This is a genomic window from Bradyrhizobium sp. B025, from assembly GCF_042257955.1.
Taxonomy (GTDB): Bacteria; Pseudomonadota; Alphaproteobacteria; order Rhizobiales; family Xanthobacteraceae; genus Bradyrhizobium; species Bradyrhizobium diazoefficiens.
Window position 1 is genome coordinate 3,090,277 of sequence record NZ_CP170150.1, and the last position, 55,113, is coordinate 3,145,389.

The following is a 55,113-nucleotide window of genomic DNA, read 5'->3' on the forward strand; positions in this document are numbered from 1 at the left end:
GTTCTGATCAAGCTGCAACTTCCGGCGGCGCCGCTGCTGTTGGGCCTGGTTCTGGGTCCGGCCATCGAGGAGAATTTCCGCCGCGCCATGGTGCTCTCGCGCGGCGACGCCACCGTGCTGCTGACTTCGCCGCTCTCGGCGAGCCTGCTGGCCGCGGCCGCCATCGCGATCCTCCTGATCATGTTGCCGACGATCCGGGCGCGGCGAGAGGAAGCGCTCCAGGATTGATACACCGCGATTCCCATGCAGGCAGGTTCGCCCTGATCATGCCCGACGTCAGCCGATCAGATCGCCGTATCCGCTCAGGTACTTGATCCAGATCAAGATCGCAACGCTAAAGCGCCGACTACGCTGCCTTTGGACTAGATCTGGACACGGCCTTGAAGACACTTCGCCAGCTTCTCACCGGAGAGGACGTGATCCAGCTCGTGATCAGGCTCGGATTGCTCGCTCTGTTGATCTTCTGGACTTTGTATCTGATCCGCCCGTTCGTTACGATTCTGGTCTGGGCCCTCGTGCTCGCAGTTGCGTTCAATCCGATCTTTCTCGTGCTCGCCAAAATCCTGGGAGGCAGGGCGAAACTCGCAGCGGGGCTTCTCACCGCGATTAATCTCGCCATTGTCATCGGGCCGGCGGCTTGGCTAGGTCTCGGTGCGGTGGACGGGATCAGGGACTTCGCCGGTGAGCTGGCCGCGGGCGATCTGGTCATCCCTTCACCGCCCGCAGCGATCAAGACCTGGCCGCTGATCGGAACGCCGCTCTACGAGTTCTGGGATCAAGCCTCGACCAATCTCCGTTCGGTCGTGCAACGGATTGCGCCGTATCTGAAGCCGTTCGCGGGTACGCTCCTTGGCATCGCGGGCGATGCCGGTGTGGGCACTATCAAGTTCCTGCTGTCCGTCGTCGTCGCCGGCTGCCTGTTTCCCTATGGACCGCAGCTCGTGGCGGCGGGCAGGAGCTTCCTGTCGCGGATCGTGCCCGAGCAGAGCGAGCACTTCCTGGATCTCGCGGGCGCGACGATCCGTGCGGTAGCCCAAGGTGTGATCGGCATCGCCGTCGTTCAGGCACTGCTGGCCGGTATCGGCTTCAAGTTGGCGGGCATTCCGATCGCCGGCTTGCTTGCGCTCCTGGTGCTGTTGCTCTCCATCGTGCAGATCGGCGGAGCCATCATCATGCTCCCCGTGATGATCTGGATCTGGACCGACAAGGATGTCACTGTCGCAGTGCTGCTGACATTGTTCCTCGGAATCGTCAGCATTCTCGACAACATACTGAAACCGTTGGTGATGGGACGCGGCCTGACGACGCCGGCGCTCGTCATCCTGATCGGCGTGATCGGCGGAACGCTGGGCCACGGAATAGTCGGCCTTTTCATCGGACCTATTGTCCTGTCGGTGGCTTGGGAGCTCACCGTGGCCTGGATCAGGACCGATCGCGCCAGCGCGGCGTCGCAGGCGACCATCGACCGTTGACCTAAATCAATGTCGGACGCCTCGGAGCGCCTTGGATGACGTCGGGCGACGACGAGGTCGGAACATGTCAATGGAAAATCCCAACCTGCCGGGCGGCCCCTTGTCCGGACTTGTGGCTTCGGCCGTGGAATACATGGTCGACGCGAGCCAGCGAAGTGTGCTGTTCCTGGACATCATGCGCCAGCGCGGCGATCAATACCGGGAGCACGTTGCACAGACGGCGCCGCATGTCCTGCAATACGCTGCGGAACTGATTATGGACGGCCGCAAGCTGGACGAGCCGGTCAACTACGCGCTGGTCCGTATCATCCCGCCCAAGGACGTGGAGATTGATCTCAAGCGACGGCCGTTTGTCGTGATCGATCCGCGCGCGGGCCATGGCCCGGGCATCGGCGGCTTCAAGGCCGATAGCGAGATCGGCGTCGCGATGAAGGCCGGGCATCCCTGTTACTTCATCGGCTTCCTGCCGGAGCCGATGCCCGGTCAGACCATCGAACGCATCGCGCGCGCCGAAGCCATTTTCATCGAAAAGGTCATCAGCCGTCATCCGGACGCGGACGGAAAGCCTTGCGTGATCGGCAATTGTCAGGCCGGCTGGGCCGTCATGATCCTGGCGTCACTGCGGCCGGAACTGTTCGGGCCGCTGATCGTCGCGGGGGCGCCGCTTGCCTATTGGGCGGGCGTGCACGGCAAGTATCCGATGCGTTATTCCGGCGGCCTTTTGGGTGGAAGCTGGCTCACCGCGCTGACCAGCGATCTCGGCGCCGGAAAGTTCGACGGTGCCTGGCTGGTGCAGAACTTCGAGAACCAGAATCCATCGAACACCCTGTGGACCAAGCAGTACAACGTCTATTCCAAGGTCGATACCGAGGCGAACCGCTATCTCGAGTTCGAGCGATGGTGGGGCGGGCATGTCAACCTGAATGCCGAGGAAATCCAGTTCATCGTCGACGAGCTCTTCATCGGCAATAATCTCGCCGCCGGCAAGATCGAGATGTCCGACGGCCGCAGGGTGGATTTGCGCAATATTCAGTCGCCGATCGTGGTGTTCTGCTCGGAGGGCGACAACGTCACGCCGCCGCAACAGGCGCTGGACTGGATTCTGGATTGCTATGCGGACGTCGATGAGATCAGGGCCTATGGGCAGACGATCGTCTATACCGTCCACAAGAGCATTGGGCATCTCGGTATCTTCGTATCCGGCGGCGTCGCCAAGAAAGAGCACGCTGAGTTCTCGAGTAACATCGACCTGATCGACGTGCTGCCGCCGGGGCTCTATGAGGCGACATTCGAGGCCAAGGGCGAGGAGACAACGAGTTCCGATCTCGTGGTCGGCCAGTGGGTGATGCGCTGCGAGGCGCGGACGCTCGACGACATCCGCGCCATGGGTGGCAATTCGCCCGAGGACGAGCGGCGCTTCGCTGCCGCCAAACGCGTCTCGGAGCTTAACCTTGCCGCCTACCAGAAGTTCGTGCAGCCCTGGATCAAGACGCTGGTCACGCCGCAGATGGCAGAGACGATGCGCAACCTGCATCCCCTGCGGCTGCAGTACGAGGCGCTCAGCAGCCAAAATCCGTGGATGACGGCGGTGAAGTCGGCCGCGGAGGACATCGAGGACAATCGCAAGCCGGTCGCCCAAGACAATCCGTTCCTTGCGTTTCAGGAGCAGATGTCCAAGCAGATCGTTCACGCACTCGACAGCTGGCGTGACGCACAGGAGGCATTGAGCGAAGCGATCTTTCTCAACCTCTATGGCTCGCCGGCGGTGCAGACTGCGCTCGGGATCGATCCGAAGTCCGAGCCGTCGCGCCGGCGCGAAATGTCAGCCGAGCATCGCGCCATGCTGGAGAAGCGGGTCGCGCAGCTGAAATCCGGGATCGGCGAGGGCGGCCTGCGCGAGGCGGCCATTCGCAGTCTGCTTTACATCGGGTCGGCGCGGGGAATGGTTGACGAGCGTAGCATTGAGGCGCTGCGCCGGATCCGTCGCGACTACAGTGGACAGCGAATGACGCTTCCGGAGTTTAAGATGCTGGTCCGCGAGCAGTTCTTCATGCTGCTGATCGATCGGGAAGGTGCCTTGGCAGCCATTCAGAAGCTGTTGCCCGAGGATGTCAACCAGCGGCGTGCGGCCTTCGCGGCGATACGCGAGGTGCTCTCCGCAAGCGGCGAGATCGCGGGGGAACGCGCAAGTCGCCTGCGGCGCGTCGCCACGTTGTTCGGCGTCGATACAGGTGAAGGGGAATCGAACGTCGCCCCTTTCGATCCAAAGGCGAAGGCATCGTAGGTCTGTCTGGAGGGATTGGGAGCGAGATCATGTCAACCGAAGGAAGGCAAACGCAGTCTCCTAGCAAGTATGACCGGTTAATTGCGGCAGCAAAGGCGGTGCCGCCGGTTCCGACTGTCGTGGTGCATCCTTGCGATGAAACCTCGCTGCGCGGCGCCGTTGAGAGTGCTGAGGCCGGCATCATCCGGCCGATTCTGGTCGGGCCCGCGAGCAAGATCGGCGATCTCGCGCGCAGGTGTGGCCTCGACATCTCCGGCTTCGAGATCGTCAACGCCGTACATAGCGAAGAGGCAGCCGCCAAAGGTGTCGAGCTGATCCACGCAGCCAAGGGCGAAATGCTCATGAAGGGCAGTCTTCACACCGACGAGTTGATGCGCGCGGTGACTGCAAAAGTCGGCGGCCTGCGCACCGAACGCCGTATCAGCCATGTGTTCGTGATGGACGTGCCCGCCTATGCCGAAACCCTGCTTGTGACGGATGCCGCGATCAACATCTTTCCCGATCTCGACGCCAAGCGCGACATCATCCAGAACGCCATCGATCTCTACAACGAGGCCGGATTCGGCAAGACGCCGCGGGTGGCAATCCTTTCGGCGGTGGAGACCGTGACGTCCAAGATTCCCTCGACGATCGAGGCGGCCGCGCTCTGCAAGATGGCTGATCGCGGGCAGATCACCGGCGGCGTGCTCGACGGCCCGCTCGCGTTCGACAATGCCATTGATCCCGAAGCCGCGCGCATCAAGGGCATCAAGTCCGAGGTCGCCGGCCGGGCTCAGATCCTCGTCGTTCCCGACCTCGAATCGGGCAATATGCTGGCAAAAAATCTGGCCTACTTTGCCAAGGCCGACGGCGCCGGCATCGTGCTCGGCGCCCGGGTGCCCGTCGTGCTGACGTCACGGGCGGACTCGCCGCGGGCGCGCATGGCATCCTGCGCGGTGGCGTCGCTCTATGCCAATGCCCGGCGTCAACACGCCCCGACAGTTGCTGCGTGACCATCATGGATACGATCCTCGTCGTCAACGCGGGCTCCTCGAGCGTCAAGTTCCAGGTCTTTTCGGTCGAGGGAGAGGGCAGGCTGCGGCGGCAGCTCAAGGGCCAGATGGACGGCATCGGCAGCCGCCCACGGTTGAGGGCGAGCGGCGCGAATGGCGATCCGCTCGCCGACCGCGCCTACCCGATCGAGACGGTCCCCGATGTTCCGGCCGCGATGGGCGTCGCCGGGGAATGGTTGCGGGACGAGCTTCGTATTCACCCCATCGCCGTCGGACATCGTGTCGTGCATGGCGGTCCCGAGTATGACCGGCCGGTGCTGATCGACCACGGCGTCGTCGCCCGCCTGGAACGGTTCGTCAGCCTCGCACCGCTGCACCAACCGCACAACCTGTCGCCGATCCGCTCGATCCTCGCGGGCTTCCCGACCTTGCCGCAGGTCGCCTGCTTCGACACCGCATTTCACCGCACGCATAGTGCAGTTGCAGATCACTATGCGATCCCGCATCAGCTTCACGCCGAGGGCGTGCGGCGCTACGGTTTTCACGGGCTGTCCTACGAATACATCGCGAAGACCCTGCCGCAGACCGCGCCCGGCGTTGCGAAGGGCAGGGTGATCGTCGCCCATCTCGGTAGCGGCGCCTCGATGTGCGCGCTGAAGGGAGGACAGAGCGTCGAAAGTACCATGGGCTTCACGGCGCTGGACGGGCTTCCGATGGGAACGCGCCCCGGCCAGATCGATCCCGGGGTCGTGCTCTATCTGATCTCGGAAAGGGGGATGTCGGCATCGAACGTGCAGAACTTCCTCTATCGCGACTGTGGACTGAAGGGACTGTCCGGCGTCAGCAACGATATGCGGGAGCTCGAGGCCAGCCAGGATGCCAAGGCGAAACTGGCGATCGACTATTTCGTGTATCGGATCGGCCTCAACGCCGGGATGCTTGCGGCTGCGTTGCAGGGCCTGGATGCCTTCGTCTTCACCGCCGGCATCGGCGAGAATTCCGCGAGCATACGCGCCCGCGTGGCCGAGCAGCTCGGTTGGTTCGGTGTCAAGCTGGATCCGACCGAAAATTCCCGCAACGCGCGGCTAATATCGCGTCCCGACAGTCTCATTCCCGTCTATGTCGTGCCGACCGACGAGGAACTGATGATCGCACAGCATACGCTGGCGCTGCTGGTCAACACGCCATCGACCAACCCCAGACAAGAGAGGGTGTCATGATTCCCGTGTTCCCGGATACCAAGGTTGCCCTGAAGGGGAAAAAAGGCCTCATCGTCGGTGTCGCCAACGACCAGTCCATCGCCTGGGGATGCGCCAGGGCGTTTCGCGGGCTCGGGGCTGAACTCGCCGTCACCTATCTGAACGACCGCGCCAAAAAGCACGTCGAACCGCTCGCGCAGGCGCTGGAGGCACCGATCTTCATGCCGCTCGACGTCATGGTGGAGGGGCAGACCGAGGCCGTGTTCGAGCGGATCGGGAAGGAATGGGGCCAGCTCGATTTCCTGCTGCACTCGATCGCTTTCTCGCCGAAGGAGGCGCTGCACGGCCGCGTGGTGGATGTCGGCCGCGACGGATTCCTGAAGACGATGGACGTCTCCTGCTGGTCGTTCCTGCGCATGGCGCATCTCGCCGAGCCGCTGATGAAGAACGGCGGCACGATGTTCACCATGACGTACTATGGCAGCCAGATGGTCGTGGAGAACTACAACATCATGGGCGTGGCCAAGGCGGCGCTTGAAGCAGCCGTTCGCTATGCCGCCGCCGAATTGGGGCCGAAGGGCATCCGCGTGCACGCGATCTCGCCGGGACCGCTCGCCACCCGCGCGGCGTCGGGCATCCCGGAGTTCGACGAGCTGATGGACAAGGCTCAATCGAAGGCGCCGGCGCGCAGCCTCGTCAGCATCGACGATGTCGGCAATGCCACGGCGTTTCTGGCACTCGACGGAGCCAAGCTGATCACCGGTGGCGTGCTCTATATCGACGGTGGATATCACATCATTGACTGAACGAAAACGACGGGCGCCTCGTGCGCCGCTCAGCGATAGTGCAGTGCGATCAGCTCGGCGACGCAGGCCGGCTTCTTGCCGCCTTCGATCTCGATCACGAGATGGTAGTTCACGCGCAGGCCGTCGGGTGGAACGTCCTCGGCCTCGGCGACGGTGACACGGCCGCGCAGCTTCGAGCCCGCTGGCACCGGTGCCAGATATCTTATCCGGTCTGCGCCGTAATTCAGGGTGTTGCGTAGGCCCTTGAGGCCCATCACCGATCGAATGAAGAGCGGTGCGAGTGCAAGCGACAACAGGCCGTGGGCGATGGTGGTGCCGCCGGGCGATTCCTTCCTGGCGCGCTCCTGATCGACATGGATCCACTACTGGTCGCAGGTCGCCTCGGCAAACTGGTTGATGCGATCCTGCGTCACCTCGACCCAGTCGCTGACGCCGATCTCGGCGCCGACGGCAGATTTGATTTCGCTGAAGTCGCTGAATATCCGCATGCCGGTCACCTGCTCAGATCTTCATTTCCGGGATCTTGTCGTGTACGACAAGTTCGGCGTCGGTCACCGCCATGACCTCGCCGACACTGATGCCGGGCGCGGTCTCCAGCAGGGTGGCCCTGCCGTCTGGGAACGCGATCACGGCCATGTCGGTCACGACCAGGTGCACCGGTCGCGCCGATGTCAGGGGCAGAGAGCATTTGGCGACGATCTTGGACTTGCCCTTCGCCGCGTGCTGCATGGCGACGATGACCCGCCTGGCGCCGCTGACGAGATCCATGGCCCCGCCCATGCCCGGCACCATCTTGCCGGGGATCATCCAGTTGGCGAGATGGCCCAGCGCATCGACTTGCAGGCCGCCGAGGACGCTGACGTCGACATGGCCGCCGCGGATAAACCCGAACGACATCGCGCTGTCGAATGTGCTGGCACCTGGCAGCGCACTGATCGGGCGCCCGCCCGCGTCCGTCAGCAGGGGGTGGCTCAACCCCTGCTCGGGGATTGGTCCGGTGCCGATCAAACCGTTTTCCGACTGAAAGAACACCTTGAGATCAGGCGAAACGTAGTTGGCGACCAGCGTTGGGATGCCGATCCCCAGATTCACGAGGTCGCCGGAATGAAGCTCCTGCGCGACGCGCCTCGCGATGATCTCCTGTGCGTCCATGTTTCACCCGTTCGGGTTCGTAATGAGGTAGTCGACGAGCGGCGCCGGTGTCAGCACGTGGTCGGGTGCGATGACGCCGACGGGCACGATGTGCTCCGCTGTCACGATCACGGTGTCGGCCGCCATCGCCATGACCGGATTGAAGTTGCGTGCCGTGAGCGCGTAGGAGAGGTTGCCGAGATAGTCGGCGAGAAAGGCGTGGACCAGGGCGAACTGCGCCCGCAGCGCGGTCTCGAGCAGGAATGGCCTGCCGTCGATCTCGATCTGGCGCTTGCCTTCGGCGACCAGGGTGCCCACGCCTGTCGGTGTGAGCACACCGCCGAGGCCGCACCCGCCTGCGCGAATGCGCTCGGCGAAGGTGCCCTGCGGAATGAGATCGACGGCGATCTGATTGGCCAGCATCTGCTGCTGCGCCTTCGGATTGAGGCCGATATGGGTCGCAATGAGGCGCGAGACGAGAGCCGCGTCGAACAGCTTGCCGACACCTTTTCCGGGCGTCGCCGCGTCGTTGCTGATGACCGAGAGACCGGTCTTGTGTTGTCGCACAACCTCGTCGAGCAGGCGCTCCGGCGTTCCGACGCCCATGAAGCCGCCGACCATGATGCTCGCACCGGACGGGATCATCGCGACGGCTTCTTCGACGGAAACGGCCCTCATGATGGGAACTCCAGTCAGCAAAGGCGATCAAAGGAAGGCGACGGTGAGACGATGTTGGCGAGCGGTCGGCACGCTCCTTTGATCTGCGTCAAGGCTTCTCATCGTTCCCACGCCGGGTAGTGATGCCTATGCTCTCAAGGGCTTCTGCCCATAGTCTTCGGACTTCCGCGTGGCGCCGCTCAAGCGCCGCGTTGACGGCGTCGCGAAACGGCACAAGGCTCTCGCCCTTCAGGAAGAGAAAATTTGCGCCTGCAGCAGCCGGCCGCTCCCGAATTCGATGCGGCGCAATGCCGACACGAAGGCATCGTTCGTATTGGCGCCTGGCGGCAGCAGGGAGGCCGGGCGGATTCCGGCGTGAACGGCGTGGGCCAGCGTCGCAAGATCGATCGGCAGGGCCAAAGGTAGATTGGTTATCCCCGGAAACCGCAAAGGTGTTTTGAAGCTCCGCCAACGAATTCCATTGAGTTAGATCAAGCCTCCCCCGGTCGAGCTCCCTAGCCATGGCCGAGGCGATGCCGGATTGTCGGCTCGTGGTCGTCCCAAACATCGGACATTCGATGAACCTGGAAGTGCCGGCCCTCTACGCCGGCTATTTCGGCGCCTGGTTCGGGGGGCTTGCGGCATAACCACAGGGAGTAACGTCATGGCAGAGATCAACCCATCCGCCGAGAACATCCGCGGGATGCTCACCGAAGCGCTCGTGCGGTTGCGAAAGGCCAATGCGGAGTATTTTGAGCTGCTGGAGAAGGGGCTCAGTTCCTCGCCGCTACCGATCGCGGACCAGGCCAAGCAGTTTTGCAGTTTCATGCAGCGCAATGCCAGCGCGACGTTCGACTTTGGCGACAAGCTCGTTCAAGCCAAGGACGTTCAGGACGCGCTCAAGCTTCAGTCCGAATTCTTTCAGGGGCAGATGCAGGCCCTGACCGATCAGGCCAGGAGCATGGGCGAGTCCGCGATGAAGGCGGCGACGGGCGCGTTCACGCCGAAAAGCTGAATGGACTGAAACCCAGGCGTGAGGCGATGAAAAGCCGTCCGCCCTGCCCATGCGAGCACAATGGCGGTTCAATTCCTTGTCGGCGCGATCGTCAGCGTCATCAACATCATGATCCACGCCCTGGTGACCGTGGGAGCCATCGGCATCGCCCGCACGGCCGGGCTGCGATATGCTGCGCGGCCGCGGCTGCATCTGATGGCCGTCATGGTCGCAACAGCATCGACGCTGATGGTGGCGCACACGATGGAGGTCCTGGTCTGGGCGCTGGCCTATGCCACGCTCGGTGCCGCGCCTGCCGGCAGCGACCTGATCTATTTCGCCTTCGTCAACTACACCACGCTGGGCTACGGCGACATCACGCCGATACAGGCATGGCGGCTGACGGGTCCAATGACCGCGATGAACGGCATCTTGATGTTCGGCTGGTCGACCGCGGTCCTGTTCGAGGTCTTGCGCAAGACGCTCGACGATCTCGGAGTGACGAGGCTATCGGACGCCAGGTGATCTGATGCTGACGAATGGCAGTCGGTAAAAGCGAACTCATCCCGGAAGATGAACAATGGCTATGAGCGCGACTGGCAGCGCTCGCTTTCAGACGCTCAGTGTTGCAGGTCGAGACTGGCGAGCTGCTGCCGGTTGAGCAGCACGATCTGGCGCTGGGTATTGCCGATGAAGCCGAGGACGCCGAGATCATGAAGGTGCGATATCGCCCGCGAGACGGTCTCCAGCGTCAAGCCGAGGTAATCGGCAATATCACGCCGGGACATCGGAAGTGCCATGACATGGACCCCGGAGAGCCGCTTGTCCATTTCGAGCAGGAAAGCGGCGACGCGCTCCAGCGACGTCTTCCGGCCGAGCAGGAGCATGTGATCCTCTGCGTGCTGCAAATTGCTCGTCGTCATGCTGAGCAAGTTGCGCGCGACCATCGCGTCGCTCTCCGCCACCAGTTCCAGGCTTTGCCGCTTGATCAGCCGGACGGTGGTGTCCACGATCGCCTCGGCGGTGAACCGATGCTCGTTGCCGTTCTCAAGTCCGAAAATGTCTCCGGCGAGGTGGAAAGCGCCGATCTGGCGGCGACCGTCCGACAGGAGCTTATAGCTTCGCACTGCACCAGACTTGACCTGGTAGACGTAATCTGCGGGTTCCTTTTCGCCGTAGATCTCCGTGCCCTTTTTATATGTAAATTCGTTTAAACTGACGATTGGATTTGACTCGCTCGTCATGCCGAGGTCTTTGAGCGAATTGGGGCGGGGAGACGCGTCTGTCGTGATGCGAACGAACATAGGCCCAACTCCTCAACTAATCGCTGAATTGGTCTGCCAGGCTGATATTTCGCCACGGAAATGTGCCGCCGATGTCGCACCCCGCTCGGGCCGATTTACGACTAACGCCGTATTCTGCACCATTGTCTCATGGTTCATTGTACCAAGGGACAGGTCGGTGGGATGGGTGCGCGGAATGAGAAGAGCGGGCTCCTGCGTCGGATCAAGCTTCGCGCCACAGACTCCGGCCTGCGAAACCTTCGGCATTAACGGAATGGCTAGAGCTCTAGCCCATCCAGGTGTTAGGTAAGCGGTTAAAGCAGATTGCAGGAAGCAGAGAGGGTCCATTGCCCGGCCTTGTTCACGTGGTCGACGACGATGCCTCGTTTCGAACAGCGATCGAGCGTCGGCTTAAACTTGCGGGCTACGACGTCGCGACCTATGCATCCTCGCAGGACCTGCTCGATCATCTGCCCCGCGATGAGCTGCCGAGCTGCATCCTCCTCGATGTGCAGATGCCGGGCCTGAGCGGACCGGATCTACAGAAACGTCTTAGTGAGCTTGGATCGACCGTCCCGATCGTGTTTCTCACCGGACACGCCGATACCGCGACGACTGTGCGGGCGATCAAGGCCGGCGCCGAGGATTTCTTGACCAAGCCGGTATCGTCGGGGCAACTGATTGAAGCGATCGAGCGGGCCTTGTCACAACAGGAGACCGCGCGCGGGCTGCGCAGCCGGCTCGATTCGCGTCGCGCTCATGTCGCGTCGCTGACGCCACGCGAGCGGCAGGTGTTTGACCTCATTGTGCGTGGGAAGATCAACAAGCAGATCGCGTATGAATTGGGAACGACCGAACGCACGGTCAAAGCACATCGACACCAGGTGATGGAGAAGATGCAGGTGAGCTCGCTCGCGGAACTGGTTTCAACGGCGCAGCTGCTTGGTATGCTGGATCCCGAGAGCGGCTCACACGGCTAGGCGATAACTAATTCGCAGGTTCCCCTGTGACTTGCACCAAAGGTCAATGGAAATCTCCCTGAGAGGGGTATTTCAACAAGCCGACGTGTTGGCTCCCCGGGAGACGAAGAACCGCGAGGCGCTTGACGCGTTCACGCAAGTCCATCGTGTTCTGCCAAGCTTTCCCTGTATGGAGTTGAGCCACTTGCAGCGCCGCAAGTCCATTTTCGTTGTCGATGATGACCCTTCCATGCGCAGGAGCATGAAGCGGCTGCTGCAGGAGCACGGCTTCGAGGCAAAGCTGTTCGAATCCGCCGAGGCGCTGGTAAATCATGACAACTTTCAGCAGGCATTCTGTATCATTCTGGATATCAATCTGGATGGAGAATCTGGAATTGATTTGCGACGCTGGCTTGCGGAACAGCAGGTCCAGGTTCCGATTGTCTTTGTCACCGGCAACGACACTCACGAAAGCCGCGCGGCGGCAATTGCATCGGGATGCATCGCCTATTTGACCAAGCCCTTTGCCGCGGCCTCGCTCATCGAGAGTGTGGAGAGAGCCTGGGGCAGCTAGGCTGGACAAGTCAGCTGCGCGCTATTCGTCGATCTGCTGGTCGAACGTTTGGGCCGGCGGCCCCTTGTGAGCAGATGCGAACTGAGCAAGTGGCAGGGAGGCGGTAACCGACAGCATGTTGGGGTCGACAACCTCCAGCGCGAGCGTCTTGCCCGTTTCCATCTCCCTTATCAGGCCGGGTTTTGCCACATCGGCGGCTATGCAGGCGTTGTTCAGGCACCATGTGTACGGTACGGCATAGGTGTTGCCTTTGTCGACCGTGAGCTTGACGGGCACCTGGACAAACATGCCGACCGGCACGAACATCTGGAGCCGTGCCGTGCGGTCGCCCTCACGTTCGATCAAGTCCAACCGAACCGCCGTCTGCCCCGTGTCGAACGTGCCGGTGATCGAGGTCCGGCACACGGTCTTGGCGCCGCCCGGCTTGAAGCATAGTTTTCGCCAGTCGCCGTATTTGATATCATTCGCCATGCGCTGCCCCCGCGGTGAAATCTCGGCGGAGGCCGGCATGGTGGTGGTGGCGACGAGCAGCAGAAGCGCGAACTGCGCGGTCGCGTGATTGCGTGTCATCCGGATGGATTGACGATGTGAGCGTGCCATTGTGTCGCCTCCGGAAATCGAGCGCGTCGTCTATTTGATCTCGTCGAGAAATCTGCTCACGAGTGGCGACCAGATCGGAATGGCATCCGGCGAGCCGACGAAGAAATGCCCCTCATCGCCGAACGGCGGAACCAGATGGTATTGCGCCTTGCCCCCGGCCGAGGTGAAGGCCTCATGCATCCGCTTCGACAACGCGGGGCCGAAGAACGTGTCATTTTCGATATAGATCCACAGCATCGGCACCCGGGAGGTGCGACCGAAATCCATCGTCGCCTCGACCAGTTTATCCGGGGCGCAATTATTGTTCGGCTTGCCGCCGACACGCCCACCGCGGCCAGCGGCAAAGGTGATGATCGCTCCGATCTGCGGCGGGTTCATGCTGGAAAGCGCGATGGATGCCCAGCCGCCCGCAGACTGACCGACAACGACGACATCCTTCGGTGTGATGCGTTTTTCGGCAGCCAGGAAATCGATGATCCAGAGGTCGACCTGTGCCACCGCGAGGCCGGCGTCATGGAAATTGGGATTGGAGCACTTGCCGACCTTGGAAAAGAACGGTCCATAGAGTCCGCGTTCGGGAATATCGATGGCTGAGGCGCCGTAACCGGTGCCGAGGGGAGCGACCACGAAGTGGCCGCGCCTTGCGAACCATTTCGCCGCGTCGCGGAACTCGACGAGTGGAAAGAAGCTGCGCTGTCTAGGGTCGAGCGATACGCCGTGGTTCATGATTGCGAGCGGGAACGGGCCATCGCCGACGGGTCGAACGACGTAGGCGAACATCGGCAACGGTAACGGCAATGCCCACACTTCCTCCTGGATGCGGCGCGACGCGGCCTCATTGTCGGCCCATGACGGTGCAATCAAGGAGGACGCAAGCAGCTGCACGACCACCAGTAGCGGCTGGATCCATGTCCGTGGCTGCATTTCGTCCTCCCTCAGCCAACAAAGGTGCAGGCTACGATAATCGGCCCGAGCACGGTCAGAACCACATTGCCGACGGCGTAAGGCACGGCAACGCCGAGCACCGGCGTCTGGCTCTCGGCGATCTCGCAAGCCCCGGTCACGGCTGCATCGACCGTCATGGCGCCGGCGAGGGCTCCACAGGTGATGACCGGGTTCATGCGCAGGACGTGATAGGCAAACAGCGTCGCGACGACCAGCGGCACCAGTGTGACCACGAGGCCCATGCCGACCAGCAACAGGCCGTGCGCCTGGATCGCGACCCAGGCGGCGTGACCGTTGGCCAGGCCGATCGCCGCGATGAATCCACCGAGGCCGAGATCGCTCAGCGTCTGCTGCGCGGCCGGCGGCATTGCGCCCATCGTCGGCCGGCGCGAGCGCAGCCAGCCACAGAGGAGACCCGCGATCAGTGCGCCGCCACCGCCGCCGAGCGTCAGCGCGATGCCGCCGACCTTGAAGCTGACGAGCCCGGCCAGCAGCCCGGCGGCAATACCCGCCGCAAGGAAGGCAATGTCAGTACGGTCGCCGGAGCGCACGATCTGCCCGACCTGCTTCGCCGCGCGCTCGATGTTGCGGGTGCTGCCGACCAGCGTCATGACGTCACCGACATAGACACGCGTGTCCGCGCTCAGCGGGGCTTCGCGCCCATGCCGCGTCAGGGCGCGCAAAAACACACCGCGTGCATCGCCGCCGATGCGATCGGCCACATCCCGGATGGATCGGCCGTGGAGGTTGCGGTTGTCCACCAGCACGTCAAGCACATTGCCGGGGATCGCCTTCAGGATCTCGTCGGCATCGATCTCGGTGCCGATGATCGGCTTGGCGGCGACAATGGCGGCAGTTCGACCGGCGATGACGATGTCGTCGCCAGCCTCGAGCACGGTGTCCAGACGCGGTTCGATATCGGCGCCCTGGCGCACGATCCGTTCGATCACCGTGCGGCTGCCGATGTCCTCCTCGATCGCCTTGACGGTTCGGCCGGCCGCAGCCGTGACGCGATAGGCGCGAGCCTGGAACTTGCGATAGGATAGGTTCTCGGTCTTCGGCGGCGCGCCACCTGAAAGCTCGACCTCCAGCTTTTTCGCCTCGTCCTTGAGATTGACCCCCATCAGTTTCGGCGCCGCGAAGGGGACGTAGAGCAGTGTCAGAATGTAGCCGAGCACATAGGTGACGGCATATCCCGCTGCGATATTCGCTTCCTGTTGCTCCAGCACGGTCTTCGGCAATCCGAGCTGCGCCAGCGCGCCCGAGGCCGTGCCGATCACGGAAGACTGCGTCAGCGCGCCAGCCGCAAGCCCGGATGCCGTGCCGGGATCGAGCTTGAGGGCGAACGCAAAGGCCAGCACGATCACGAGACCAGTCCCGCCGAGCACGAGCGCCATGGCAACTTGGGCCAGGGTGCGGACACTCAACGAGGCGAAAAACTCCGGTCCGGATTTGTAACCGATCGTGAATACGAAGAGACTGAACAGCACGATCCTCAGCAGCGCGGGGAACGTAAAGGTGCCGAGTTGTCCGATCAGGACGGACACGATCAGGATGCAGGCCGTGGTGCCGATCGCGAAGCCGTGGATCTTGAGGCGTCCAAGCATGGTGCCGATGGCAACCGCAAGCAGCAGGAAGATCTCCGGAGCGGTGGAAATGATCCACCTGACAGTGTCCATGATCGCAAATTCCCGGGCGCAACGATTGCCGTCGAATTCGCGCCCGGGAACCGGGCGACTGCTTGATTTAGATCAAGCCCAAGCCATCATCGCTGCGGCGTCTTTTGGCCGATGCAGGATCTGCGACATCCGAAGTCCGCGCCATGAGCACTGTGGATCTAGCTGCGAGCGCATCGTTGCGGCGCGATGAGACGCTTGAGGTCGCGCTGCTGCTCGCCTTCGCCGGCGGCTATCTCGACGCCTACACCTGGATGATCCACGGCGTCATGGCGAATGCCCAGACCGCCAATCTGGTCCTGCTCTGGGTCTATGGTTCGGTGGGCAATTGGGCCGCGGCGCTCCATTTCGTGCCGCCGATCCTGTCATTTGCGATCGGTGTCTTGGTTGCGGCATGGCTGCGCCACGCGACGGGAGATCGGGCCAGCGTCATCAGCACGCTGATCGAGATCGTGCTTCTGATCGCAATCGGAATCCTGCACAACCGGCTGCCCGATCTTGCGGGCACGCTGGGCATTTCCTTTGTCGCGGCGATGCCGACCGCAATTTTCACCAAGGTCGAAGGCGTGGTCTACAGTTCGGTGATGATCACCGGTAACATGCGCCAGGCGATTGAGGGTGCGTTTGCGGCGGTCGTCGGCGGAGGTCCGCCGGGACCGCTTCGCCGCTCGGGCATGTTTGCAGCGCTGTGCGTCATGTTCGGCGTGGGAGCGGCGGTCGGGGCCTTCGCGACAAAGTCCTTTCCGAACCTGGCGCTCGGCATGCCCGTGATCGCCTTGCTGATCGTGTTGCTGCGCTGCGAGGTGGATCGCAGCGAGGCCCGCGCATGAGCGCCCCGTCTGGGCTGCAGGGGAGCTGGTTGCGGTACTTTCCGCCGTCGAGCTGGCTTGCGACCTATCGCAGGTCGTGGTTGCCATCGGATGCTGTCGCCGGCGTCACGCTTGCCGCTTACGCAATTCCGGTATCGCTGGCCTACGCCGCGCTGGCCGGGCTGCCGCCGCAGGTTGGGATCTACGGCTACATGCTCGGCGGCTTCGGTTACGCCTTGTTGGGCTCGTCGCACCAGCTTGCGGTCGGCCCGACTTCGGCAATCTCGCTGATGATCGTGGGCACGGTAGGGCCGCTCGCCGCGGGCGATCCGGTGCGTTATGGGCAAATTGCAAGTCTTGCTGCCTTCGCGGTCGCGGTGTTGTGCCTCATCGCCTGGCTGTGCAAGCTCAGCGTCCTCGTCCGTCTGGTCAGCGACAGCATTCTCGTCGGCTTCAAGGCTGGCGCCGGGCTCACCATCATCATGAGCCAGCTGCCGAGCCTGTTCGGTGTTGCCGGTGGCGGCCATGACTTCTTCGAACGCGGCATTGAGCTCGCCGGGCAGCTCGGTGACGTGAATCCGCTGGTGCTCGCCGTCGGTCTGGTGGCATTCCTGCTTCTGCTGACCGGCGAGCGGCTGCTCCCCGGTAGGCCGGTCGGGATCGCGGTTGTGGCGCTGGCGATCGCGGTGGCAACCGCGCTCGGTCTGCCGGCTCTCGGCGTGCCCGTGACGGGAAGAATCCCCCAGGGCCTGCCGGTGCCTGGCTTGCCCACGTTCGGCCTGCTGGAGTTCGACGATCTCTTTCCGCTTGCCGCCGGATGTGTGCTGCTCGCCTACATAGAGGGTGTTTCGGCGGCTCGGAGCTTCGCCGCCAAGCATGGTGACAGCCTTGACGTCAGGCAGGAGTTCTTGGGCCTCGGTGCGGCCAATCTCGCTACGGCCTTAGGTCATGGCTATCCTGTGGCTGGCGGGTTGTCGCAATCCGCCGTCAATGACAGCGCGGGTGCCCGCACACCGTTGGCGCTGGTCATTTGCTCTGGGACGCTGGCGCTGTGTCTCTTGTTCTTCACAGGGCTACTGACCAATCTGCCCAAGGCGGTGCTGGCCGCCATCGTCTTTGCCGCCGTGTACCGGCTCGTCGACATCCGTACGTTGGCGCGGATGTGGCGCGTCAGCCGCATCGATTTCTACGCGGCGGTGATCGCATTGGTATCCGTCCTGCTGCTCGGCATCCTGCAAGGTGTCCTGCTGGCGTCGATCGCCTCCATCTTCCTGCTGCTGGCGCGCGCGTCACAGCCGAATGTGGCATTTCTCGGCAGGCTCCCGGGCAGCGGCCGGTATTCCGACAGCGCCAGGCACGAGGACGTGGAGCCGCTGGTTGGAATCATCGCGTTCCGCCCCGAAGCCTCGCTGCTCTATATTAATGCCGAGATGATCCTGGAGGTCGTTCTGAATGCGCTCCAGAGGTCGTCGGATGTCAGGCTCGTTGCCTGCGACCTCTCGGCGTCGCCCTACATCGATCTGGCCGGCGCGCATATGCTCCGGAATCTCCACGACGAACTTGCGTCACGCCATGTCGCGTTCTGCATCGCCGGCGCGCATGCGCAATTGCGCGATTTGCTGCGCGCCGAGGGGCTCGCCGAGAGGACCGACAGCGGGCAATGGTTGCGTTCGCTCGACAACGTGCTCGGCGACAACCAGGCCAGATAGCGCCCGGGACATTTGCCGATCTCCGGCGCGACTTTCGTTCAGTCGCGCGTCCGTGTTGCATCGCGAAGCGTGCACGCTGCTCGCAGGCCGACTGATTTCATGCGCGACCGTTGACTTGGATCAATGGAGCTCTCCCGCGCGATACCCACGATCCGCCATCACCTTCGCCTCAAGAGCCAAGGATGGGGAGAGACATGCCCAAGGACGCCAAGCCTGCGCAGCAGCGCATCGATCAGTTCTTCTCCGGGCCCGGCGGACGGGCGGACAATTGGCGCGATCTGGTCGACGCGGCCAAAGCATGGTCCCGCGGCGGAGACCGTGCGAAGTATGACGCTGCGCTGGCCGATCTCTTCGTGACGGAGGAATTTCACGGCTATCCTGGCCTGCAGCTCATGGCAGCCTTGCGGGAGGCAGCCACGACTGGCGATGCGGCAACTTCGCTGGCGCTCGCCACGCGGTTGACGCAGGCCCTGACGACGAGATCCTTCCGTCAGCATGCGGGCGACTGGAATACGAATGACGAAGGCAACGGCGAGACGCCCGATCTGGTGCCGCAGATGTTCGGTCCGCACGCGGCGCGCCGTCCCTATTTCGAGACGCTGATCGTCACCGGCCTCACGTCCGGCAGTTGGCCCGCACTCGCCAACGAATGGCGCAAGCTTCGGCGTCCGGTTGATCAGTTTGTCTACGAGCCGGTTATCGTCGGCAGCCTCGAGGACGCCTTCTGCGCCACGATCCTGAACCCGAACCTCGCAGCCGTCGTCATCAACGAAGGCTTCGCGCTACGCTCACGTCACGACGCGCCCGTGCTCCGCCCCCTGACTTCGTCGGCGGGATTGAAGGACGAGTCCGACGCTTCGGCGCTGCGGCTCGCCCATATCATCAAGCACGTCCGCCCCGAGCTTGACCTCTATCTGATGTCCAATCGCAACGTGGAGGAGATGGCCGGAAATCCCGAGGCCGATGTCGTCCGCCGGATCTTCTATTCGGTCGAGGAACTGCTTGAGCTGCATCTCTCGATCCTTGAAGGCGTGCAGGATCGCTACGACACGCCGTTCTTCGACAATCTGAAGAAATATGCGCAGCGTCCGATCGGAACGTTCCATGCGCTGCCGATCGCGCGCGGCAAATCGGTCTTCAAGTCGGACTGGATCCGCGACATGGGCGAGTTCTACGGCCTGAACCTGTTCCTGGCCGAAAGTAGCGCAACCACCGGCGGCCTGGACAGCCTGTTGGAGCCGACCGGCAACATCAAGAAGGCGCAGGACAAGGCCGCGCGCGCGCTTGGCGCCGATCGCGTATTCTTCGTGACCAATGGCACCTCGACGTCGAACAAGATGGCGGTGCAGGCGCTGATCGGGCCGGGCGATATCGCCATCGTCGATCGCAATTGCCACAAATCGCATCACTACGGGATGGTGCTGGCCGGCGCGCAGCCGCTCTATGTCGAAGCCTTCCCTATGACGGAATATTCGATGTACGGCGCCGTGCCGCTGAAGACCATCAAGCAGGCTTTGTTGAGCGCTAGGGCCGACGGCCGGCTCGACCGCGTCAAGCTGCTGGATCTGACCAACTGCACTTTCGACGGCCACATCTACAATACCCGCCGGGTGATGGAGGAGTGCCTTGCCATCAAGCCCGACCTGATCTTCCTGTGGGACGAGGCCTGGTTCGGCTTCGCGCGCTTCTCGCCGTTCCTGCGACGGCGCACCGCGATGGGCGCCGCTAGCGAGATCGAAGCCTGGATGCGCGATCCGAGATCGGTCGCGGCCTACGAGACGCAGCAGGCCGAGCTCGGCAAGAGTCCTTCGGACCAGGTGCTGCTCAAGACCCGGCTGATCCCCGATCCACGTCAGATTCGCCTTCGCGTGTACCAGACCAATTCGACCCACAAGTCGATGTCGGCGATCCGGCAGGGCTCGATGCTGGCGGTCAAGGACGTCGAATTCCACACGGTCGAGCAGCAGTTCAAGGAAGCCGTGTTCACGCACGCCTCCACCAGTCCGAACCAGCAGCTGATCGCGAGCCTGGATGTCTCGCGGCGCCAGATGGAGCTGGAGGGTTACGGTCTCGTGGCCAATGCGATCGAGATCGCGCTGGCCATCCGACAGGCAGTCAACACCAATCCGCTGATCTCGAAATATTTCCGTATCCTCGGTGCCGACGCCATGGTGCCGGCGCAATATCGCCAAAGCGGGTTCACCGATTATCTGGCGGCCGGCACGAACTGGGCGAGTGCCCTTAAGAGCCTGGACGACGACGAGTTTTGCCTCGATCCAACCCGCATGACGCTGGTGTGCGGCACAGCCGGCTTCGACGGCACGCAGTTCAAGGGCATCCTCGCGAACGACTACAACATCCAGGTCAACAAGACCTCGCGCAATTCGGTGCTGCTCCAGTCCAACATCAACAACACGCGCAGCGACGTGGCACATCTCGTCAGGGTGCTGGCGGAGATCGCCGGCGAGGTCGACCGTGGCCTGACCCAGGGCGGAGCCAATGCGAAGAGGGCCTTCGAGGCGCGGGTCAAGAGCTTGATGACCGACGTGCCCGACTTGCCGAACTTCTCGCACTTCCACCAGAGCTTCCGCGGCGACGCCGGCGCCAAGACCAACGAAGGCGATATCCGCAGCGGCTTCTACGCGGCCTATGACGCGGCTGGTTGCGAATTCATTCGCCTCGCCGACCCCGAGATCGACCGGCGCCTGAAGGCCGGTCCCGACCTCGTCTCGGCCAGTTTCGTGATCCCGTATCCGCCGGGCTTCCCGATCATGGTGCCGGGACAGGTCATCACCCAGGAAACCATCGACTTCATGCGGAAGCTCGATGTGAAGGAGATCCATGGCTACGACGCCAAGGAAGGCCTGAAGCTCGTGCGGGCCGAGGCCTTGGCGAAGATCGGCAGGCCCAAACCCGGCGCGCAGCCGAAGCTGAAGGCCGCCTCATAACAGGGGACAGAACATTTAGGTGGCGAGAACGGCCACCATGATCGATCCCCAGGTCGTGAGCAGGATGTTCGCGATGGGATAGGCGGGGGTGTAGCCCAGCACCGGCACAGGGCTTCCCGAGCGCTCCTGGAGGGCCGCCATTGCCGCCGTTACCGTCTACGCCCCGGTCGGAAGTTCCTGGCCGCCCCGGCTCAACGAGCGCAGATAGAGGCCGTGTGTCCAGTCCTGCTGCGAGGCCTCTTGCAGGTTCATGCCCGCGAGCTTGGCGTTGATCAGGAACACGTCAGCGGAGATCAAGGGAATGTCGAGCAGTTCCCTGTCTTCGACCTCCTCGGCGCGGGAGCCGATCAGCTCCACGATGATCTGGCGCGGCGCCGATATCGTGATGATGTCGCCGGGCGCGAGGATGGTGCCGGGCTCCGCTTGGAGTACGCGTTCTCCACGGCGGATCCGATGGATGAACAGGCGATGCTCCGGGCGAGCCTCGGCGGCCGCAACTGTCGATCCGATGAGGGGAGAGTGCTCGTCGAGGCGATAGGCGCGCAGCTCGAACTTTCGCCACGCGGATGCCAGACCGGGCTTGGCGCGGCTCATCCCCAGCGACCGCTCGAGCTTGAGCGCCTCGTCCCGCAGGTCGATCTTCAGGAGTGCCGGTGCGACCACCGTGCACCACATGATCACGCCTGCATAGCCAAAGATGTAGCAGACCGCATCGGCTACCGCGATGTGCGAGATATAGAGGGCGCGCTGCGCCTCGGGCACGGCGAGGCCGTTGACCGCGTCGGTCGCCGTCCCCATCGCCGCGCTTTGGCTGAGCGACCCCGACATCAGCCCTGCCGCAAAGCCGGGATCGAGCCCGAGTATCCTGCCCACGGCGATTGCGGCCGCAAGGCCGGTGAGGCACACGACGACGGCGAGCAGCACCGGCTTCAGCCCGTCGCGCTTCATCGCCTGCACGAATTGCGGACCGACGGAATAGCCGACGCCGAACAGAAACAGCAGAAACAGGAAGGATTTGGTCATGCTGGAAACAGGCACATGCGCGAAGTCGCCGACCACGAGGCCAGCGAACAACGCGCCTGTGACCGGGCCCAGACTGAAGGCGCCGATCTTGAAGCTTCCGATCCAGTAGCCCGCGGCGATCACCAGGAACAGCGCGAGCTCCGGATAGCGGATGAGAAACTGTTCCAGCCAAGTCAGCATCTCGGGCCGCCGATTTCTACGTCATCAGGATTTCTACGTCATCAGCATGACGAGCACCATGCCCCAGATCGTCAGCAGCGTGTTTCCGACCGCGTAGGTGACGGTATAGCCAAGACCCGGAATCTGGCTCTTGGCGCGATCGTTGACCATACCGAGCGAGGCAGTCGTGGTCCGCGCACCGGAACAGCATCCAAGCACGATGGCGTCATGGAAGCGGAACACGTATTTGCCGACATACATTGCGAGGATCAGCGGCGCGGTCGTCGCCACGACGCCCCACAGGAACAGGCCGAAGCCGAGCGCCTTCAGGCCGGCAACGAAGCCCGGTCCCGATGAGATACCAACTATGGCAATGAAAACGTTCAGGCCGACGGAGTTCATGAACCAGACAGTCGGCGAGGGAATCCGGCCGAAGGTCGGCCGCACCGACCGCAGCCAGCCGAAGAACAGGCCCGAGATCAGCGCTCCGCCGGAGGTGGATAGCGTCAGCGGCACGCTACCGATCTTGTAAACGATCGCGCCGACCAACGCGCCGATGGCAATAGCAGCGCCGATGAAGGCAACGTCGGCCATATCGGTTGCCCGATCCGGCCGGCCAAGCATCTTTGTCGCGGCTGCGACATCGGGCGTGCGTCCAACAATGGTGACGATGTCGCCCCGATTCAGCTTGGTGTTGGGAAGGATGGGGATCTCGACCGCGATCGCGCCCCTCGTGATCTTGCGCAGGAACACGCCGCGCGCCGCCGGGGCCTTCGCCAGCTGCTCGAGCGTCTTGCTGTCGACGTCCTTGCTGGTCACGTAGACATCGACGCCTTCGATCGGCATCGCGAGCAGCTCGCGATCGTCGACTTCCTCCGCCTGTTCGCCGATGAGCTGGACCAGCACGTCGCGCCGGCCTGCCACCGCCACGACGTCGCCGGCGTGAATCACGGCATCGGAGGTGGCATCGACGATCTTCCCCTCCTGTCGCAGCCGCAGGATGAACACCCGTTGATCCGGGATCAGCGCTTCGGCCTCCTGCACCGTCTTCCCCACCGCCGGCCCGCGCTCGCGAACGCGAAATGCACGGACGTCGAACTGGTGCCACGCGGTGCCTGGGCCGCCCAACTGCTTCTTGCCGCCGTACTCCTCCTCATATCTTTTGCACGCCGCCTCGAGATCGATGCCGAGCAGGGCCGGGCCAAGCAGAGCGAGAACGATCGCGGATCCGACGGTGCCGAAGATATAGGTGACGGCGTAGGCGACGGGCATCCCGTCGAGGATTTTCTTCGTCTCTTCCGGCGACAGCCCGAGCCGGTTGATGGCGTCGGTGGCGAGACCCATGGACGCCGAAATCGTCTGGGAGCCGGCATAAAGTCCCGCGGCCGAACCGACATCGTAACCGGCAATCTTCGCCGCGACATACGGGGCGAGAAGGCAGAACACGCACACGACGGCGGCGAAGATCGCCTGAGGAACGCCGTCCTGCGCGATGCCGCGCACGAATTGCGGCCCGACTCCGTAGCCGATGGCAAACAGGAACATCAGGAAGAAGAACGGCTTGAGCGGGCCTGTAATCGTGATCCCGATCTGGCCGATGATAACAGCGGCAATCAGCGTCGCGGTGACGGCCCCCAGTCCCAGGCCCTTGTAGGTGAAGGAGCCGAAATAGTAGCCCAAGGCCAAGGACAGGAAGATCGCGATTTCCGGATAGCTTTTGAGCGTATGAAAGAACCAGTCAATCATGATGTCACCCATTCATGCCGTCGGCTCGCGCGGCCGCTTCGCTTCGGCGCGGATCGAAGAGCCGACGACGAGAGCTGAAGCCGTATCGATCTGGATGAAGCGAGCCGCCCGAACGGGTCATGTTGATCTATGTCAAGCGCGCTGGGCCTCGTGGCACCTGCGATACCGCCAGCGAAATCATCCTGCTGCGTTGCGACGTGGCGGCGATCCGGAGCGCTCTCGTTGCCCGGACGTTGAGGTAGATCAATGGAGGTCACCCGACGCCGATCATCCTGAGCGCGAACTCGCAGGTGAGGGGAGCCTGGTCCACCTCGTTTCAACAGCTCGCACAGCTCGGGAGCGTCACATGGCCGACATCATGACCCTGAAGAAATTCGAGGCGCTGAGCCCGTTCGAGATCAAGGACGAGCTGATCAATCTCGCCAAGGCGACATCGAAACGGACTCAGGCCGCGTTCCTGAACGCCGGCCGCGGCAATCCGAACTGGGTGGCCACCACACCGCGCGAAGGTTTTTTCCTGCTGGGCCAGTTCGCGATCACCGAAAGCAAGCGGGTCATGGAGCACCCGGCCGGGATTGGCGGCATGCCGCAGGCGAAGGGCATTGCGGCACGCTACGAGGCCTGGCTCGCCAAGCATTCCGACATGCCAGGCGCGAGCTTCCTGTCGGACATGCTGCCCTTTGCCGTCAAGAAATTCGGCTTCGAGCCGGACGCCTTCGTCCACGAACTCGTCGATTCCATCATCGGCGACAACTATCCGGTGCCGGACCGCATGCTGGTGCACAACGAAAAGATCGTGCACGAATATCTGATGTGGGCGGTTTGCGGTGAGCCGCGGCCGGCCGGCAAGTTCGACATCTATGCGGTCGAGGGCGGCACGGCGGCGATGTGCTACCTCTTCAAGTCGCTGAAGGCCAACCGCCTGCTGCTTCCCGGCGACACCATCGCGCTGGGAACGCCGATCTTCACCCCTTACATCGAGATGACGCATCTGGAGGATTACGACCTCAAGGTCGTCCAGATCAGGGCGCCGCAGGAAAACAAATTCCAGTTCACCGACGATGAGATCAAGAAGCTGGAGGACCCGAAGATCAAGGCCTTCTTCATTGTCAATCCCGCCAATCCCTCCGGGATGGGGGTCAGCCCGGAGACCATCGCCAAGCTCGGCAACCTGGTCAGGACCAAGCGACCCGACCTGATGCTGCTCACTGATGACGTCTACGGGACCTTCGTCCATGGCTTCCGCTCCCTGCTGGGCGAGCTCCCGCTCAACACCATCGGTGTCTATTCCTATTCGAAATATTTCGGCTGCACCGGGTGGCGTCTCGGCGCCATCGCCATTCATGAGGACAACATCTTCGACAAGATGATCGCGAAGCTGCCCGACGACGCCGTGAAGGCGCTCGACAAACGCTACGGGCCGCTGACGCTGGAGCCGCGCAAGCTGAAATTCATCGATCGCATCGTTGCCGACAGTCGCGACGTCGCGCTCAATCACACGGCCGGCCTGTCGCTGCCGCAGCAGGTGATGATGAGCCTGTTCTCTCTCGCGGAGATGATGGACGCGAAGAAGGCCTATCAGGCCGCCTGCATGGAGATCGTCAACAAGCGCCTGTGGGCGCTGCTCGACGGCCTCGGGCTTGCCGACAAGCTGTCGCCCAATCCGAACTACGACGCCTATTACGGCCTGATCGATTTCGAGTTCTGGGCGCGGAAGAACATCGGAGACGAAGCCGTCGACTATCTGAAGAAGCACATCCACCCGCTCGATCTCGCGTTCCGCTTGGCGGAAGCCCACGGGATCGTGCTCTTGAACGGCGGCGGCTTCGATGCCCCCGAATGGTCGCTGCGTGTGTCGCTGGCAAACCTTCCGGACGATGTCTACGACGATATCGGACGGGGTGTTCGTAGCATTGCGCGTGGCTATCGGGACGCCTACGAGGCGGCCAAGGCCGGCTCGAAGTAACGGCGAACCAATGGGGGTGCCGGTCGATCCGGATCACTCCGATATCAAGCCAAAGGGGAACGAAAGTCATGAGATACACTGCCATCGCCGCCGTCTTGATTGCTGCGTCCGCCGCCGTTGCCGGCTTCAGCACGCCGTCGCGTGCCGAGACCGGACAGGTGGCAGTCGTGTTCACCAAGGGCGGCTTCATCGTCGGCGTCGGCGGTGGCGAAGGTGTTCTGCTCCTTCGGGGTAAGAAATATCCCTTTACCGTATCCGGCATGAGCGTCGGCTTCACGATCGGTGCCTCGACCACCAAGCTGGTTGGCCGCGCCCTCAATTTGAGGGGACCGGCATCCATCGAGGGCTCCTACGCGGTGGGCGGAGCGGGCGGCGCCATTGCGGCGGGTGCGGGAGCCGTTCAACTGCAGAATGCCAACGGCGTGATCCTGCAGCTCAGCGGTCCGAAGGTCGGCGCCGAAGTGTCGGCTGCCGTGGGTGGTGTGACCATACGTTTGAAATAGACGCGAAGCGATCGGGCCGCCTCAGCGCGGCGTGATGCGCGCGGTCGAGGGGCGGCGTCCCTCCTGATCGAGCCAGGGAGTCGCCGGACATATTGCCATTGGGTGCCGTCCGCGATTTCGCGAGGCATCGTCGAAGGGCGGATCACGGCACCCTAATATCGAGGGAGGACTAGCCATGCTTCGTTATCTTCTCGCAGCTGTTGCGGCTTTCGTTCTTCTCACCGCTACTCTCATCCCCGATGATGCCTACGCCCGTCGTGGCGGCGGTGGTGGCGGTTATCGCGGCGGTGGAGGAGGCATGCGGGCCGGGGGCTTTCACGGTGGCGGCTATCGTGGCGGCGCGGTTCACGCCGGACGGATCCACGGCGGTGGCGGGCGCGGCTATCGCGTCGGAGGCCCACGACCGAGCCATCCGATCGCCGGTCGTCCGGGCCGTCCAGGTTACCCCGTTGCCGGTCGGCCAGGCCGCCCGGTCGCCGGTTATCCCCGCTACGGCTACCGCGGCGCAGCCTACGGTGCCGCCGCCGGGGCCGCCGCAATCGGAGCCTATGGATACTACAACAACAACTACAACAATGGCTGTTATCAGGACACCTACGGCAATTGGGTCTGTCCGCAGTATCCTAACCAGTATCGATACTGAGAACGCGCTGCTGACGGTCGGGACGGTGGTCCGTCAGCGGTGAGGGTTCCGGCGTCGAGCGATCATCGCGCGGCCCGATCCTCGTCAATATCGTTCAGCGACGAAATTCATCCCGCGCAAGCTTGCCTGGTCATTGTAGCGGCCCTTGTCCGAGCGCCTCGGCAATTTGACCTTGTCCTTCTTGATGCGCTTGCAGGGAATTGACTTCAGCACATGTGCGATACAATTCAGCCTTGCGCGGCGTTTGTCGTCGGAGCGGATGATGTACCATGGCGCGTGCTTGGTGCTCGTCTTCCTGAGCATCAGGTCGCGGGCCCGCGAATAGTCGTACCAGCGCCGATAGGATTCCAGATCCATCGGGCTCAACTTCCATTGCCGCACCGGATCGTCGATGCGGGCCCTGAAACGGCGCTCCTGCTCGTCCATCCCCACTTCCAGCCAGATCTTGATCAGGATGATGCCGCCGTCGATGACGTATTTCTCCATCTGCGGACAGAGCGAGAGAAAGCGCTCGTGCTCGGCGGGCGTACAGAACCCCATCACATACTCGACGCCGGCGCGGTTGTACCAGCTCCGGTCGAAGATCACGATCTCGCCGCCGGCGGGAAACTGCTGCATGTAGCGCTGGAAGAAGAGCTGCGTCTTCTCTCGGTCGGATGGCGCCGGCAATGCAACCACGCGGAACACGCGCGGGCTGACTTTTTCGGTGATGGCCTTGATCGTACCGCCCTTGCCGGCGGCGTCGCGGCCTTCGAACAGGATGATGACCCGTAGCTTGTTCGCTCGGACATAGTCCTGGAGATGACACAGCTCGACCTGGAGCTTCTCCAATTCCTTCTCGTAGTCCTTGCGCTTCATCCGCTCGGCAGGCTTGTCCTTGGCCATGCTCGCCCTTTCGCCGTCAGGTCTCAGCTGGCGGTCCCGCGCTCAATCACCCCAGGAAATCGTGATGCCGATGTCCCCCGGCACGCCGCCGGGAAAATCGATGATCTGGTAGGCGATGCGATAGCCGCGTGGCTTCAGATGGTCGGTCCAGAGTTGGAAGATTTCCTTCGGGATGCCGGTCAACGTGCTTTCCCAGCCCTTCTCCATCTGATTGATGGCGCGGCCCTTGTCGGTGCATAGCGTGTTGGGGAAGCGATAGACCTGAACCTCGGTCAAGCCATTTCGCACCGCACGCTGGATGATGGTCGAGGCGAGCTTGACCTTCTCCTCTTCGGTCTTGCCAGAAGGCTTGCTGAGGCGTTCAATCAGGGCCCGTTTCTCGGCTTCGGCGGCGGCGGCAAGCCGCGCATATTCGTCCGCCTTCTCGGCCTCCTTGAGGGCTGCTTCCTTGCGGATCTGCGTGGCACTGGGGATGAGGTCATCGATGCCGGGCATGGCGGGCGGCTCCTGTTGGGCTGTTGCGCGTCGGCTTTCAGGCGAGGCTAGGTAGGGCCGCTCAAGGTCCGTTGATTCAGATCAAGCAATTGCGAGACCCGGTACCGACACTGCATTCGCCGCATTGACGTGAACACGCGGGCCGAAAGGGAGAGACCGTTGAGCGAGCAGCTTCATCCGATGGCCCCGCATCATCTGCCGTTCTATCTCGCGCCGGGAAGCGGGGTGGACACGCTGATGGTCGTGATGGGCATCTTCCTGATCGGTACCGTGCTCTGGGTTGGCACGCTTTATTGGAAACTGCACAGCCTGCCCGAGCGGATGGCGCACAAGTCACAGAAGCTGCAATTCGAATTCGTAGCCGTGCTCGGCCTGATCTCGCTCTTTACCCATATGCATATCTTCTGGGTGGCGGGCCTGTTGCTTGCGCTGATTGATCTCCCCGATTTCGGCACGCCGCTGCGCAGCATTGCCGGCTCCGTTGAGAGGATTGCTGACGCAACGCCGGGCGAAGCAGGCGACGTGGTGGCCGAGTCCCGATCGGACGCCGGGGCCGGTATACCGCCGACGGGGAAATCCGGTCCCGCGAAGGAGAAGGAGCACAGCCATGTTTGAGCTCATGTTCTGCTCTCTCCTCACGATCCTGCCCGACTATCTCTACCGCCGCTATGCCCAGGGCAAGCGCTTCGGCAAGGAGATCACATTCTTCTCAATCTGGTACGAGCTGAGATGGGGCATCACGGGCTGCCTGATGCTGACGGTGTCGCTCATCACCATGATCTTCTACTTCCATCCTTCCACCACGTCGGCCGCGCTCTATTTCCGCACCGTGCCGATCCTGCCCGAAGGGGCGGGGCGGGTGGCCGAGGTCAAGGTTGGTTTCAGCGAACCGGTGAAGCAGGGTGACGTGCTGTTTACGCTCGACAGCTCCAGGCAGCGGGCCGCGTTCGAGACCGCCGCGCGCAAGGTCGCCGAGGTCGAAGCGTCCATGTTGGCGGCGCAATCCGACGTGGTCAGGGCCGAAGCTCAGATCCAGGAGGCCAAAGCCAATTATCAGCAAGCCAGGGATGAGCTCGACACCAAGTCCGACCTTCAGCGCCGCAATCCCGGCATCGTGCCGCAGCGCGACATCGAGAAGCTTCAGGTGCTGGTCGATCAGCGCCAGGCCGGCGTTGACGCGGCGACAGCCGTAAAGCAATCGGCGGCCTTGCAGGTCTCGACGCTCATTCCGGCGCAGAAGGCGAGCGCCGAAGCGGCGTTGGCTCAGGCCCAGGTCGATCTCGACAAAACCGTCGTTCGCGCCGGCGTAGACGGCCGTGTCGAGCAGTTCCTGGTCCGCACCGGCGACGTCGTCAACCAGTTGATGCGGCCGGCCGGCGTGCTGATCCCGGAAGGCGCCGGCCGCGGGGCCCTACAGGCGGGCTTCGGCCAGATCGAGGCGCAGGTGATGAAGGAAGGCATGCTCGCCGAAGCCACCTGCATTTCGAAGCCCTGGGTGATCATCCCGATGGTTGTGACGACGGTGCAGGACTACATCGCGGCCGGACAGTTCCGCTCCGGCGAACAGTTGATCGATCCGCAGAACATCGCGCGGCCCGGCACCATCCTGGTTTATCTCGAGCCGCTCTACAACGGCGGCCTTGACGGCGTGACGGCGGGCAGCAGCTGCATTGTCAACGCCTATACCAGCAATCACGAGGAGATCAGCGCAAAGGACACAGGCACCTTCCGCAAGATCGCGCTGCATGTGGTCGATGGCGTCGGCCTTGTGCACGCGCTGCTGCTACGTATCCAGGCGCTGCTGCTGCCGATCAAGACGCTCGTTCTGAGCGGACATTGATGCGGCGAGCCCCCCGCGGGCGCCGGCAAGGTTGACCTTGACTCCGCTGCCATGGCCGATTTCGACGAAATTACACCGGGCACACCGTCAGGAGCGAAGAAATGACCCAGTCGCGCAAATTCATCGTTTGCGCGTCCGCGGCACTCGCCCTTGCCGCGGGATTGTCCATGAATGGGACAAACCGTCTCGCTGACGGCGCCCTCTTCTCAGAGGCGCAGGCAAGAGTAGGGCGGCCGCTGACCCCCATGAGCTATGCCGGGGTGGCCCGTCGAACGACCCGACTGGCGGTGGCTGTTGGCGCAGCGGCGGGTGCGGCGGGAGCCTATTATGGCTCGTCCTGCGTGCAGGTCGTGGACGCCTACGCCCGGGTCACAACGCGCTGCTGATGCGATGGCGCGAGGAAGATTGGCGCCTGCACGATTTGCGCTAGAGTGTGGCCGGGAGGCGGTTACTCTCGTGGAGAAAGCATGAGCGGGCGCATCGCTATGGCCCCGATCAAGTCAAGCTGGCCGATCATCGTTGCACGTCTCAGTCTGTGTTTGCTGGTCTGGGGCGCAATGGTGCCGGCGGCCCTTGCCGCCGATCGCAACGAGCCAAAACGGCTCCTGCTGCTCCATTCCTTCGGCCGGGATTTTCGTCCTTGGAGCGAATATGCCCGGAGCATCAAGGCCGAGTTCGAACAGCAATCCTCGTTTGCGCTGGACATCCAAGAGCACACGCTTCTCTCAGCGCGGTTCAACAGTCCCGGACCGGAGGCGCCGTTCGTCGATTATCTGCGCTCGCTTTACCGGGCCAGTCCGCCCGACCTCGTGATGAGCCTCGGAGCGCCGGCGGCGCGGTTCGTTCAGAAATATCGCGAGCAGCTCTTCCCGGATACACCGCTGGTGATGACGGCGGTCGAGCAGCGGCTGGTGAACCGGGGGGCACTGACCCAAAACGATGTCGTCATTCCGGTTCGCAACGACTTCACAGCATTCTTCGGCAGCATTCTTCAGGTGTTGCCGGAAACCCGGACCGTTGCCGTCGTCATTGGCGCCTCGCCGCTGGAGAAGTTCTGGCTCGACGAAGTCAAACGGGAGGCTAAGCCCTTCGAGGACCGGTTCGAATTAATCTGGTACGCAGACCTGTCGTTTGAGGAGATATTGAAGCGCGCCTCCACGCTGCCTCCACATACGGTGCTGTTCTGGCAACTGATGTCGGTCGATGGTGTCGGCGTCGCCCACGAAGGTGATCTAGCATTGCGCCGGCTGCACGCGGTCGCCAACGGGCCGATCTTCTCCTATCAGGAAGCATTTTTTGGCCGCGAGACCGTCGGCGGCCCGATGCACTCGATATCCGAGTCCAGCAAGGCGACTGTCAGCGCGGCGCTTCGCATCTTCGCGGGCGAAAAGCCGGGCGACATCAAGATCGAACCGATCGGATTTGCCGCGCCGAGATACGACTGGCGCGAGATGCAGCGTTGGGGCATCAGCGAGAGCGATTTGCCGACGGGAAGCGAGGTTCTATTTCGCGAGCGGGGGCTCTGGGAGAGATATCGTTGGCAAATGGCAATGATCGCAGCAGCGTTCCTAGTCCAGGCCGGGCTGATCAGCGGGCTACTCCACGAACGTCGCCGGCGCCGTCTGGCGGACGTCGAGTCGCGGCAGCGCCTGGCGGAGCTCGCGCATCTCAGCCGCTATGCGGCCGCCGGGGAGATGACGACCTCCATCGCGCACGAGCTGAACCAGCCGCTCGGCTCGATCCTGACCAACGCCGAGACGGCGGAGCTCATGCTGAAGAGCGCCTCGCCGAACCTCGATGAACTCAGAGCCATCCTGGCCGACATCAGGCGCGACGATCAGCGGGCAAGCGAAGTGATTCGACGGCTGCGCAGCATGCTGAAAAAAACGCCCTTTGAAATTCGAGACATTGAACTAAACAATACCGTGCGGGATGTCATCGGGTTCGTCGCAGATGTGGCCAAGGGACGCGGCGTCGTGTTGAACTACCTTCCGGCGACGGCCGAACTTCGTGTCCGGGGCGATCCGATTCACCTGCAACAGGTTGTTCTCAATCTCGTTGTCAACGCCTTGGACGCGATGTCCGAAATTCAGACAGGCAAACGCGAAATCAACGTAACGACGAACGTTTCCGGTGCTTGGGCGGAGATCCGGGTTGGCGACACCGGCGCCGGCATCGCGACGGATGATCTCAAGAGCATTTTCAATCCATTTTTCACCACCAAGCCGCAGGGCATGGGCATGGGCCTGGCCATAGCCCGCACCATCGTCGAGGCGCACCACGGCACGATTTCCGCCGCGAACGCGCCCTCCGGCGGGACGCTGTTCAAGATCAAGCTCCCGATCGCGCGCCAGGCTTTCGCGTTGCAGCAGCACGATTAGCGCAGCCGGGACGCAGCCATTTCCCTTGATCTTTGTCAAAGAACGGTCGGGCCGCGGACCGATCCTCCAAATTGTGACTCCGATGGAGGATGTGATGCTTCGCTGTGCCAGGACCGTGATCGCGCTTGCGCTGTTGATGGCCATCCCGTCCGTCGCCTCGGCGCAGACGGCCGACAAACCTGCTGCTCCAACCGCTCAGCCGCAAGCGGCAAGCCAGGCTCCGCCTAGCGCCGAGCTCCTGAAGCCCGAGCAGCTCGAAGCACTGGTGGCGCCGATCGCGCTCTATCCTGACGAGCTGCTGGCCAATGTGCTGGCCGCGTCGACCTATCCGCTGGAAGTGGTGCAGGCCGATCGCTGGCTCAAAGAACACAAGTCGCTGAAGGGCGATGCGCTCAAGACCGAGGTCGAGAAGCAGGCCTGGGACGACAGCGTCAAGGCGCTCGCCAGCACGGCGGACGTTCTGACGATGATGAGTGACAAGCTCGATTGGACCAAGAACCTGGGTGATGCCGTGCTCGCGCAGCAGCCGGACGTGATGGATGCGATCCAGCGATTGCGCACCAAGGCCTATGACAACAAGAAGCTCGTTACGACCAAACAGCAGAAGGTCAGTGTTCAGACGCAGGAAAACAAGCAGGTGGTCGTCATCGAGCCGGCCGAGCCGGGAACGATGTACGTGCCGTACTACGAGCCGGCCACCGTTTACGGGGCCTGGCCCTACGCGGACTACCCACCTTATTACTTCGGGTATCCGTCCTATATCGGCGCAGGCGTGATCGCGGGGGGGCTCGCTTTTGGGACCGCCTGGGCGATCGGACGCTGGGGCAATTACTGGGGCGGCGGCTGCAACTGGGGCAACCGCAACGTCTATGTCAATCACCGGACCACCAACATCGGAAATGGCTGGCAGCACAATCCGGCGCACCGCCAGGGCGTGCGTTACAACAACACCAATGTTCAGCAGCGTTTTGGCAACAACAATCTGAAGGCGGGCGCCGCGGGCCGGATGGATTTTCGCGGCCGCGACGGCCAGCAGGTACTCAAGGATCGTCCGGGCGCCGGTGCCGCTGATCGTGCAGGAGATCGAGCGGGTGACCGCACCGGCGACCGCGCGGGTACGCGGGACCGGCCCGGTGGCGGCGATCGCGCCGGCGCTGCGGACCGCGCCAAGGGGAGTGCGAAGGGCGGAGGCGATCGAGCCAAGGGCGGTGGTGACCGCGCCAAGGCCGCTAACCGCGGCGGCGCTGGTGCCGGCAACCGCGCAGCGTCTGCCAATCGCGGTGGTGGAGGTAGCCGCGGCGGTGCCATGAACGTTTCCTCTGGCCGGGCGGCTGCAGCGGCCTCCGCCCGCGGGCGGTCGAGTATGGCGAGCATGCCCCGCGGTGGCGGTGGGGCGAGCTTCGCCGGGCGTGGCGGTGGCGGCATGTCTGCCGGAGGCGGCTTCCGAGGAGGCGGCGGCGGACGGGGAGGCGGCGGCGGCCGGCGCTCCGACATTGCGCTGAAGCACGATGTCGTCTTGCTCGGCTATCTCGCCAACGGCCTCGGCTATTACCGCTTCAGCTATCTCGGCAGCCACAAGGCCTATGTCGGTGTCATGGCGCAGGAGGTCGAACGCGTGAAGCCGGAGGCGGTGACCCGCGGCAACGACGGTTATCTGCTTGTCCACTACGACAAGCTCGGATTGAAATTCCGAACCTACAGCGATTGGCTCGCCCGTGGTGCGAGGATCCCTGCGGAGGTCGCGCCATGAATGTTCTGAAGTCACTTCATCGCGCGGCGTTGCCAGGCATCATGGCGCTGGTACTGCTGAGTTCGACGGCGCCCGCGCAGCAATCCTTTTCTACGCCCGAGGATGCAGCGGCAGCGCTTGCCTCTGCGGTCAAGGGAGGTCCGGCCGATATTCTCAAGGTGCTCGGCAGGGCTGCTGACGACATCGTCTCGTCCGGCGACGAGGTCGCCGATGCAGACATACGCCAGCGCTTCACGTCGATGTATGATGCCAAGCATTCGATCAAGGCGGAAGGCAACAAGAAGGCCACGCTGATGCTGGGGCCGGACGACTTCCCGTTCCCAATTCCACTCGTCAATGCAAAGAGCGGCTGGGAATTCGACACGGCCGAGGGACGGATCGAGGTTCTCTATCGTCGCATCGGCCGCAACGAGCTCGACGCGATCCAGACTGCGCTCGCCTATGTCGATGCCCAGAATGAATATGCCGACAAGGATCGCGGCGAGGGCGTGGGCGTCTACGCGCAACGCATCGTCAGCAGCCCGGGCAAGAAGGACGGCCTGTTCTGGCGCGACGATAGCGACCCGAGCCCACTCGGTGCACTGGCGGCGGAAGCCTCGGCCGAAGGCTATAAGGCCGGAAGTGCAGAGCCGAGCCCATATCATGGATACTATTTCCGTATCCTGAAGGGGCAAGGGGCGGATGCGCCCGGCGGTGCTCTCAACTACGTCGTCAAGGGCAAGATGATCGGTGGCTTCGCCCTGATCGCCTGGCCAGCCGAATACGGCAATTCCGGCGTCATGACCTTCCTGGTCAATCACGCTGGTACCGTCTACCAGAAGGACTTGGGAGAGCGCACCGAATCTATCGCCCAGCGCACGACGCTGTTCGATCCGGACCAGACCTGGAAGAAGGTCGATGCCGCAAAACCCTGAGAGCAGCAGGCGAGCGTGGCTGCGTTGGATTGCCCGGTACCTGGCAGCAATCGCGTTGCTCGCGTTCATCATTCCCGCCACGCCGTCACATGCGCAAGCTAGTGGTCACGTCGAGGTCAAAATCGTGAAGGCGGGATTGCTGATTGGCGGTGGCGCCGGCAGCGGGGTACTGACCTATCGAGGGCGCGTCTATCCCTTCAGGGTGTCGGGCCTGAGCTTCGGCATCACCGCCGGCGCAACCGTCGGGCGACTGGCGGGGCGGGCGTCAGGCATCAGAGAGGTGCGCGATTTCGCCGGCACCTACACCTCCGTCGGCGGCGGAGCCGCCCTCGTCGGCGGCATCAACGGCGCTCACCTGCGCAACGAAAAGGGCGTCACGATCGTGCTGCAAGGTCCCAAGGCGGGCATGGAATTCGCCGCCAATCTCAGCGCAATCACGATTACGATGAGATGAGGCGGTTTTGAAATGGTGCTGCCGCCGGTCCTGCGCAAGACCGGATCACATCTCGCGTCATGTCGCGATCGGACTTGCGAGCGTCTTTGGGAGCAGTCAGGATAAGCGAGCTACGGTAATCAATTCCAAACCGGAAGACGCTGATGCGAACACTCTTTCCATTCTGTGTCGCCCTGGCCTGTCTCTGGGCAGCGATGACCCTGAGCTCGTCCAGCGCGAATGCAGTATTCTGGCGTGGCCTGACCGCACCAACCAACATCGACTACCACGGCTACACAATCATCAAGGAGCCTCGGCCAAGCCCCTGCCAGTGGATACGGGTCAACGGCTATTACGTCCGCCAATGCGTACGCTAGCTGCTGTCCGTGCTTCGTGTGAAGTGCCGGCGATTGGTCATCTCGGTGCTGTCCGCTATTCAAGGTCGGGAATGGCTGGATTCGGCCGATCGGTAGAACAGAGCGCACCGACATTGGCGGCTGAATAGCGCCCTCAGTCCGCGATTGCGTTCAACTCCTCAACGCTCTTTCTGCGATCGACAACGCCGTGCATCGTCATGCCCACGATGGCTGAGCGATCGGCAAGCGCCAGCGCGTTGTCGCGCGTCGACCGAACGCCGGCCGCTCGGCGAAATGGTTAATCGAGCGAGGAGTACCCCTTATGCTCCGCATCACCCCTCTATGGAGCACGCGAAACCCTCCGAGCGAACATTATAAAAGAATCCAGTTGGCGCAGGGGTTTTTCGCCAACGAACATTCCGAAGTCTGTCATCTCCAAGGAAGGGATCCTCCTATGTTGACGTACTATATTGAGACGAGAGAAGCGTTGAAGCGTCTGCGCACGGACCAGGACGGCGTGGTGTCGTTCGAGTACATTATCGTCGCAGTTTGTATCGTTGGCGCAGTCGGTGCTGTGTTCGGTGGCGGAGCTGGTGGCCAGATCGGCGCAGCGCTGACTACCGGGATCACCGCTATCACCACTGCTTTCGCTACGGCCATCGCTGGTTGATACAGCCATTTTGACGCCAGAGGGGGGCAATCCAGGCTGCCCCCCCCTCCTGCAAGAGTGCTCCCCAACAAATTTGCCTTCCGCTTCTTTGAGGCGTGCATTTGATGAATTGGATTGCTCCCACAGCCTCGCTTCTGCAAATCCTATTGTTGCTCTATGTCGCAACGATCGATGTCGCGACGCGCTTGATCCGAAACGAAATTTGTCTGGTGCTGGCGTTCCTCGGGATCGTCACTCAATTGCCCAACGCGATCCAAATTGCCGAGTCGCTGATAGCCGCCGCGATCCTCTTTCTGCTGCTGTTTGTCCTATACACGCGCGGTGGAATTGGCGGCGGCGACGTCAAGTTGCTGACTGCGTTGGCGATCGGCTTTCCGCTGACGGGCGTAATTCAGTTGCTGACCGTTACCGCATTGGCTGGCGGCATTCTCGCCCTGGTGCATCTGCTGATGCGCCTCCTGCCATATCCCAGGCTCGCGCCCGCCGGCTCGTCGCTCATGCGCCGCGTCTACGCGGTCGAGCGGTGGCGACACTTGCGACACGCACCGCTGCCTTACGGGGTGGCCGTAGCATGCGGTGGCATTTGGACCATTTTCAGTCGAGGACTTTGACATGTCATCCGCGTTGCGTCTCTCGATCATCATAGTTCTGTTGCTGGCAACCGCCGCGTTCGGGCTTATTGCCTACAACATGAACCTGCCGAAACAGGTTCCGGTAGCGGTCACGGAGCAGGGGCCGGCGCCTCCTTCGACTGTCGGGTACTTTGTTGCGGCACGTCCGCTATCGAGAGGTACATTGGCCCGCGATGAAGATTTCGCTGTGCGGTCGGCGCTGCCTGAACGTCTTCCAGCCGGGGCGATTCTCGAAACGCCCGACGCGAAGGCCGGACTTACCGGCTCTCTGGTTCGCAAATTCGTCGAGGCCGGCAGTCCAATTACCCTGCAGGACGTGCTGCGGCCGCGAGATCGCGGTTTCCTGGCCAGCGTCTTGGCCCCGGACAGCCGGGCAATCAGCATCAAGGTTGACGAGGAGTCGGGCGTCTCGGGGCTGATCAGGCCCGGTGATCATGTCGATGTCTTGTTGACCCAGGTGTTCGAGAAGGCAGACCCCGCGCGTCGGGCCCTGAGCGAAGTCGTTCTGGGCAACGTTCGAGTCATTGCGATTGACCAGGAGATTGTGCAAGGCGGGCGAACCGTTAGCTCTTTGGCCGGCAAGCAAGCGCAAACAGTGTCGTTGGAGCTTGCGCCAGACCAGGTCAAGAAGATCACAGTCGCAAAGCAGATCGGAACGATCTCGCTGGCCGTACGGGCAGCAGTCGAGCAGTGGGATACGGCGGACACTGGCGCCATGTCCAGCTGCGATGTGTCGCCGGAAATTGCTCGCCAGAATGCAGTTGCCGGCCGGACTGCTGCGGTAGTCATTCATACTGGCGGTCAGGTCAAGCAATACTCAGTCAGGAAGGACTCAGGCGACGGGGACGCTATGGTCAACTGCGATGGGTCGGAAGTTTCCCACCGGGGTGCGACGATGGTGGTGCAGGCAGGCAAGTTGCTGGAGAAACGTTGATGAGCGTTAACATTGCAGTCGTCAGTTCGCCTGAAGAAGCTACATCTGTTCTAGCTCGCAACCGGATCGTCTGTTTTGTAAATGACGAGCTTAGTGCTGCGGCTCTGCGCAAGGGCCTCGAAGGCAGCAACATATCGATCAGGCGTGGCACGATCCGTAACGCCATACGGATGCTCGAAACCGACACGGATATATCCGCGTTGGTGACGGACATCAGCGGCATCGATGACCCATTTGCCGAGCTGGAAAGGCTGGCCGGCGTCTGTCCACCCGACGTCCGGGTGGTTCTGATCGGTGAGAGCAGGGAGATCACATTCTATCGCGAGCTCATGGAACTCGGCCTGACCGAGTATCTGCCGAAGCCGATTACGCGGGATATGGTACTGGACCAGCTGCGCCCAAAGCTGCTTGGCGATGTGGCCCATAGTCAACCTGATCGTGGCGGGCATGTGATCTCGATCTGCGGGGCGCAGGGCGGCGCCGGAGCGACGAGTATCGCCATCAACCTCGCCCTGCAGCTTGCCGAGACCACCAAGGCCAAGGTCGCGCTGCTCGACCTTCACCTACAAGCCGGCGAAACAGCCGTGATGTTGGGTGTACGGCCTGGGCCAGGGCTCCGTATCGCCTTGGAGAACCCGATGCGGGCGGACACGTTGTTCCTCGAGCGCGCGGCAATTGAGGTCAACGAGCGGGTTTGCCTGATTTCCGCTGATGAGGAGCTGGATGCGCAGCTCGACATCACCGAAGCGGGCGTGAGGCACGTGCTCGGTCTGCTCCGCCAACGGTTCAATTACATCGTCGTCGATGTACCGGTCCCATTTCCGCCATCCATCCATCCGGTGATCACTCTTTCTCGTCACGTGCTGGTGCTACTGGAAGCCGAGGTGACCGGACTTCGCAACGCGCATGCACTGCGCGCCGCTGTCACCAACATCGCCGGCAAGGATCGGGTCTTCACTTTGCTTAACCGTGCCGATCGCCCCGGCGGCCTCCCCAGAGCCGCGATTGTCAAGGCCTTGGGGGCAGAACCAGACATGGTGGTACCCGATCTCGGGAAGGGGATGACTCAGGCGGTCAATCTCGGAATTCCCGCGCTCAAGCACGTATCAGCACTGCGGCGTCACCTCGCCCCGATTGTAAGGGAGATCACGGGGCTCGGCGCCGAGCGGAAGGGACGGTTGAGGAGGCTTCTGGGACTATGAAGACCTTCGGTAGGCGCGACGACGATACGCCAGCTCCTTTGCCTGCAGTGACGCCATTGCCTGCGTCGACGCCGAGCTTGCCTGCATCTGCGCCCAGGCAAGCGCCTTCGACTCACCGGCCCTTGATGCCAGCCTCGCTTCGCGAGCGAGTCATCGAGCAGATTGATCCGTCGGTTGCCGCAACGGTTTCGCGGGATGTCCTTCGGCGGCAGATCGAGGAAATCATTCATGGAATCGCCAACGAGGAACGACTTGAACTGTCGGGTCGCGAGCAGATTCAGCTAGCGGACGAGATTGCGGACGACATGACCGGCTATGGGCCGCTGCGTCCGCTTCTGCTCGATCAATCAATCAACGATATCATGGTGAACGGTCCGAGCAACGTCTACGTGGAGCGAAGCGGCAGGCTGGAACGAATTGCGGTGCGATTCCGCGACAATGATCACATCGCCTCCGTCGCTCAGAAGATTGCCGCGCAGGTTGGTCGGCGCGTCGACGAATCCAGCCCGATGGTGGATTGTCGCCTGCTGGATGGAAGCCGCGTCAACATCATCCTCCCGCCGCTGGCGATTCATAGTCCGTGCATCTCCATCCGAAAATTTCCAAGCCTTCGTTTGGATATGGCCGGATTGATCGAAAACGGCTCAATGACCGCGGCCATCGGACAATTGCTGGAGGTCGCCGCCCGGTCTCGGCTCAACGTTCTGGTCTCCGGCGGCACCGGATCCGGTAAGACGACGCTCTTGAATGCGATGAGTCAGTACATCGATCACAGCGAACGCATTGTCACGATCGAGGATGCGGCAGAATTGCAGCTTCAGCAGCCGCACGTGGTCAGCCTGGAGACCCGGCCTCCCAGTCTCGAAGGCACAGGGCAGGTGACACAGCGCGATCTCTTGTGGAATGCGCTGCGCATGCGTCCTGACCGGATCGTCGTGGGCGAGGTGCGCGGCGCGGAAGCATTTGACATGCTGCAGGCGATGAACACCGGCCATGATGGTTCCATCTCCACGGTGCATGCCAACAGCACCCGTGATGCCCTGACCCGCATCGAGAACATGGTGCAGATGGGGCAGGTTAATCTACCGTCGCGCGCCATTCGAACTCAGATCGTCGCGGCGCTGGATCTCATTGTGCAGGTCGAACGCATGCGGGACGGACAGCGCCGTATCATTCAGATCAGCGAGGTAATCGGGCTGGAGGGGGACGTGATCACCACCAATGACATCGCAGCCTTCGAGTACCAGGATGAGGATGTGCATGGGCGGTTATCGGGCACCTACAGGTGCAACCTTGCAACCCCGAAATTCAAAAGCCGTCTTGTCTATTACGGGCTGGATGGAGCTTGGGCCGAGGCGATGAGGCAAATATGATGCCGGAGTCCGTGATCGTCACTGTTCTGGCGCTCGCGATGTGCGCAGCAGCCACTGCGTTGTGGCTCGACGCTCGGGAAAGGCGCATCGATCGCCGGCTGGCGGTTGCGCTGCCAGCCTCACATCCAGCCAACCTGCTGTCCATTCGCCGCACGGAGACCGGATCCCAGACTCTGTTCCTTCATCGGCTGGTCAATTACAGTCCCGAGATACCGAACATTTGGCATCCGGCCTATGTGTTGGTTGCCGGTGCGTTCGCAGGGGCAGCAACCCTCTATGCGATTAGCCAGCTTGGATATTCCATTCTCTACGGGGGAATTGCCGCTGCAATCGCAGCCATCAGCGTGATGCGAGGGCTGTTTGGATGGCAGCAACGTCGCGTCGCCCTTCAGCTTTTTCGACAGCTGCCTGATGCGATCCAGCTGGTGACGAGTACGGTTCGATCGGGTTTGCCTGTGCACGAAGCATTCCGCGCCCTCGCGCGCGAAATGCCGCAACCAACAGCTGGGCAGTTTGCCATCGTATGCAACGAGGTGAATCTGGGGAGACCTCCAGCGGAAGCTGTCGAAGGTGTCTATCGCCGAACGCAAGTGGCCGAGTATGCGATGTTTGCGGTGACACTTGCAGTCCAGTTGAAGTCAGGTGGCAGCTTGGCCGAAACCTTGCAGAACCTGGGCGACACTGTGAGGCAGCGTGTTGCGCTAGCTGCTCGCGCCAAGGCGCTGGCGGGAGAGGTGATCTTTTCCTCGCGAGCGCTGACAATCTCGCCCTTGATTGGAGGCGGGGTACTCTACGCGTCCAATCCACAAACAGTTGATCTCTTGTTCACCGATCCGGTTGGAAACAAGCTGCTCGCTTACGCGGTAGCCTCGGTGCTTGTCGGAGCCTTGGTGATAAGCTGGATGGTCAGAAGGGAAACACAACTATGACTTTTGGTCTCGGTCTGGTGGCCCTCGCAGTGGCAGCGGGGAGTGCGACCAGCCTGTTGATTATCCGCGAGATACACATTCGTACTGTGGATGCACGGGTGGCAAACGCAGTGATGGGCGGTGCTGGCGGGGCAACACCCTTCCAAGACGTGACCGGTTGGTTTTCATGGCTCGGCACGCGGTATCGCCGTTTCTACGCTGAGGAGAATCTGGATCAACTACGAACGATCCTTCAATCATCAGGTTTTAATCATCGTCGAGCGTTGCCGACCTGGATCGGTGTCAAAGCCGTCGCCATGTTCCTATGCCCAATCATCGCCGGGTGTGTCGCTCAGCTTTTCGCGAAGTCAATGACGGATGTACTGGTCTTCACACTCATGGGCGTGATGGTCGGAATCTTGGGGCCACGATTGATACTGGCGGTGCTGAAGCGGCGGTTTGATGCTGCCATTCGGGTGGGCACACCGGATATGATCGATTTGCTGGTCGTGTGCAGCGAAGCGGGAATGGGCCTGGAGAGCGGGCTCGCTCGCGTCGCGCAAGAAATGAGCGAGACCAATCCCCCTATGGCCCGGGTCCTACACTGCCTTCTTGATGATCTCCGGATACTGCCAAATCGCAGCGACGCATTCGATAAACTAGGAACTACATCGGATGGGCTTCGCCGATTCGGCACCATGGTCGCTCAAAGCCTGCAATACGGAACGCCGGTGGGCCAGGCTCTGCGGAATATCGCTGTCGACCTCCGGCGAGAACGCATTACCAAGCTTGAAGAAAGAGCACACAAGTTAGGCGCCAAGCTGACCATTCCGATGGTGCTGTTCCTGCTTCCAGCCATGTTCGTCGTTTTGGGAGGAAGTCCCATTCTGCACCTGGTGCGTTCGTTCGCCAGCTTCGGTAAATAGCGATGAGCACGGTTGCCCTGTCGAAAACCTCCTCTTACGACCGGACGATGCAACTGTTCGGCGGTATGTGGTTCATGCTGCTGGCGCTTGGTGTCGCCTTCAATATTGGATCATCGGCCGATAAACCGTGGCCGTCGCTCCTGTCGAGTGTTTGCCTTGGTGCCTTCTACGTTCTTCTGGCGCTATTGACGATGACGCGGTCGCCAGCGAAGGCGCAAGCGGATGGCGTCCTCCCAAGAATAGCGGCGTTCGTCGGCACCTATATGCCATGGACGATCGCCTTCTTCGGCAAGACCGACCAAGCGTTACCAAACCTGGCATCCACCGCTTGCGTGTTGATCGGCATGATCATGATGCTGGTCACCATCCGACACCTTGGCAGGTCATTCAGTCTGGTGCCACAGGCGCGCAATGTGGTGCAAACGGGTCCGTACCGGTGGATCAAGCACCCGCTCTACCTTGCGGAAGAAATCGCGGTGTTGGGAGTGGTGCTGAGAAACCCGACACCGCTGACCGCGGTCTTGCTCGTCCTGCATATCGGAGTCCAGGTATGCCGAATTCTTTACGAAGAAGATCTGCTTCGGCGCAACTGCCCTGAGTATTCAAGCTACGAGGCATCGCGCTGGAGAGTGGTCCCTTATGTTTGGTGAACGACTATGCGTGGCCGAATTGTCATGGACAAGGTTCAAGTCGCTGCTGCGCGGACTCGGCGATCGGAAGTGGTAAGTATCGGTCGAGCCGGGCGCGCGCGTGCCAAGGGATCTTTCGTCGCGGATCAACACGGCGCCGTCGCGTTGGAGACCATGATCGTCTACATTTTTTTGGTGTCGTTCCTGCTTGTGCCGCTCGCCGACGTCGCTGCCGCGGGCTTCCAGTTTATCTCCGCGTGGTCGGCGTTGCGCTCCTTCGGGCAGTACGTCCAGTACTCCAATCCGCTCGGTCCCGACGGCACAGTGACCTGGAGCTCAGGACTCCAGACGACGGTTGCTGGTCATGCGATCAGCAATCTCCAAGTTAAGTGCGGAGACGGGGGCGCTACCTGCTCGCCCAGCAATCTTGCTTCCCCGAAGTACATTGCTTTTTCGACGACCATCACTTTGGCTCCGATTGGGGTCTGGAGGTCGGTGCTGTGTCCCACCACTTGTACGTACACGCTGGCTTACTCAGAACGCTTCCAGTAGGTGCTTCCATGCGCAATCTGCTCCGTTCCAGACGAGGCTCGGTCGCATTCGTAACAGTCATCGCCCTTGTGCCGCTCATCGGCGTGGTCGCACTCGGGGCCGAGGCGGGATCGTGGTACGTCACCAAGCAGCACACGCAGAACGCCGCCGACGCGGCCGCCTACTCGGGCGCCTTGCGGCTTTCATGCAATATTGCCAATGCGGCCTGCGATGCACAATCAGTGGATTATCGCGGCAAGCAATTCGCGGCACAGAACGCGTTCTGCAACGCTGGCGACACCGCCTATCCGGGCACCAATTGTGCGACGAGCCTTCCGAGCAGAATCTCGCGGGCAGTGCAGATCGATATCGGCGATTACAATGCCGGTACGTTCACAACGCCGGCCGCGGGCGTCGGCAACGCCGTTCGCGCCAGGGTCAGCCAGCAACAGCCCGCCTACCTGGCGGCAGTGCTGGGTTTGACGACCGTCAACATCCCCTCCCAAGCCATTGCGCTGGTCCAGCAGCCGACCAAGGTGTGCGCCTTGGCGCTTGGACCTGACTCAGGCGCGCTCAAGCTTGCTGGTAACCTTAGCAACAACGGAACTGGCTGCGCGATAATGTCGGACACCAGTGTTCAACTTGCCAGCACTCCGTCCTTCACCGGTTCGGGATGGGCCGTTTATGGTGCAAGTGGCTGCACCCCCTCAGGCTCCTGTAGCAATGTCAGCGTGCCGCACAATTATTTCATGCCGTACGCAAACAATCCGCTCAGCAAACTGGACACCAAATCGTTCAACAGCAGGACTGGCAATACAAACCCGGTATGTCCTGTTCAGGCGGATGGGTGGAAGCATTGCGCGCCGAATAGCGCGGGGAGTGGAGCTTACGGTAACTTCACGGTGTCGAACGGGGATAAGTACGTTTTGGACCCGGGAACATATTTCTTCTACAACGCAACTATAAAGATGACCGGCGGACAACTGAAAGGGACAGGCGTAACCCTCGTACTGCTCGGAGACACGAAGCTTTCCATCACCGGGGGCACAGTTGACCTCTCCGCACCTGCGACCAACAGTTTCTCGTCGGATCTGAATGGCGTCCTGATTGATGATCAGGCTCCGAACAAGACCAGCAATAAGGTCACCATAAACGGTAATGGTCTGGTTAGCCTGGGCGGGACCGTGTACTTCCCCCACGTCGACGTTAGCTGGGCCGGAACGACTGCCAGTACCAATACGACCTGTTCACAAGTGATCGCGAAAACGCTCGACATGAGCGGTGGCGGCTACCTGAGCACGCAGGGGTGTGATCCGGCCACCATCGTTCACACTCAAGTTGTCGCGTTGGTGCAATGATGAGGAAGCTCGACAATCGCGGCTTCGCGGCCTTCGAATTTATCCTCGTCTTCGTGTCGTTCTTCACATTGATCTTCGCCATCTTCGATCTTGGACGCTATGCAATCACGATGCAGTCTTTGCGGACGCTCGCGAGCGCCGGCGCCCGGGCGGTCATGATCAACTGCTACACGCCTGCCTTGCTTCAAAGCCCGCCTCAGTCGCCGTCCTGCACCGGCGATCCCCTGTCCACAACCGGCAAGCAGAACGCGGCGCCGTTCCTGTATCGCGGCGGTCTCTCGCCGACGCTGAATACGACGACGGGTGCCTCCGCCCTTACTGTTACGGCATCGCAGCCGAGTTTCAACATGCTGATGCCGATCTGGGGCGCGGCGTTGAACGCGCCGAGCGCGTCCACCACAATCCCCTTTTAGTGGAACCAGGCAACCATTCCAGAACGCGTCTGGATTTCGGCAAGAAGAAGCGTGAGTCGCGGTTGTCCGAACGGATCCTCCGAAAATTGCCAAGGAACTCGCCAAAGCGGAGCGGCGGCGGGACGCCTGCGCGCCTGTGCAGCAGGAGGGTTCCAAGCAAACGGGGAAAAGTGGTGCAGGCTGGCAACATCGGAGAGTTTTCTCAGCTGTTGCCGCAGTGCGGTAAGCCTCTCTTCTTGCAAGGAGGCTGAATGAGGGGTGTGATCTTGGAAATACGTAATAACGATTTGTAATCGGATGGAATGTAAACTCTGCGACGTGGTGCGCGGAGGGAACTGTTAGGGGCATCGAGCACGTAGATTCGCGGGGGATTGCCGCGGATCGCGGCGGGGGGACTCGAATGGGTGGCGGTCGCGTTTCAGGTAAGACGGTAGGGGGGCTTCCCGCCTTCGGCGTGATGGCTCTCGGCGCCACGCTTGCCCTGTTCAATTCCGTTGACAGCGCCACGGCCGCAGATCGGCGCGGCTCCTCTGGCGGCGGCGTCTTCGTCAGCGAAATGAACGACGTCCAGCGGGTCAAGGTGGTCGTCAACAAGTCACGCACCTTCAAGGTCGATACGGCTTTTGCGACGATTGTCGCGGGCTCGCCTGACATCGTCGACGTGAAGTCGCTGAGCGATCACCTGATCTATGTCCAGGGCAAGCAGACTGGCACTACCAACGTCATTTTGTTCGACAGCTCGATGAAGCAGATCGGGATCCTCGACGTCGAGGTCGTGATCGACACCGGCAATCTGCAGCAGAACATCCGGACCGGCACCGGCATGCAGGGTGTTCGCGTCTCGGCCTCCGAGGGCCAGGTGGTGCTGAGCGGAACCGCCGTCGATGCGGTTGCGGCCGAGCGGGCCATGGCAATTGCTACCAGCACCGTTGCGAAAGGTGGAACTGTCGTCAACGCGATGAGCGTCGCGGCACCGCAGCAGGTGATGCTGGAGGTGCGCTTCCTTGAGGTCAGCCGGGAGGCCGGTCGAAACCTCGGGGTGAACCTTTCTGCGGCGAACGCCAACGGCACTAACATTGGTAATTCTGGGCTAGGTCGTGTGACCGCCGCCGGTCGAACACCGATCGGTGGTATCAACACCGCCAACGGTCCCCTCGGTGCGGGCGGGGGGCCTGTTGGTAGTGCCCCGACAGGCAGCCTTCCGGTACTCGGAACTCTGGGGACGCTCGCCGGTACTGCAGGAGGCATCGCGCCGGCCCCCTTCGGAACCTTGTTGACCAGTCTTATTCGAACCAGCAACGGCGGTTCGGTGGACATGCTGATCTCTGCATTGGAAACTAAGGGACTGGCACGCCGGCTGGCGGAGCCGAACTTGACTACGCTGTCCGGCGACGCCGCCCGCTTCCTCGCCGGCGGTGAGTTTCCAGTGCCGATACCGACCCAGACGACGAACGGTTTTCCCACCATCACGATTGAATACAAAAAGTTCGGTGTTGAGCTCGCCTTCGTCCCTACCGTGCTCTCCCGCGGCGTGATCAACCTTCGGGTTGAGCCGTCGGTGAGTGAACTTGATTTCGCCAATGCGGTGACGATCCAGGGGACGACCGTTCCTGCGCTGACCCGCCGCGACGCGCGAACCACGGTTGAGTTGCGCGATGGCCAGAGCTTTGCAATCGCCGGCCTGTTGCAGACCCGCAATCGCCAGGACGTTTCGCAATTGCCCTGGATCGGCTCGGTGCCAGTGATTGGAACCTTGTTCAGCAGCAAGTCGTACCAGCAGGAGGAAACGGACCTCGTCATCATCGTCACGCCGCGCCTGGTTGCGCCGGCGGCACCCGGTCAGCAGCTGGCGTCTCCGCTCGACTCCCGCCTTCCGGCCAATGACGTCGATTTCTTCCTCAATGGCCAGATGGAAGTCCGCAAGCGCTACGATGACTACGTCAATTCCGGTGGCGACGTGAAGGGTCCTTACGGCCACATCATCGCTCCTGAGCTCAGGACGCCCGTTCCGCCCCCGGCCGCCGCCAACCAGCCGGTCGTAAAGACCCTCAACTAGGAGCGAGAGATGACCAAAAGGTATCTGGTTCTGTTCGCGCCTTTGCTGCTCGGGGGATGTTACGGCCTCGCCGGTAACGACGAGATGGACCGCTACTTCCAGCGTTCCAATACCATCACCATGAGCGCCGGCGATGCCAAAGAGGTCAACGCCGTCACACATACGATCCATCCATGGCCGCGTAACGTCGGTGATCGCAGGATCGCATATGACGCTCGGCGCGTGGGCGCCGCGGTCACACGCTATGGCAAAACGCAACAGCCGGTGGATCAGCTTCCCGACATAAGCGATCCGACGAGGCAAATGGGCGTGCGGACGACGCCGACGCAGAACGTCAACATCGAGGGATTGGGGGCAGGTTCGTCAACCGGCGTGTCGGTACCGGTCGGCGGAACTGGCGGAGCACCGAACAGGTAGAGGAGCCAAGGGCCTTAGCTTTGGGAAATTCAACGATGCTATTTCAATGAGTCCGATGAGCCGGGCGGGGACAACAGTTATGCGGCGCATCATCTTAATGCTGATCTATTGCTGCTTGGGGACAGGCCTTGCGGGGTGTGACTACACGCTGAGGGAGGCCGCAATTGTGGCCCCCGTGGATCCGCCGGGCGGGGACCCCGTGCAGGAGCCGACCGACGTCAAATATTACCCATCAGACGAGCCCGTTCGGCTGGGGCTGGAGCATTTCAACCGCGGCAGCTACGGACTATCCCAGCGCTATTTCAAGGACGCCGTCGAGAAATCACCGAAGGACCTGACGGCCTGGATTGGGCTCGCGGCAAGCTATGACCGCCTGCGTCGTTTTGACCTGGCTGATCAGGCCTATGCCCAGGCGATTCGGCTGGGGGGCGAGACCGTTCAAATCCTGAATGATCAGGGTTATTCGTACATGCTGCGCGGCAATCTGAGTGCGGCGCGACGGAAGTTCGAGAAGGCTTATTCGCTCGATCCAGGTAACCCGGTCATCGCCAATAACCTTGAGCTTCTCAATGGTAGCCGTCGGTTCATCGAAAGGCCGCCGAATAATCAGCCTTAGGTGGAATAACTACCGGTAAAGGGCTGATGCCGGTCGGATATGCACGCTAACGTGCTTTGGGAGGCATGCCTCGTCGCGGGTATGAGCCAGTTGCGCGTGGCATGGGTAGCCCCTGATTAGTTGGGCCCGATCACAACATCAGCGTGACGGCTGCCGATGCGGCTGATGACGATCACGCCGTTGCGGATGGTAAATCTCGCGCCGAGCAGTTTGCGGACCTTCTCCGTGATCGGAGAAGGGAACGGGATTGTTTCTCCCGTGACGGGATCGCCGACCCTGATCGACTCTGTCGCGGAGCCCGCAACCGGGGCGGGCTTGATATAGTCGCGGATCAGCTGAATCTCTTCGCGCGACAGGACGAGAACTGCCTGGTCGGGGCGAGTCTCGGCCGGCGGCTTGGGTGCTTCGGTGCTTGGCTTGTCGCGGGCCTCATTGGCGCTTGCGATCTGATCGAGCCTGGCTACGCGGAGCTTGAGCGCGATGATTTCGCGTTGCAGCGTGGCGATCTCCGCTTTGAGCGCCGTGGCCTGCATCAAGACAATGGTCGCGCAAACGCAACTCACGATGACGAGAACGCTCAGCAACGCGAGCAACCAGCGCTCGATGTTTCCCATCGACCCTCCGGTTGCCTCGGGGAGTTGATCGCGCTGGAGGTGCCCGCGCCAGATGCGGCGTCCTCGCTGCATCCAATTCGCGATCGCTGTCACACGTCCGGACTCCTCCTGCCCGGAGCCGAAGTGCGCAGACGACAAGGCGGGGGCCTCGTGGGGCGGGTGAATTATGGGCGCACTGTTGCCGTGATCGGTGCGTGGCTGCGGCCCTCGGTCCTCGGCGACGTGATCGTCAGCCGGAGGATGAGAGGCGGCGTGCGGATGAGGGCGGGACGGATCATCCTCCATCTGGTGATTAAGCCGGCCCGTATCCGTTCTCGGTGGTGCCATCTACCAACTTCAGCGGTTGTTCCGCCCGGAGCATCAAATGAGGCGGTCGTGTTGCACGCTGCGCGTTTGCGGGCCGACGCCGCCGGATCTGCAAATCATTCCAGCATCGATATGGACGTAAACCGTGCCGATAAGCGAGCCCTGTGTCAATTGAGGAAAAGGGCATCAGCATCGAACCGGGATATCCGCAGATGGTCTCAGTCGCGCCAGCCCTGGGCGCGGGGCCGCGCGCGACGGTTCACCCTAAAGACGCGCACGCCAGATCGAGGCCTTGGAACAACTGTGTCTGTCAAAAATCAACCCGGACGAGGCGTCATCCTGAGGTTTGATCCGAGATTGGGAGAATCGGTCTCTGGTTCCGTTTCGCGTTCGCGAACCCGTGAGGAGACTTCATTCGCCCGCGAAGACGAAACAAATGACATCGGATTGAAACCACTTTCCAGCAACCTCGAAGTCAGGGAAACACATTGCCGAGCTACTATCTCCAAGCCTTCTAACTGGGAGAGCCAGCAATGCGATCTCACCAAGATTTAGTCGCGCCAGTCATCATTCTGTGCTGCTCAGCTTTGAGCATCGCCACTCTTGTGATGGTCGGAGCATGGTGAATCCTTGGCCACACATCCATGCGTGAGGAATTCACATCTCTTGCTTTCTTGGCGGTTACGCTCGCGGGCGCCGCCTTGCTTGGCTCCGGCCTGCTCGCGCTGGTAATCGTGGGGTAGAGCGCGGCCCGACGCACGCTGATATCCGAGAGGGAAGCTGGTGCGCTGCCGATCTGCCGCGGCGAGGGCCCCTCGCTCCGAAGCCGAATTTCGTCTCCACATGATGACGCCGATCGCCATGAACGTCGGACAAGCCAGCATGTCGGCCTGGTCAATGTACTTCTGGACGCAGTACCAATCAGTGGGAGCGTGTCGGTAGTTTGGGAAGTCTGTGCGGGTTGAACGTCGTCGGCATCAATCCGGGAATTGTTTCCGGCTCCACTACGTCGAGACGCCGAACAGCTTGCGCACTGCTGGCAGCCACTCGCCCGTCATCGTGAACTCAAGCCCGAGCCGCGCTCCGACGGCAATCGCCAGCATTGTGATCGGCGCCGAGAGAGCGAGTGTTGAGAATGCGGTCAATCCCTGGCCAATGGTGCATCCCATTGACATGATCCCGCCTATCCCCATCAGAAGCGCGCCGCTCATGTGACGCTTCAATTCACGGGCGTCGTCGCAAGCCTCCCAGCGAAAGCCGCGCCCGAGCATGGCGGCCGCAAACGAGCCGGCGACGACGCCGGCGACCGAGCCGATGCCAAAGTTCAACCGCGCGCCGGAAAAGGTGGCAATGTAAAGGATAGTGTCGCCAAGCGGGGCAACGAAGGTGAGCGAGGAGACGCGCGCGGGATCGAATTCGTCATCCGCGAGCCACCCCGTCGCGAACCATCCGAACGCAATCGCGGCGCCGACGGCAAGACCGGAAACCAATAGTCGCGGCGACCGGATCAGCCGGCCATCCGCGAGTGCCCAGAAAGCGAGCGCGGCGGCAATCGACACGACGAGGATTGCATGCGTCGTGCTGCCGGCCCCGAGCAGTGAAGTCAGAGTCTGGTTGTTGCCTTCGGCGAGGCGCACCGACAATGGCTCGATCAGCTTCACGCGGAGCATGCCGGTGATGCCGCGCATAGTCGCGAGCGCGGACAAGCCGAGCACGAGAAAGACCACGATGGCACGCAGATCGCCACCGCCGACGCGCACCAGCGTGCCGAAACCGCAGGTGCCGACCAGCGCCATGCCGACGCCGAACATCAACCCGCCGATGATCGCGCCGCCCAGGCCGATCGATGCTGTGAGATAGATCGATCGCGACAGGTCTATGACGCCGAACTCGGCCAGCGCTTGGGTCGTAAGCAGGGCGACCGCCGCGGCCAGAGCAAAGGATCTGAGCCGGCGAAAATCCGATCCGAAGAACGCATCCTCGAGCATTGCGAGCGTGCAGAAGCGGCCCGCACGGCCGGAAACGCCGAGCACGGCACCGGCGGCAAGCCCGCATGCAAACGCTATGGTCGAAGGGCCCAGCATTCCTCCCGGGGATGTTCGTTCTGCTTGTTAGACAGTCTGCGCCGGGAAGGCGCGAAAATCCAGAACGGAAAATTACCGGCGGCGCCGCCGCACCGGCTCGCAGAACACGTCGTAGACGGCGGTGAGAATCTTGCGGACGTCCTCGTTGGCGAGGCTGTAGTAGATCGCCTTGCCGTCGCGGCGGGTGGTGACCAGCCGATCGAGTCTGAGCCGCGCGAGCTGCTGGGAGACGGTTGACTGCCGTTCGCCGAGGAACTGCTCGAGCTCGGTCACCGATTTCTCGCCCTCGGCGAGGATGCAGAGCAGCAGCAAGCGGGACTCGTGCGATAGCGCCTTGAGCATGTCGCTCGCCTCGCGTGCCTTCTCCATCATCTGCTCGAGCTCGGCGGAGCCCTCGATCTCCTTCAGCTTTGGCAGCGGCATCGTCTCAAATTCCCCTGAGTAAAATCCTTGAGAGCGGTCACGACCTGCCCGGTTCGGATCCTGTGCTGGACAGGATCCGGTCCAGGAGGCCGAAGAAGAAGGCATCCCCCGGATAACCGCGAATGCGCCCGATCTCACGGCCCTCTTTTACCACGACGAAGGTCGGCGTGAAGGCGCCGGGATCGATTCCGGCGAGGTCGGCGGGCAGGGGCCTATTCAGGTCGACCCGGCGCAGCGGCGCGGTCTGGCTTTCCTCGGTCTTGCCATAGATCGGCGCGATCTCGGCATTGAAGCGTGCGCACCATACGCAGCCGGCCCGTTCGAACATGACGAGCTCGGCCGTGCGCGATCCCGTTGCGGACAGCGCGAGCGCGACAATGACTGCGAGCCAGGCGATGATTCTGTTCATCCTGCGTAACGGACCTCTGGACTTCCTTGGCGCTTTATATCATTAAATTCGCATATGTTCTAGGGATGAGACGCAATGACCTTGGACGTCACGCTGGGGGCGGCCTTCGTCGCGGGGCTGTTGTCGTTTCTGTCGCCCTGTATCCTGCCCCTGGTCCCGCCCTTCCTTTGCTACATGGCCGGCGTCTCGGTCACCGATCTCTCCGGTGGCAAGCCCGACCTGCGGCCGCGCATCCTGGTCTCCGCACTCGCTTTCGTGGCGGGCTTCTCGCTGGTTTTCGTCGCGCTCGGCTCGACCGCCTCGCTCGCGGGACGCCTCATCTCCGCGCATCTCTCAACGCTCGGCATCGTCGCCGGCGGCCTGATCATCGTCATGGGCCTGCATTTTCTAGGTGTGCTGAGGATTCCGCTGCTCTATCGCAGTGCGACGGTGCAGGTCGACAACCGGCCGGCCGGGGTGGCGGGGGCCTTCGTCATGGGCCTGGCATTCGCGTTCGGCTGGACGCCCTGCGCAGGCCCCATTCTCGCCGCTGTCCTGCTGATGGCAGGCTCGGAGGACACGACCGGACGAGGAGCCCTGCTGCTTTTCGCCTATTCAATCGGGACCGGCATTCCGTTCCTGATCGCGGCCGCGTTCACCGGTAGGTTCATTGTCGCGCTTGGCCGCGCGCGCCGGCATCTTGGCCTGGTCGAGAAGACGATGGGCGTCTTTCTAGTCGCGACCGGCCTGATGTTCTTGACCGGTCTAATGCCGGCGGTTTCAGAGTGGCTGCTGGAGCGTTTTCCGGGGCTGACCACCATCGGCTGAGCTAGCCGTAGCGGAAATCGAGCAGTTGGGCATAGGACTGCAGTTCGATCAGGTAACGATGCACGAGCGGCCCTTCGCCGGCCATCGCTGCATGGGCGATCTCTCCACTGCTCGCGATCGCGCCGTCTATGAGGCGGCGGAACTCGCCTTGTCCGGCGATCTCGGTGCTTGCCCATTCGTTGCAGCGCTGCAGACGATCGCGGAATGCGCTTGCGGCGGCAACGGTTTCCTCGGCGTATGCCTGCGCCGGCTGCTGGCCATACCGCGTGGCCGCCACCCGTAGCTTTTCCATGGCCGGCGCGATCTCGAATACGCAGTCGCCGAGATCGTAGAGGCCCGAACGACGCCTGAGTTCATGAAAGGACCTGCGCAGCGCAAGCAGTTCGCGACCGGCGGCGACATTGTCGCCGCCGTCCAGCGCGCGCGTCGCGGCCGCGAGCCGTTCACCGCCGTCACCAAGAAATTCCGCCAGTGCGGCCGGAGCATAAGCGGGCAGGGGACCGGACGCGTTTGGCTCAAGCCGTTTCCACGTGGTCGCCGCCGCGTCGGTCTCCATCTGTGCCAGCGCGATGCTTCCGGTGCGCGCATAGCTCGCCGCGCTGCGCAGATTATCCATGATCGGCCCCATCACCGATACGAAATCCGTGGGTTTGCCGGCCTCCGCGCCGAGAACGAGCGCGCTCGACGTCAGCCATGCCAACAGGGCGATGATGCAGCGCAAGATCGGAAATCCTTGTCACATTCGTAGATATGAATATCATAATGAAAGTGACCGATGCGCAAGATCCTTCCAAAGCACAAATCCCTGACGTCGCCCGGCTGGCTGACGCGACGCGGCTTTCTCGCATTAGCATCGGGCGCGGCTCTTGTCGCCCGCCGCGGCGAGGCGGCCGCTGAGCCGGCCCTTGGAGAAGATGGGCTCTATCACGAGCCCTGGTTTCTGCAGAGCTTCCTCGATCTGCGCGAGGACCTCGAAGGCGCTGCCGCTGGCGGCAAGCGCCTTGCGATCATGTGGGAGCTGCGCGGCTGCCCCTATTGCCGTGAGACGCATCTGGTAAACTTTGCCGATGCGGCGATCACGACCTACATTCGCGACAATTTCGAGGTGTTGCAGCTCAATCTGATTGGCTCCCGCAAGGTTACGGATTTCGATCGCCAGGAATTGTCCGAGAAGGATCTGGCCCAGAAATACGGGATCAGGTTCACCCCGACATTCCAGTTCTTTCCTCCATCGTCCAACGGCATTGAGGCAAAGGAGCCGATGGCGCGGGAGGTGGCGCGGGCACCCGGCTATCTCAAGCCGCAGCATTTCCTGGCGATGTTTCGCTTCGTGGGGGAGCGGGCTTACGAGCGCGGCTCGTTCCGGGATTTTCTTACCACAAACGGCTAGCTGACACCGGCCCTGCGAATTTGTCTTGACGTCGCTTCTTATATGAACATATCATAATATCTGAATTTGATGGATTGTGAGTCCATCGCAAACGAGGCGGGCGTCACCTCGCCATCAAGGGTAGGGAACATGCGGCGCTCGCTCGCGGCTGCGTTTGCGCTATGTCTTTCGGCCGGAAGCGCCTGCGCGCAGGAGTCGATCAAGCTCGACGTCGTCAATGACGCTCTGCCCAAATCGCTGACCGGCGCACCCGGCAATCCCGATGCCGGCAAGAAGGTGTTCC

At 62.1% G+C, this 55,113-nt stretch carries 56 protein-coding genes and 2 pseudogenes (2 of these 58 cut by a window edge); 40 read left to right on the top strand and 18 right to left on the bottom strand.

Annotated features, from left to right (window positions below; all coding sequences use genetic code 11):
* The 6 genes from ACE10W_RS14155 to fabI form a co-directional block, all read left to right on the top strand.
* Positions 1–228: the final stretch of a tripartite tricarboxylate transporter permease gene (locus tag ACE10W_RS14155; protein ID WP_304552270.1), read on the top strand. The gene continues 1,272 nt to the left of window position 1, outside the view; only the last 228 of its 1,500 coding nucleotides appear in the window; its start codon lies off the left edge, out of view; its stop codon occupies positions 226–228.
* 152 nt (positions 229–380) lie between these two features.
* Positions 381–1,472: an AI-2E family transporter gene (locus tag ACE10W_RS14160; RefSeq protein ID WP_028171974.1), complete on the top strand. Its 1,092-nt coding sequence runs from the start codon at positions 381–383 to the stop codon at positions 1,470–1,472.
* Positions 1,473–1,536: 64 nt separating this feature from the next.
* Complete coding sequence (locus tag ACE10W_RS14165; RefSeq protein ID WP_304552271.1) at positions 1,537–3,756, top strand: TerB family tellurite resistance protein; 2,220 nt, start codon at positions 1,537–1,539, stop codon at positions 3,754–3,756.
* A gap of 29 nt (positions 3,757–3,785) precedes the next feature.
* Positions 3,786–4,748: a phosphate acetyltransferase gene (locus ACE10W_RS14170; protein ID WP_304552272.1), complete on the top strand. Its 963-nt coding sequence runs from the start codon at positions 3,786–3,788 to the stop codon at positions 4,746–4,748.
* A gap of 5 nt (positions 4,749–4,753) precedes the next feature.
* Positions 4,754–5,968, top strand: coding sequence for an acetate/propionate family kinase (locus ACE10W_RS14175; protein WP_304552273.1), 1,215 nt, complete (start codon positions 4,754–4,756; stop codon positions 5,966–5,968).
* Positions 5,965–6,753, top strand: a complete 789-nt coding sequence (fabI, locus tag ACE10W_RS14180) for an enoyl-ACP reductase FabI (protein WP_011086243.1) — start codon at positions 5,965–5,967, stop codon at positions 6,751–6,753. The genes ACE10W_RS14175 and fabI overlap by 4 nt, the downstream gene beginning before the upstream one ends.
* A 29-nt stretch (positions 6,754–6,782) precedes the next feature.
* Here fabI and ACE10W_RS14185 read toward each other — a convergent pair.
* The 4 genes and pseudogenes from ACE10W_RS14185 to ACE10W_RS14200 form a co-directional block, all read right to left on the bottom strand.
* Positions 6,783–7,241: pseudogene (locus tag ACE10W_RS14185) on the bottom strand (MaoC family dehydratase).
* A 13-nt stretch (positions 7,242–7,254) separates the two neighbouring features.
* Positions 7,255–7,905 carry a 3-oxoacid CoA-transferase subunit B gene (locus ACE10W_RS14190; protein WP_161535528.1) on the bottom strand — a complete coding sequence of 217 codons (651 nt, stop codon included), beginning with the start codon at positions 7,903–7,905 and terminating at the stop codon, positions 7,255–7,257.
* 3 nt (positions 7,906–7,908) lie between these two features.
* Entirely contained in the window at positions 7,909–8,562 is a 654-nt protein-coding gene (locus ACE10W_RS14195) for a CoA transferase subunit A (protein WP_011086246.1), read from the bottom strand.
* Between the two features lie 228 nt (positions 8,563–8,790).
* Positions 8,791–8,961, bottom strand: coding sequence for a hypothetical protein (locus tag ACE10W_RS14200; protein ID WP_304552275.1), 171 nt, complete (start codon positions 8,959–8,961; stop codon positions 8,791–8,793).
* A 101-nt stretch (positions 8,962–9,062) separates the two neighbouring features.
* On the opposite strand from ACE10W_RS14200, the pseudogene ACE10W_RS14205 reads away from it, so the two are divergent.
* The 3 genes and pseudogenes from ACE10W_RS14205 to ACE10W_RS14215 all read left to right on the top strand — a co-directional run.
* Positions 9,063–9,188 (top strand): annotated as a pseudogene (locus ACE10W_RS14205) (alpha/beta fold hydrolase); the annotation flags it as partial.
* 17 nt (positions 9,189–9,205) lie between these two features.
* A complete protein-coding gene (locus ACE10W_RS14210) occupies positions 9,206–9,556 on the top strand; it encodes a phasin (RefSeq protein WP_304552276.1) in 351 nt (116 codons plus the stop codon).
* A 60-nt stretch (positions 9,557–9,616) separates the two neighbouring features.
* A complete protein-coding gene (locus ACE10W_RS14215; RefSeq protein ID WP_304552278.1) occupies positions 9,617–10,060 on the top strand; it encodes a potassium channel family protein in 444 nt (147 codons plus the stop codon).
* Between the two features lie 95 nt (positions 10,061–10,155).
* Here ACE10W_RS14215 and ACE10W_RS14220 read toward each other — a convergent pair whose 3' ends face one another.
* Positions 10,156–10,839, bottom strand: coding sequence for a helix-turn-helix domain-containing protein (locus ACE10W_RS14220; RefSeq protein ID WP_304552281.1), 684 nt, complete (start codon positions 10,837–10,839; stop codon positions 10,156–10,158).
* 326 nt (positions 10,840–11,165) lie between these two features.
* On the opposite strand from ACE10W_RS14220, the gene ACE10W_RS14225 reads away from it, so the two are divergent.
* Positions 11,166–11,798 carry a response regulator transcription factor gene (locus ACE10W_RS14225; protein ID WP_162185827.1) on the top strand — a complete coding sequence of 211 codons (633 nt, stop codon included), beginning with the start codon at positions 11,166–11,168 and terminating at the stop codon, positions 11,796–11,798.
* Positions 11,799–11,844: 46 nt separating this feature from the next.
* On the top strand, positions 11,845–12,351 hold the full coding sequence (locus ACE10W_RS14230) for a response regulator transcription factor (RefSeq protein WP_011086252.1): 507 nt from the start codon (positions 11,845–11,847) through the stop codon (positions 12,349–12,351).
* Positions 12,352–12,372: 21 nt separating this feature from the next.
* Here ACE10W_RS14230 and ACE10W_RS14235 read toward each other — a convergent pair whose 3' ends face one another.
* Genes ACE10W_RS14235 through ACE10W_RS14245 form a run of 3 tightly spaced genes read right to left on the bottom strand, consistent with a single transcriptional unit; the run spans position 12,373 to position 15,575 of the window.
* A complete protein-coding gene (locus ACE10W_RS14235; protein WP_028171962.1) occupies positions 12,373–12,951 on the bottom strand; it encodes an invasion associated locus B family protein in 579 nt (192 codons plus the stop codon).
* Positions 12,952–12,981: 30 nt separating this feature from the next.
* Positions 12,982–13,875, bottom strand: coding sequence for a S9 family peptidase (locus ACE10W_RS14240; RefSeq protein WP_304552282.1), 894 nt, complete (start codon positions 13,873–13,875; stop codon positions 12,982–12,984).
* Positions 13,876–13,886: 11 nt separating this feature from the next.
* The gene (locus tag ACE10W_RS14245; protein WP_011086255.1) at positions 13,887–15,575 is read right to left on the bottom strand and encodes an aspartate:alanine exchanger family transporter; all 1,689 of its coding nucleotides are present in this window, start codon (positions 15,573–15,575) and stop codon (positions 13,887–13,889) included.
* Positions 15,576–15,718: 143 nt separating this feature from the next.
* Between ACE10W_RS14245 and ACE10W_RS14250 the strand changes: the two genes are divergently transcribed.
* From ACE10W_RS14250 to ACE10W_RS14260, 3 genes are all read left to right on the top strand, one after another.
* The gene (locus ACE10W_RS14250) at positions 15,719–16,402 is read left to right on the top strand and encodes a YoaK family protein (protein WP_304552283.1); all 684 of its coding nucleotides are present in this window, start codon (positions 15,719–15,721) and stop codon (positions 16,400–16,402) included.
* Positions 16,399–18,090: a SulP family inorganic anion transporter gene (locus tag ACE10W_RS14255; protein WP_271613313.1), complete on the top strand. Its 1,692-nt coding sequence runs from the start codon at positions 16,399–16,401 to the stop codon at positions 18,088–18,090. The genes ACE10W_RS14250 and ACE10W_RS14255 overlap by 4 nt, the downstream gene beginning before the upstream one ends.
* A 194-nt stretch (positions 18,091–18,284) precedes the next feature.
* Positions 18,285–21,038, top strand: a complete 2,754-nt coding sequence (locus tag ACE10W_RS14260) for a decarboxylase (RefSeq protein ID WP_038965961.1) — start codon at positions 18,285–18,287, stop codon at positions 21,036–21,038.
* Between the two features lie 15 nt (positions 21,039–21,053).
* Here the strand turns inward: ACE10W_RS14260 and ACE10W_RS14265 are convergent, their stop codons facing one another.
* Genes ACE10W_RS14265 through aspT form a run of 3 tightly spaced genes read right to left on the bottom strand, consistent with a single transcriptional unit; the run spans position 21,054 to position 23,966 of the window.
* Complete coding sequence (locus ACE10W_RS14265) at positions 21,054–21,179, bottom strand: hypothetical protein (RefSeq protein ID WP_257784510.1); 126 nt, start codon at positions 21,177–21,179, stop codon at positions 21,054–21,056.
* Between the two features lie 15 nt (positions 21,180–21,194).
* The gene (locus ACE10W_RS14270) at positions 21,195–22,241 is read right to left on the bottom strand and encodes a TrkA C-terminal domain-containing protein (protein ID WP_304552286.1); all 1,047 of its coding nucleotides are present in this window, start codon (positions 22,239–22,241) and stop codon (positions 21,195–21,197) included.
* A gap of 33 nt (positions 22,242–22,274) precedes the next feature.
* Positions 22,275–23,966 carry an aspartate-alanine antiporter gene (aspT, locus tag ACE10W_RS14275; protein ID WP_038965960.1) on the bottom strand — a complete coding sequence of 564 codons (1,692 nt, stop codon included), beginning with the start codon at positions 23,964–23,966 and terminating at the stop codon, positions 22,275–22,277.
* Between the two features lie 346 nt (positions 23,967–24,312).
* On the opposite strand from aspT, the gene aspD reads away from it, so the two are divergent.
* The 3 genes from aspD (at position 24,313) to ACE10W_RS14290 (ending at position 27,078) form a co-directional block, all read left to right on the top strand.
* Positions 24,313–25,932 (top strand): aspartate 4-decarboxylase, encoded by a 1,620-nt coding sequence (gene aspD, locus ACE10W_RS14280; RefSeq protein ID WP_304552288.1) that lies wholly within the window; start codon positions 24,313–24,315, stop codon positions 25,930–25,932.
* Between the two features lie 68 nt (positions 25,933–26,000).
* The gene (locus tag ACE10W_RS14285; RefSeq protein ID WP_011086262.1) at positions 26,001–26,435 is read left to right on the top strand and encodes a hypothetical protein; all 435 of its coding nucleotides are present in this window, start codon (positions 26,001–26,003) and stop codon (positions 26,433–26,435) included.
* 175 nt (positions 26,436–26,610) lie between these two features.
* Positions 26,611–27,078, top strand: coding sequence for a hypothetical protein (locus ACE10W_RS14290; protein ID WP_011086263.1), 468 nt, complete (start codon positions 26,611–26,613; stop codon positions 27,076–27,078).
* An 84-nt stretch (positions 27,079–27,162) separates the two neighbouring features.
* On the opposite strand, the gene ppk2 is transcribed toward ACE10W_RS14290, so the two are convergent.
* Together ppk2 and ACE10W_RS14300 are read right to left on the bottom strand one after the other, a co-directional pair.
* Complete coding sequence (ppk2, locus tag ACE10W_RS14295; protein WP_011086264.1) at positions 27,163–27,963, bottom strand: polyphosphate kinase 2; 801 nt, start codon at positions 27,961–27,963, stop codon at positions 27,163–27,165.
* A 42-nt stretch (positions 27,964–28,005) separates the two neighbouring features.
* Positions 28,006–28,458 (bottom strand): hypothetical protein, encoded by a 453-nt coding sequence (locus ACE10W_RS14300; RefSeq protein WP_011086265.1) that lies wholly within the window; start codon positions 28,456–28,458, stop codon positions 28,006–28,008.
* 180 nt (positions 28,459–28,638) lie between these two features.
* Between ACE10W_RS14300 and ACE10W_RS14305 the strand changes: the two genes are divergently transcribed.
* From ACE10W_RS14305 to ACE10W_RS14400, 20 genes are all read left to right on the top strand, one after another.
* Positions 28,639–29,073 carry a hypothetical protein gene (locus ACE10W_RS14305; protein WP_060913025.1) on the top strand — a complete coding sequence of 145 codons (435 nt, stop codon included), beginning with the start codon at positions 28,639–28,641 and terminating at the stop codon, positions 29,071–29,073.
* Entirely contained in the window at positions 29,066–30,298 is a 1,233-nt protein-coding gene (locus ACE10W_RS14310) for an HlyD family secretion protein (protein WP_011086267.1), read from the top strand. Before ACE10W_RS14305 ends, ACE10W_RS14310 begins: the two co-directional genes overlap by 8 nt.
* A 467-nt stretch (positions 30,299–30,765) precedes the next feature.
* The gene (locus ACE10W_RS14315) at positions 30,766–32,679 is read left to right on the top strand and encodes a HAMP domain-containing sensor histidine kinase (RefSeq protein ID WP_039184186.1); all 1,914 of its coding nucleotides are present in this window, start codon (positions 30,766–30,768) and stop codon (positions 32,677–32,679) included.
* A 94-nt stretch (positions 32,680–32,773) separates the two neighbouring features.
* Entirely contained in the window at positions 32,774–34,429 is a 1,656-nt protein-coding gene (locus ACE10W_RS14320; RefSeq protein ID WP_304552293.1) for a DUF3300 domain-containing protein, read from the top strand.
* Positions 34,426–35,343, top strand: a complete 918-nt coding sequence (locus ACE10W_RS14325; RefSeq protein ID WP_011086271.1) for a DUF2950 domain-containing protein — start codon at positions 34,426–34,428, stop codon at positions 35,341–35,343. Before ACE10W_RS14320 ends, ACE10W_RS14325 begins: the two co-directional genes overlap by 4 nt.
* Positions 35,327–35,797 carry a hypothetical protein gene (locus ACE10W_RS14330; RefSeq protein ID WP_028171949.1) on the top strand — a complete coding sequence of 157 codons (471 nt, stop codon included), beginning with the start codon at positions 35,327–35,329 and terminating at the stop codon, positions 35,795–35,797. Before ACE10W_RS14325 ends, ACE10W_RS14330 begins: the two co-directional genes overlap by 17 nt.
* 657 nt (positions 35,798–36,454) lie before the next feature.
* The gene (locus ACE10W_RS14335; RefSeq protein WP_011086274.1) at positions 36,455–36,802 is read left to right on the top strand and encodes a hypothetical protein; all 348 of its coding nucleotides are present in this window, start codon (positions 36,455–36,457) and stop codon (positions 36,800–36,802) included.
* Positions 36,803–36,906: 104 nt separating this feature from the next.
* Positions 36,907–37,413 carry a prepilin peptidase gene (locus ACE10W_RS14340; RefSeq protein WP_038965956.1) on the top strand — a complete coding sequence of 169 codons (507 nt, stop codon included), beginning with the start codon at positions 36,907–36,909 and terminating at the stop codon, positions 37,411–37,413.
* 1 nt (position 37,414) lies between these two features.
* On the top strand, positions 37,415–38,368 hold the full coding sequence (gene cpaB / locus ACE10W_RS14345; protein ID WP_038965955.1) for a Flp pilus assembly protein CpaB: 954 nt from the start codon (positions 37,415–37,417) through the stop codon (positions 38,366–38,368).
* Entirely contained in the window at positions 38,368–39,570 is a 1,203-nt protein-coding gene (locus tag ACE10W_RS14350) for an AAA family ATPase (RefSeq protein ID WP_038965954.1), read from the top strand. The genes cpaB and ACE10W_RS14350 overlap by 1 nt, the downstream gene beginning before the upstream one ends.
* The gene (locus ACE10W_RS14355; RefSeq protein WP_011086278.1) at positions 39,567–40,943 is read left to right on the top strand and encodes a CpaF family protein; all 1,377 of its coding nucleotides are present in this window, start codon (positions 39,567–39,569) and stop codon (positions 40,941–40,943) included. Before ACE10W_RS14350 ends, ACE10W_RS14355 begins: the two co-directional genes overlap by 4 nt.
* Positions 40,940–41,872, top strand: coding sequence for a type II secretion system F family protein (locus tag ACE10W_RS14360; protein WP_038965953.1), 933 nt, complete (start codon positions 40,940–40,942; stop codon positions 41,870–41,872). Before ACE10W_RS14355 ends, ACE10W_RS14360 begins: the two co-directional genes overlap by 4 nt.
* A complete protein-coding gene (locus ACE10W_RS14365) occupies positions 41,869–42,777 on the top strand; it encodes a type II secretion system F family protein (RefSeq protein ID WP_011086280.1) in 909 nt (302 codons plus the stop codon). Before ACE10W_RS14360 ends, ACE10W_RS14365 begins: the two co-directional genes overlap by 4 nt.
* 2 nt (positions 42,778–42,779) lie before the next feature.
* Entirely contained in the window at positions 42,780–43,427 is a 648-nt protein-coding gene (locus ACE10W_RS14370) for an isoprenylcysteine carboxylmethyltransferase family protein (RefSeq protein ID WP_304552299.1), read from the top strand.
* A gap of 153 nt (positions 43,428–43,580) precedes the next feature.
* On the top strand, positions 43,581–43,958 hold the full coding sequence (locus ACE10W_RS14375; protein ID WP_304552302.1) for a hypothetical protein: 378 nt from the start codon (positions 43,581–43,583) through the stop codon (positions 43,956–43,958).
* Positions 43,959–43,966: 8 nt separating this feature from the next.
* Positions 43,967–45,295 (top strand): pilus assembly protein TadG-related protein, encoded by a 1,329-nt coding sequence (locus ACE10W_RS14380; protein WP_304552303.1) that lies wholly within the window; start codon positions 43,967–43,969, stop codon positions 45,293–45,295.
* Positions 45,292–45,708 (top strand): TadE/TadG family type IV pilus assembly protein, encoded by a 417-nt coding sequence (locus tag ACE10W_RS14385; RefSeq protein WP_370204070.1) that lies wholly within the window; start codon positions 45,292–45,294, stop codon positions 45,706–45,708. Before ACE10W_RS14380 ends, ACE10W_RS14385 begins: the two co-directional genes overlap by 4 nt.
* Positions 45,709–46,108: 400 nt before the next feature.
* Positions 46,109–47,764 carry a type II and III secretion system protein family protein gene (locus tag ACE10W_RS14390; protein WP_304552307.1) on the top strand — a complete coding sequence of 552 codons (1,656 nt, stop codon included), beginning with the start codon at positions 46,109–46,111 and terminating at the stop codon, positions 47,762–47,764.
* 9 nt (positions 47,765–47,773) lie between these two features.
* Positions 47,774–48,181, top strand: coding sequence for a hypothetical protein (locus ACE10W_RS14395; RefSeq protein WP_011086285.1), 408 nt, complete (start codon positions 47,774–47,776; stop codon positions 48,179–48,181).
* 79 nt (positions 48,182–48,260) lie between these two features.
* The gene (locus tag ACE10W_RS14400) at positions 48,261–48,797 is read left to right on the top strand and encodes a tetratricopeptide repeat protein (RefSeq protein ID WP_236842217.1); all 537 of its coding nucleotides are present in this window, start codon (positions 48,261–48,263) and stop codon (positions 48,795–48,797) included.
* Positions 48,798–48,913: 116 nt separating this feature from the next.
* Here ACE10W_RS14400 and ACE10W_RS14405 read toward each other — a convergent pair whose 3' ends face one another.
* The 4 genes from ACE10W_RS14405 to ACE10W_RS14420 all read right to left on the bottom strand — a co-directional run bounded on the left by ACE10W_RS14405 (position 48,914) and on the right by ACE10W_RS14420 (position 52,633).
* Positions 48,914–49,411: a hypothetical protein gene (locus ACE10W_RS14405; protein WP_236842218.1), complete on the bottom strand. Its 498-nt coding sequence runs from the start codon at positions 49,409–49,411 to the stop codon at positions 48,914–48,916.
* 1,310 nt (positions 49,412–50,721) lie between these two features.
* The gene (locus ACE10W_RS14410) at positions 50,722–51,801 is read right to left on the bottom strand and encodes a YeeE/YedE family protein (protein ID WP_304552311.1); all 1,080 of its coding nucleotides are present in this window, start codon (positions 51,799–51,801) and stop codon (positions 50,722–50,724) included.
* 72 nt (positions 51,802–51,873) lie between these two features.
* On the bottom strand, positions 51,874–52,224 hold the full coding sequence (locus ACE10W_RS14415) for a metalloregulator ArsR/SmtB family transcription factor (protein ID WP_011086290.1): 351 nt from the start codon (positions 52,222–52,224) through the stop codon (positions 51,874–51,876).
* Positions 52,225–52,261: 37 nt separating this feature from the next.
* On the bottom strand, positions 52,262–52,633 hold the full coding sequence (locus tag ACE10W_RS14420) for a thioredoxin (protein WP_304552312.1): 372 nt from the start codon (positions 52,631–52,633) through the stop codon (positions 52,262–52,264).
* A gap of 75 nt (positions 52,634–52,708) precedes the next feature.
* On the opposite strand from ACE10W_RS14420, the gene ACE10W_RS14425 reads away from it, so the two are divergent.
* Positions 52,709–53,440, top strand: coding sequence for a cytochrome c biogenesis CcdA family protein (locus ACE10W_RS14425; protein ID WP_304552313.1), 732 nt, complete (start codon positions 52,709–52,711; stop codon positions 53,438–53,440).
* Position 53,441: 1 nt separating this feature from the next.
* Here the strand turns inward: ACE10W_RS14425 and ACE10W_RS14430 are convergent, their stop codons facing one another.
* Positions 53,442–54,161: a hypothetical protein gene (locus tag ACE10W_RS14430; RefSeq protein WP_162494079.1), complete on the bottom strand. Its 720-nt coding sequence runs from the start codon at positions 54,159–54,161 to the stop codon at positions 53,442–53,444.
* 54 nt (positions 54,162–54,215) lie between these two features.
* Here ACE10W_RS14430 and ACE10W_RS14435 point away from each other — a divergent pair, with 54 nt between their 5' ends.
* Positions 54,216–54,830, top strand: coding sequence for a thioredoxin family protein (locus ACE10W_RS14435; RefSeq protein WP_246740299.1), 615 nt, complete (start codon positions 54,216–54,218; stop codon positions 54,828–54,830).
* A gap of 129 nt (positions 54,831–54,959) precedes the next feature.
* A protein-coding gene (gene soxX, locus ACE10W_RS14440; RefSeq protein WP_202633030.1) for a sulfur oxidation c-type cytochrome SoxX crosses the window boundary here: on the top strand, positions 54,960–55,113 show its beginning. Its footprint extends 290 nt past the window's final position; 154 of the gene's 444 nt are visible here — the first part of the coding sequence; its start codon is at positions 54,960–54,962; the stop codon falls past the right edge of the window.

What these genes read in the sequence shown, in the direction of transcription:
- ACE10W_RS14380 (WP_304552303.1), top strand. Translation starts at nt 43,967, where the DNA reads ATGCGCAATCTGCTCCGTTCCAGACGAGGCTCGGTCGCATTCGTAACA.
- aspD (WP_304552288.1), top strand. Translation starts at nt 24,313, where the DNA reads ATGGCCGACATCATGACCCTGAAGAAATTCGAGGCGCTGAGCCCGTTC.
- ppk2 (WP_011086264.1), bottom strand. Translation starts at nt 27,963, where the DNA reads ATGGCCAAGGACAAGCCTGCCGAGCGGATGAAGCGCAAGGACTACGAG.
- ACE10W_RS14215 (WP_304552278.1), top strand. Translation starts at nt 9,617, where the DNA reads ATGGCGGTTCAATTCCTTGTCGGCGCGATCGTCAGCGTCATCAACATC.
- ACE10W_RS14260 (WP_038965961.1), top strand. Translation starts at nt 18,285, where the DNA reads ATGCCCAAGGACGCCAAGCCTGCGCAGCAGCGCATCGATCAGTTCTTC.
- ACE10W_RS14245 (WP_011086255.1), bottom strand. Translation starts at nt 15,575, where the DNA reads ATGGACACTGTCAGGTGGATCATTTCCACCGCTCCGGAGATCTTCCTG.
- ACE10W_RS14270 (WP_304552286.1), bottom strand. Translation starts at nt 22,241, where the DNA reads ATGCTGACTTGGCTGGAACAGTTTCTCATCCGCTATCCGGAGCTCGCG.
- ACE10W_RS14235 (WP_028171962.1), bottom strand. Translation starts at nt 12,951, where the DNA reads ATGGCACGCTCACATCGTCAATCCATCCGGATGACACGCAATCACGCG.
- ACE10W_RS14330 (WP_028171949.1), top strand. Translation starts at nt 35,327, where the DNA reads ATGCCGCAAAACCCTGAGAGCAGCAGGCGAGCGTGGCTGCGTTGGATT.
- ACE10W_RS14240 (WP_304552282.1), bottom strand. Translation starts at nt 13,875, where the DNA reads ATGCAGCCACGGACATGGATCCAGCCGCTACTGGTGGTCGTGCAGCTG.
- ACE10W_RS14290 (WP_011086263.1), top strand. Translation starts at nt 26,611, where the DNA reads ATGCTTCGTTATCTTCTCGCAGCTGTTGCGGCTTTCGTTCTTCTCACC.
- ACE10W_RS14435 (WP_246740299.1), top strand. Translation starts at nt 54,216, where the DNA reads ATGCGCAAGATCCTTCCAAAGCACAAATCCCTGACGTCGCCCGGCTGG.
- ACE10W_RS14230 (WP_011086252.1), top strand. Translation starts at nt 11,845, where the DNA reads ATGGAAATCTCCCTGAGAGGGGTATTTCAACAAGCCGACGTGTTGGCT.
- ACE10W_RS14315 (WP_039184186.1), top strand. Translation starts at nt 30,766, where the DNA reads ATGAGCGGGCGCATCGCTATGGCCCCGATCAAGTCAAGCTGGCCGATC.
- ACE10W_RS14325 (WP_011086271.1), top strand. Translation starts at nt 34,426, where the DNA reads ATGAATGTTCTGAAGTCACTTCATCGCGCGGCGTTGCCAGGCATCATG.
- ACE10W_RS14305 (WP_060913025.1), top strand. Translation starts at nt 28,639, where the DNA reads ATGGCCCCGCATCATCTGCCGTTCTATCTCGCGCCGGGAAGCGGGGTG.
- ACE10W_RS14195 (WP_011086246.1), bottom strand. Translation starts at nt 8,562, where the DNA reads ATGAGGGCCGTTTCCGTCGAAGAAGCCGTCGCGATGATCCCGTCCGGT.
- ACE10W_RS14350 (WP_038965954.1), top strand. Translation starts at nt 38,368, where the DNA reads ATGAGCGTTAACATTGCAGTCGTCAGTTCGCCTGAAGAAGCTACATCT.
- ACE10W_RS14165 (WP_304552271.1), top strand. Translation starts at nt 1,537, where the DNA reads ATGTCAATGGAAAATCCCAACCTGCCGGGCGGCCCCTTGTCCGGACTT.
- ACE10W_RS14415 (WP_011086290.1), bottom strand. Translation starts at nt 52,224, where the DNA reads ATGCCGCTGCCAAAGCTGAAGGAGATCGAGGGCTCCGCCGAGCTCGAG.
- ACE10W_RS14395 (WP_011086285.1), top strand. Translation starts at nt 47,774, where the DNA reads ATGACCAAAAGGTATCTGGTTCTGTTCGCGCCTTTGCTGCTCGGGGGA.
- ACE10W_RS14355 (WP_011086278.1), top strand. Translation starts at nt 39,567, where the DNA reads ATGAAGACCTTCGGTAGGCGCGACGACGATACGCCAGCTCCTTTGCCT.
- ACE10W_RS14250 (WP_304552283.1), top strand. Translation starts at nt 15,719, where the DNA reads ATGAGCACTGTGGATCTAGCTGCGAGCGCATCGTTGCGGCGCGATGAG.
- ACE10W_RS14390 (WP_304552307.1), top strand. Translation starts at nt 46,109, where the DNA reads ATGGGTGGCGGTCGCGTTTCAGGTAAGACGGTAGGGGGGCTTCCCGCC.
- ACE10W_RS14255 (WP_271613313.1), top strand. Translation starts at nt 16,399, where the DNA reads ATGAGCGCCCCGTCTGGGCTGCAGGGGAGCTGGTTGCGGTACTTTCCG.
- ACE10W_RS14300 (WP_011086265.1), bottom strand. Translation starts at nt 28,458, where the DNA reads ATGCCCGGCATCGATGACCTCATCCCCAGTGCCACGCAGATCCGCAAG.
- ACE10W_RS14370 (WP_304552299.1), top strand. Translation starts at nt 42,780, where the DNA reads ATGAGCACGGTTGCCCTGTCGAAAACCTCCTCTTACGACCGGACGATG.
- ACE10W_RS14375 (WP_304552302.1), top strand. Translation starts at nt 43,581, where the DNA reads ATGATCGTCTACATTTTTTTGGTGTCGTTCCTGCTTGTGCCGCTCGCC.
- ACE10W_RS14420 (WP_304552312.1), bottom strand. Translation starts at nt 52,633, where the DNA reads ATGAACAGAATCATCGCCTGGCTCGCAGTCATTGTCGCGCTCGCGCTG.
- ACE10W_RS14405 (WP_236842218.1), bottom strand. Translation starts at nt 49,411, where the DNA reads ATGGGAAACATCGAGCGCTGGTTGCTCGCGTTGCTGAGCGTTCTCGTC.
- ACE10W_RS14360 (WP_038965953.1), top strand. Translation starts at nt 40,940, where the DNA reads ATGATGCCGGAGTCCGTGATCGTCACTGTTCTGGCGCTCGCGATGTGC.
- ACE10W_RS14340 (WP_038965956.1), top strand. Translation starts at nt 36,907, where the DNA reads ATGAATTGGATTGCTCCCACAGCCTCGCTTCTGCAAATCCTATTGTTG.
- ACE10W_RS14310 (WP_011086267.1), top strand. Translation starts at nt 29,066, where the DNA reads ATGTTTGAGCTCATGTTCTGCTCTCTCCTCACGATCCTGCCCGACTAT.
- ACE10W_RS14425 (WP_304552313.1), top strand. Translation starts at nt 52,709, where the DNA reads ATGACCTTGGACGTCACGCTGGGGGCGGCCTTCGTCGCGGGGCTGTTG.
- ACE10W_RS14265 (WP_257784510.1), bottom strand. Translation starts at nt 21,179, where the DNA reads ATGGCGGCCCTCCAGGAGCGCTCGGGAAGCCCTGTGCCGGTGCTGGGC.
- cpaB (WP_038965955.1), top strand. Translation starts at nt 37,415, where the DNA reads ATGTCATCCGCGTTGCGTCTCTCGATCATCATAGTTCTGTTGCTGGCA.
- ACE10W_RS14335 (WP_011086274.1), top strand. Translation starts at nt 36,455, where the DNA reads ATGCTCCGCATCACCCCTCTATGGAGCACGCGAAACCCTCCGAGCGAA.
- ACE10W_RS14170 (WP_304552272.1), top strand. Translation starts at nt 3,786, where the DNA reads ATGTCAACCGAAGGAAGGCAAACGCAGTCTCCTAGCAAGTATGACCGG.
- ACE10W_RS14285 (WP_011086262.1), top strand. Translation starts at nt 26,001, where the DNA reads ATGAGATACACTGCCATCGCCGCCGTCTTGATTGCTGCGTCCGCCGCC.
- ACE10W_RS14365 (WP_011086280.1), top strand. Translation starts at nt 41,869, where the DNA reads ATGACTTTTGGTCTCGGTCTGGTGGCCCTCGCAGTGGCAGCGGGGAGT.
- fabI (WP_011086243.1), top strand. Translation starts at nt 5,965, where the DNA reads ATGATTCCCGTGTTCCCGGATACCAAGGTTGCCCTGAAGGGGAAAAAA.
- ACE10W_RS14410 (WP_304552311.1), bottom strand. Translation starts at nt 51,801, where the DNA reads ATGCTGGGCCCTTCGACCATAGCGTTTGCATGCGGGCTTGCCGCCGGT.
- ACE10W_RS14190 (WP_161535528.1), bottom strand. Translation starts at nt 7,905, where the DNA reads ATGGACGCACAGGAGATCATCGCGAGGCGCGTCGCGCAGGAGCTTCAT.
- aspT (WP_038965960.1), bottom strand. Translation starts at nt 23,966, where the DNA reads ATGATTGACTGGTTCTTTCATACGCTCAAAAGCTATCCGGAAATCGCG.
- ACE10W_RS14320 (WP_304552293.1), top strand. Translation starts at nt 32,774, where the DNA reads ATGCTTCGCTGTGCCAGGACCGTGATCGCGCTTGCGCTGTTGATGGCC.
- ACE10W_RS14210 (WP_304552276.1), top strand. Translation starts at nt 9,206, where the DNA reads ATGGCAGAGATCAACCCATCCGCCGAGAACATCCGCGGGATGCTCACC.
- ACE10W_RS14220 (WP_304552281.1), bottom strand. Translation starts at nt 10,839, where the DNA reads ATGTTCGTTCGCATCACGACAGACGCGTCTCCCCGCCCCAATTCGCTC.
- ACE10W_RS14385 (WP_370204070.1), top strand. Translation starts at nt 45,292, where the DNA reads ATGATGAGGAAGCTCGACAATCGCGGCTTCGCGGCCTTCGAATTTATC.
- ACE10W_RS14400 (WP_236842217.1), top strand. Translation starts at nt 48,261, where the DNA reads ATGCGGCGCATCATCTTAATGCTGATCTATTGCTGCTTGGGGACAGGC.
- ACE10W_RS14175 (WP_304552273.1), top strand. Translation starts at nt 4,754, where the DNA reads ATGGATACGATCCTCGTCGTCAACGCGGGCTCCTCGAGCGTCAAGTTC.